Raw genomic sequence first — 57,671 nt, 5'->3', positions numbered from 1 at the left:
CGGATTGCCAACGGAGAGTTAGGCAAACTCAGGAAAGTGTATGTGGAATATACCCAGGGGTGGCTCTCACAACGTATAGAATTGCAGGGCGGTAATAACGCCGGATGGAGGACAAATCCCAACACTACCGGCAAAGCGGGATGTATGGGTGATATTGGCACGCATGCCTGGCATTTGGCCGAATATATGACGGGGCTGAAGGTGCAGGAAGTATGCGCCGATCTGCAGACTTATGTGGAGGGACGTCCGGTAGATGATGACGGTGCTTCGTTGCTGCGTTTGGAAAACGGTGTGACCGGTGTGCTGATGGCTACCCAGATAGCTACTGGTGAAGCCAATAATATCCGTATTCGTGTGTATGGTGATAAAGGAGGACTGGAATGGAGGCAGATGGATCCGAACCGGTTAATCCTTAGATGGGACGATAGACCTACACAAGAGCTTTATATGGGGAATAACGAATTCCTGAGCGATCTCGCCAAATGGAATACAAGAACGCCTGCAGGACATCCGGAAGGTTTTATAGAAGCATTTGCCAATATTTACCGGAATTTTGCTTTGACTGTGATGGCCAAAAGAAATGGAGAAGTACCAGTAGGTCTCATTACCGATTTTCCTGACGTGTATGACGGTGTCAGGGGAATGCAGTTTGTGGAAACTATGGTAGAAGCAGGCAAGGATAACGATACAAAATGGTTCAAATGGATAGAATAAAAGATATTTTTGCTAAAAAAGTGTATTTTATAGGTGCATTTTTTTTAATAGAATAAAATTTCGTACTTTTATAGGCAAATAACGGTAATATATAGATAGAAACTATAATTTAAAACTTCTTATCAGGAACTACAATGTCGAAACGTGCCAGGAGGGAACAGAGAACAGGTAAAAAACTGCACCAACGAAAAGGTTTTTTCCTTCTCATCGGAATATTCATCGGAATTGTCTTTGTTGCAGCCTTGTATCAGACTTCAGTTTATTTTTCCACGAATGAATCGTGTATGATGTGCCATGTGCATCCTCATGCGGAAGAGAGTTGGATGTTGTCGGTACATGTGAATAACTCGAGCGGGGTGATGGTGAACTGTGTGGATTGCCACCTTCCTCCCAAAGACGACACATGGGCTCATTATACGGCAAAAATATCGTTGGGGGCCCGTGACCTGTGGGGATACCTTACCAAGGATCCGGCAGAGATCGACTGGGACAGAAAATCGGAATTGGAACATGCCATAAAATATATACCCAACGAATCCTGTGTGAAATGTCATCAGAACCTCTTCCCCCAGGGAATCAGCGATGATGGTATCACAGCACATCTTTACTATGAGGAAAATGCTGAAAAGCTCGATTTGCAGTGTATCAGTTGTCACCTTGATGTAGGGCATTACAATCCGAATTACTCCCACGGCCAGATGGTCGGCATTCCCGGGCAGACCGCAACCGCAGCTGTAGATACGAGCTTGTTCTATAAAGAACCTGCCGAGGTCGCCAGCTTTACCAACTATACGGAACAGATCCCCGGCACAGCCGTTTCGTTCGGGATGATCGCGATCAAGGGAGGAACTTTCAGGATGGGAAGTCCCGAAAAGGAACCTTTCCGTAATCCGGACGAATCGCCGCAGCATGAGGTATCTCTGAGTCCGTTCTTTATGGCGGAGGTAGAAACCACCTGGGATATGTACTGGGCATTCTATGCGGAGACGATGAGCGAAGGGCGTACTCCTCCTGAAACAGTCTATGCGAACAACCTGAATGCTATGGGTGTAGATGCCATATCAGGCCCTACACCGCCATTTGGTTATCCTGACCAGGGTTGGGGACAGGGTGATCGTCCCGCCATAACAATGACCCATTACGCTGCCGAAACATTCTGTCAGTGGTTATCGGAGAAGACCGGTAAGAAATACCGTCTCCCTACCGAGGCTGAGTGGGAATATGCTGCCCGTGGAGGTACGGAAACACCTTATTTCTTTCCCGGAAGTCCGAAAGATTTTTCAGATCAGGGATTTATGCGGAATGTTTTCAAGCCGAAGACCGACGGTATCACCTCGTATGTGGTCTATGACAAAAATAGTAACGGACGTACGCAGCCTCCTTCCGAAGTGATGGCCAATCCTTTCGGATTAAAAAATATGCTGGGTAATGTGATGGAGTATACGGCTGACAAATATGATCCGCAAGCATATGCTAAACGGTCAGGAGTTACACATAATCCCCGCGTGACCGAAGGTGACGAATGGGTGGTACGTGGAGGACTCTATTCTTCCGATGCGGCTGATGTGCGGAGTGCGAGCCGTAGACATACGCAACACGAAGCATGGTTGAGGACGGACCCGCAACAACCAAAGAGTATCTGGTGGTATTCCGATATAAAAGGGATCGGATTCCGTGTAGTATGTGAACCGGACTTATAGTGGTAAGGTGAAATGGTGGAGAAGTGATAATAACAATAAAAAATCCTAAAACAATAATCTAAAACAATCAAAGTAATGAAGAAAGAAAACAATCTAACCAGAAGGTCATTTCTGAAAACTTCTGCCGTGGCGGGAGCAGTCGGAGTGATCGGTACCGGCTCCGCGGGATTTCTGACATCCTGTAGTGGTGGAGGAAAAGAGGGTAATGCGCCTTTGAGAGAGCCTGGTACTTATTATATCCCCGAACTTCCTGACCTGTCTGCCGACGGGAAAGAGTTGAAAGCAGGTGTCGTAGGCTGCGGCGGACGTGGCTCCGGAGCAGCATTCAACTTCTTGAATGCTGCCAATGGCGTAACCATTGTAGCTTTAGGCGATGTGTTCCAGGACAGGGTAGACGGTCTGGCGGAAAAATTGAAGAATGAAAAAAATATAGATATTCCTGCCGACAAGCGCTTTGTGGGGCTGGATGCCTACAAACAGGTGATCGATAGCGATATCGACGTGTTGATCGATGCTACACCTCCTTTCTTCCGTCCGGAACATTTCAAATATGCGGTAGAAAAAAATAAGCATAGTTTTCTGGAAAAACCGATCTGTGTAGATGCAGCCGGTTATCGTACCATCGTAGCTGCTGCCAGACAAGCCCAGGCTAAGAATCTTTCTGTAGTTACCGGAACACAACGCCATCATCAGCGCGCTTATGTGGAATCTTATAAACAGATTATGAATGGCGCTATCGGTGAAATTACCGGTGGAACAGTTTACTGGAACCAGAGCATGTTGTGGTATCGCGACAGGCAACAGCAGTGGAACGACTTTGAATATATGGTACGCGACTGGGTCAACTGGAAATGGCTGTCGGGCGACCATATCGTGGAACAGCACGTCCACAATATCGATGTATTTACTTGGTTTACCGGATTAAGGCCTGTCAGCGCTGTCGGTTTTGGTTCCCGCCATCGTCGTGTGACGGGTGACCAGTACGATAATTTCAGCATTGACTTCACCATGGAAAATGGTATTCATATGCATAGTATGTGTCGTCAGATCGACGGTTGTGCTAACAATGTAAGCGAATTTATCCAGGGAACAAAAGGATCGTGGTCGAGCAACGGCGGACATGTGATTAAAGACCTTGCCGGTAACGTGATCTGGCAATATGATAGTGAGGCTGAAAAGACCAGTTTCCAGCAGACCGATCCTTATACATTGGAGCATGTCAATCTGATTAACTGTATACGGGGTAACAAACCGATTGAACAGGCATCCGAAACGGCTGTGTCGAATATGGCCGGGATTATGGGACGCGAAGCAGCCTATACCGGGCAGGAAGTGACATGGGATACCATGACTGCCGCTCCGCTCGATTATACGCCGGCCGATCTGAATATCGGTAAGATGGATATGTCCGGATTTACAGTACCTGTACCGGGAAGTGGAAAGTAAAAAGTTACGATTATGGCACTCGACAGGAGAAGATTTTTGAAAACAACCCTCGCCGGGTCTGCGGCCATGGCTATAGGCGGATGTACCTCGTTTGCTTCGGCAAATGGAAAAGAAAACGCTGCTTCCGGTAAGGCGAAACTGAATATCTCTTTTCAGGAAGGGATTGCTCCCGGAGCTAACCTGAATGAAAAGTTCGATTTCATGGAAAAGCATGGCGTGGTAGGTTTTGAACCTCATGGGGGAGGAATCCGTGACCGGATGCAGGAGTTCAAAGATGCCCTTAAAGGGCGTGATATCAAGGTGAGTGTTATCTGCGCCGGTTTCGAAGGTTTCATCCTTTCTACCGATCCGGAGATCCGGAAAAAGTGCCGTGACACGATGGAGGTGTTGATGATTGCTGCGGGTGAACTCGAAGCCGAAGGCGTAATCATCGTTCCTGCATTCAATAGTCAGGTACCCGTGATGCCCCATACGCAGGAGACCCGTGACTTCCTCTGTGAACAGTTCGATGAGATGGGTACCTTTGCACAACAACACGGAACGACCGTTATTTTCGAACCGCTGAACCGCAAGGAGGCGTTTTACCTTCGCCAGGTGGCTGATGCCGCTTCCATCTGTCGCGATATCAATAACCCCGGCGTGAAATGTATGGGTGACTTCTGGCACATGACCTGGGAAGAAAATTGCGATATGGCTGCTTTCCTCTCTGCCGGAGAATACCTGCAGCATGTGCATGTGGCCAGTAGGAAACGTCGCAGCATGCCCGGGGAAGACGGTGAGGCTGATAACTATGTAAATGGATTCAAGGGGCTCAAGATGATGGGGTATGACAAGTATGTCAGCTTTGAATGCGGAGCTCAGGGCGACCGTAACATAGTGGTGCCAGCGGCACTTGAATTACTTCGTAAACAGTGGGAAGAGGCGTGAGATCGTTTCTCACGTTGATGGATAATACTACATAGATAATAATGAGTGAGAGATTGATTTCTTTCACTCATTTTTTTACTTCCAAACCAAATTTTGATATTTTTGTAGTAAATAAGAAGTGAAGAATTTCACTTGTCACTAAGTAAATTAAAATAGTCTGAAAGAAACAGAATAGCCCGATTAAAGAATCATTATGGACAAATTTGTACGTTTTCTCTCATCATATAAAGCCTCTATTGTATTGTTGCTCATCTATGCGATTGGTTTGGCAATAGCTACTTTTATCGAAAAATGGATGGGGGCGCAGGCAGCCAAGATGTTGATTTATTATTCCCCACTGTTTTTGTTCCTTCAATTCCTGCTGGTGATGAATTTTATCCTGATCCTTTTCAGTCGTAATTTCATCCAAAGAAAAAAATGGGCCATGGTGGTGATCCATTTCGCCCTTGTGGTTATCCTTTTAGGAGCGTTGACCACATTCCTGTTTGGGAAAGAGGGACAGGTGCATATCCGTGAAGGTGAAAAAACAGATCAAATGGTGATGCATACCTCCAAAGGTATTAAAACCGAAACTTTACCTTTTATGTTGGAGCTCAGGGATTTCAGATTGATCCGTTATCCGGGTTCCCAGAGTCCATCCTCCTATGAAAGTGATCTGCTGGTACATGTTGATGGAGAGGTACGCGAAGCGAAAGTGTTTATGAACAACGTACTGGACGTAAAGGGATACCGTTTCTTTCAGGCATCCTACGATCAGGATGAGATGGGTACTATCCTCTCGGTGAACAAAGATGTGGCGGGACGTACTGTTACCTATACCGGCTATCTCATGCTCGTAGCAGGTTTTATCCTTATCTTTTTTATGCCTAATTCACGATTCCGTAAGTTGCAGCAACAGTTAAAGGAAGTCAGGAAAGGCATACTTATTCCGGTTCTTCTGATTATCACGACATTTGGTTATGCGCAGGATATGCCGGACGGCCCGATGAGCGGTACAGTACAGGAAAACAGGATACCACCGGAACACGCGGCCCGCTTCGGTACATTGCCCGTACAATTCCGGGGACGGACGATGCCTATGAATACATTCTCTTCCGAGATTCTCCGTAAGGTACATAAGGAACAGGCATTTGGTGATCTCAACTCTGACCAGTTTCTGCTTGGCCTGCTTGCTATGCCACAGATGTGGATGCAAGTACCTCTTATTGCCCTGTCGGATAAAGAGATAAGTGCGCAGTATAACCTTCCGGAGGAATACATACCTTATTATCATCTTTTCGACCAGCAGGGAAATTACAGACTGTTGCCCCGATTACAGGAAATCTACCATCGGCCGGCGGACAAGAGAACCTCTTCTGAAAAAGAACTGATTAAGCTCGATGAGCGGGTTAATATCCTTTATCAGTTGTTCAATCATACTATGCTGGGAATTTATCCTGATCCGAATGATCCTTCACATACATGGTATGCACCGGGCGATGATCTTTCAGTCTTTTCCGAAACAGATTCGGTCTTTATTACACAGTCGTTCGAACAATATCTTGCGGAAGTACGGCAAGCGTTGAGAAGTGGTGACTGGAGTAAGGCCGACCAGGCTTTGGAAGTAATTGAGGCATATCAATCAGACAACGATAAGGCTTCTTTAATCCGGCCGGATAAATTGCAGGCTGAATTCCGTTATAACCGGCTGGATCTCTTTAACCGCGTTAAAGTAGGCTATTTTATTTCCGGCGGATTGCTGCTCATTATTGCCTTGATGCAATTGTTGCGTGAAAAACGATGGAAGCGTTATGCAACTGCTGTGCTCACCGTCTTTATCGTGTTATTGTTCTTTTGCCATATATTCGGTATGGGAATGCGTTGGTATATATCGGGATATGCACCCTGGAGCAATTCGTACGAGACAATGGTCTATGTGTCGTGGGCTACTGTACTGGCCGGTTTTATCTTTGGACGGAAAAGTACACTCACACGTGCACTTGCCACGCTTTTCGGTGGGGTTATCCTTTTCGTTGCCGCCCTTAACTGGATGGATCCGCAGATCAATACGCTGGTGCCTGTGTTGAAATCACCCTGGTTGATGTTCCACGTAGCGGTGATTGTCGCAGCTTACGGATTTTTTGGTATTAGTTTCCTGTTGGGTATCACCAATCTTTCAATAATGGCTTTTGCGAAGCATAGCCCCCGTTTGCCCTATCGTATCAAGGAATTGAGTATTATCAATAATATGTCGTTACTGACCGGAGTTGTCCTGATGACTACAGGTACATTCCTGGGCGCCGTTTGGGCTAACGAGTCGTGGGGCAGGTACTGGGGATGGGATCCAAAGGAGACCTGGGCGTTGATCTCCATAGTGGTTTATACGATGGTGACCCATATGCATTTAGTGAAGAGGTGGAATAGTCTGTGGCTTTTTAATCTGCTCTCGGTTTTTGCTTTTGCCTCCGTCCTGATGACTTTTCTTGGGGTTAACTATTTCCTTAGTGGGATGCATTCCTACGGACAAACCGAAGGTATATCTTCCGTTTTTATGTATATTGTGATCGCTTTTGTAATGCTCGGTATTTTGGGTATTATTTCTTACAGGAAAAGAGAAAAAGTGATTTAAGGTGGGAAGGTGGGATTTAAGTGAGAAACTAAAAGTGAAAAGTAAATATTAGAACCAAGAGTCAAGAACCAGGACTTTTAAATTTCTTCACTTCTCACTTCCCAGTTCTTAGTTCTAATTTCTCAGTTCTAATTTCTAACTTCTAAATATTATGCTTCATTGGGGATTTATCGGTTGTGGTGCTGTCACCGAAAAGAAGAGTGGCCCGGCTTTCAGTAAGGTTAAAGAATCGGATGTGGTAGCAGTGATGCGCCGTGACGGTCAAAAAGCAGAAGACTATGCTCGTCGGCATGGGATAGGGAAGTGGTACGATCATGCCGACGACCTGATTAACGATCCGGCAGTAAATGCGATATATGTAGCTACTCCTCCGGGTTCACATGTCGAATATGCGGTAGCTGCCATGAAAGCTGGTAAACCTGTTTATGTGGAGAAGCCGATGGCCGCCTCTTACGAAGAGTGCCTTCAGATAAACCGTGTCTCCCAAGAGACCGGTATACCCTGTTTTGTGGCCTATTATCGCCGTACGTTACCCTATTTCCTCAGGGTGAAACAATTGATTGATGACGGACTCCTGGGGAATATCTCTACGGTGCAGATTCGCTTCGCCATTCCTCCCTATAAGGAGGATTACAATCGGGAATCATTGCCGTGGCGGGTGAAAAAAGATATTGCCGGAGCAGGGTATTTCTATGATCTGGCATCCCATCAATTTGATCTGCTTGATTATCTTTTCGGCGAGATTACCGATGTATACGGATTTACCAACAATGTGGCGGGATTATATGAGGTAGAAGACAGTCTGACCGCTGCTTTCTGTTTCAAATCCGGCGTGACGGGCAGCGGAAGCTGGAGTTTTGTGGCACCTGAGAACAGCCGTACCGACCTGATCGATATAACCGGCACAAAAGGTAGACTGACCTTTGCCACTTTCGATTTTGCCCCTATTCTCCTGGATACAGCCGCAGGCATACGGGAGTTTCGTGAAGAGAATCCGGAGAATATCCAGTATTATCTGGTTGAAAGTATTGTCAATTACCTGAACGGATTCGGTGCAGAGCCTGTCAGTACAGGTATCTCGGCAGCACGCACCAATTGGGTAATGGATAAAATTCTGATAAGTTAAATATGGAGTGTCCTAAATTTGTATATGTAAATTCACTTTTTTGTCTGATTTATTTCAATTATTTGTTTATTTTTGTGAACAAAGTGATATCTTTTTTGTTCTAATTCCAATCATAGCAGATATTTCTGTATTTCAGCCTTGCAGGGACTGATAAAAGAAGATAACTAATTTAATTAAAATGTTTAACTTGTAAAAAAAAGACAACAATGACAGCAGATCGAGATCAGAAAGAAGTGAAAGAGGCTTACGAAAAGCCTGCAATAGAAGTGATTGAAATGGAGACGGAACATCCCATACTGCAAAGTAGTGGTGATGGATGGGATAATGGTGGAGTTTTTCCGTAGTTTATTCTCTACATCAATCTTTTTAATTAGAGGAGAATGAACTAATTTGTAACAATTAAAAAATCGACTAAAATGAAGAAAATATTTTACCTCATGGGAATTTCTGCATTATTCCTGGTAACCTCATGTAATAACGATGAAATTCCCCAATCATCTGTTCCGGAGGCAAAGAAAACATATTTGCCCACAATTCAGGGAAATCTTGGTAAATTCATAGAAACCACTACGAGAGCAGGTGTTGTTGAAGAGAACGACGATCCTGTAGGAAACGGGGAAAATTTTTATTGGAGTAACGAAGATCAGGTGAAGTTACTGTTCTATAAAGATGGAATTCTTGAAAACGACCCCATCGAAATTATTTACCAGGCAGTTGTTGAAGGAAACGAAAAACCAAACCGGTGTGAATTTGTTCCCGTAGATGCAGCTGAAGGTCTTGAAGAAGGATCCTATACCGTATATGGGCTTTATCCCGCTTCAGGATGGACCCTGGGGAATGTCACTGGTCCAGATGGTGAACTCTTGAGCGGTGAATTCTACAAGGCTACAATGGTTTCTATAGCACCGATTGAAAATGAAGAGTCGTCATCCTATTTGACTCCAAATATATTTATGAAAGCAAAAGCGACAGATGTAGTTATAGGTGATGAAGGATCTTCGACACCTATCAGCCTACAGTATAAACAGCTTGGAGGTATTTTACGGATTCATTTAAGGAATGAGAACCAGCCGTTGTTCCCCAAATTATCCGAATTTCAGATAGCTAAAGTGGCAAATGGAGGGGAGGGAGGTCTTATTCCGGAAGATCTTAAACCTTTTTTCAATACACAAGGTTATCTGCAAAATATAGATGATGAGGCATTGACTCCCGCAACTTATTGGCAGATATCTACTGTGACCATCGATATGCATGAGAATGTCTCGACTGAATTTGACTTTTTTATCCCGATATTGGCTACTGATCCATTTGAAGGAGATGATGTATTGTATCTTAGAGCTATATATGTAAATTCGGAAAATGAAGAAATGGACCCGGCTTTTCTGCGGATATTTCCAAGCACTAATTCCGTCTTACAAAATGGATTTAAAGCCGGGAAGAGTTACTATTTCAATCTGACTGGATGGTCGTAAGTAATTAATTAAACGAGCCAACAGCATATAGATATTCATTATTTTGAAGAACAATTTTTTCTATCAGATAGCCGGGCATCGTTTCCGGCTATCTTTTTCTGAAGAGGATTTCGGAAAGGATGCTCTGGGTAACTATACCCCCTTTCTCGTGCCGGAAGGGAAAGGCGACTATCTCTTCCGCCTCTCCGTTGTAGACGATCTTCCTGATAAATACGTTTATGAACAGGTAGGGCAATTCGATAACGACATCGCCTCTATTGGTGTTTTTAAGTCAGAAAACGGATATTTTCGTTTCCACATTGGTTATCCGGGAAACAGAAGTTATTGCACGATGGATGTCGATGCTGCTTTTCGGGTGGCACAGGTGAAACTTCCCGCCGGCGATAAGCACCGTTTTTTCTGCCTCAACAACTGCCTGATGTTACTTTATGCGTTTTCTACAGCGAACCTTGATACGCTGATGGTGCATGCTTCAGTTATTAAAAATGGAGCCGATGGTTTTATGTTTTTGGGTAAAAGCGGTACCGGAAAGAGTACGCATAGCCGGTTGTGGTTAGATCATATAGAAGGGAGCGAATTATTGAACGATGACAATCCGGTAGTACGCATATTCAATGGAAAAGCCATTGTTTACGGTACGCCGTGGAGTGGTAAAACTCCCTGTTACCGCAATGAAGAGGCTTTGTTGAAAGGGATTGTAAAGTTGCAACAGGCTCCTCAGAATCAAATTAAAACGTTATCTTTGTTGCAGGCTTATGCCATAATGCTCCCGGCGTGTTCGAGTATGCGGTGGGAAGAGGAGATTGCATCGGGTATACATCGTACGGTGGAGAAACTAATCGGTATGGTATCCTGCTACCAACTGGATTGTTTGCCGGATAAGGCCGCGGCAGATTTGTCGGCCTCCACGATAAAGGAATAACAATGCGGAGTGTCACACTATCCAATGAAATAATGCTCCCGGAAGTGGCAAGGATGCTTTCCGAAGGTAAACATGTTACTATTAGGGCTAAGGGAAATAGTATGCTTCCTTTTATTGTAGGGGGAAAAGATAGTGTGGTGCTGGAAGGGAAAGGTCTGTATAGTGTGGGAGATATAGTGTTGGCGGAAATAAGGCCGAAGCTGTTTGTCCTGCACCGTATCCTGAAGATAGATGATGAACAGGTAACCCTGATGGGAGATGGCAATATTTCAGGAATGGAACAGTGCCGCAAGGAAAATATTTGCGGTCGAGCCATAACCATTATCCATAAAGGAAAGCAGATTGATTGCAATAGCAAAAAGGCACACCGCAAAGCCCGCCTGTGGAGAAATCTCTTGCCGGTAAGAAGGTATTTATTGGGAATATATAGACGAATTATATAGCCGGTGATGAAACGTAACATACGTATTTTATCACATAAATAAAAAGTAAAACAACTGCATGCGAATAAAACAAGGATTTAAACTCCGTACCGTGGGCAAGGAGCATATTGTAGCCGGGGAGGGGCTGGCTCAGATAGATTTTAATAAATTGATTTCCCTAAATAGTTCGGCGGCTTATTTATGGCAGGAAGTCGAGGGAAAGGATTTCGATGAACAGACCCTTGCAGATTTATTGGTGTCGAAATATGACATTCCAGCCGGACAGGCGTTAGCTGATGCTGCCGATATAGCAACAAACTGGATCGAAGCCGGTATTGCAGAAAGATGAGTCGTACAGAGGAACAATTTTTCACCCTGCTACAGTCGGGATTATGGGGTAGTCCGGTAGACATCTCCCTGTTTTCCGACGATACGGACTGGCCGGCAATCCTGAAAATTGCCGTTATGCAAACAGTAAGCGGTATTGTTTTCGATGGTATATCCCGTCTCTCTTCTGAACTACAGCCTCTGACTACAATCATGCGTCAACTCTATCAGACGGTTATCCGCATAGAACAAAGCCATGAGTTGCTCAACGAACGGTTGACCCGCATAATACCTTTGCTTCAATCTGAAGATATCTATCCCATACTGCTCAAAGGACAGGGAGTAGCACAGAATTATCCGAATCCTGTCCGTCGCCAGTGTGGCGATATAGATTTATACATCGGGAAGAAAGACTACAAAAGAGCGTGTGAATTGGCTGTTGGGAGGGGAATTGTTTCAAATGACATATTAGAAAGCCATAAACATTTTCATTTCGACTGGGATGGCGTGGAGATTGAATTTCATCATATCGTTGAAAAGCTTCCTGATCCATTCAAAAATAAAAGATTTCAGTACTGGACTCAATATCATTTGCAAAAAAATAAATTGAATGTCTGGAATTTGAATAATACAGAGGTGCTGCTTCCGTCGGCAAATTTTGATGCTTTATATATCTTTAATCATGCTTTCCATCATTTTATTTCGGATGGAATAGGGTGTCGTCAATTGTGTGACTGGGTAATGTATCTCCATAGATTTCATGCTCAAATAGACAGGCAGGAGTTAATGAAGGACCTTAAAGCTTTTGGGTTATTACGTGCATGGCAAATTTTTGGGTGTATAGCCGTACATCAGCTGGGTCTGACAAAAGAAGAATTTCCATTCTATACTGACAAAATCAGAGAAGTATCTCAAAAAATAATATTGAAAGATATTCTGTTACTGGGTAATTTCGGGCGTTATGATCCGAAATGGAAGACACGTCCGCCCGGTTATCTATCCGGGAAACTACACAACTTCAGAATGAAAAACCGGAGAGCACTGAAACTATTTTCGATAATCGGGGAAAATGTGTCACTCTACTATATTTATTATTTAGTCATTGGCATACAGCAAATAGTAAATGACAAATTTAATAAACATTGAACCGTGATAGTCAACAATATACGACAGATCCTGAAATATTTGCAAGGCATACGTTTTCGCATTGTACTGAATAGTCTGGCAGGTATCTTGAATGTCTGTGCCGGACTATTCTTTGTATGGGTCTCAAAACAACTGATCGATATCGCCACCCGTTCTATAGAAGGGAATATGACCCACTATATAGTGCTGCTGATAGCAACTATGTGTAGTCAAATTATCCTGTCGGTATTGAAGAATCGCCTGGAAACAGAGACGGATATATATTTTAAGAACAAATGGAGGCATAAGCTTTTTTCCCATCTGATGATCAGCAAGTGGAATGGCAAGGAGAGTTTTCATAGCGGCGATGCTGTCAATCGTATTGAAGAAGATGTGCGTGTAGTTGCCGAAGGTATCTGTAAATCGCTTCCTGCCGTAATTATAACCTCTTTCCAGTTTCTGGCCGCCTTTCTTTTCCTAAGCAAACTCAATACGCAACTGGCGTGGACGCTTATTTTCATTATGCCTGTATTTTTGATATTGAGCAAAGTATATATAAAACGGATGCGCCGCTTTACAGAAGAGATACGTAACCTGGACAGCCAGGTGCAATCCCATATTCAGGAGAAATTACAATATAGGGTCTTGATCCAAACCCTCGCACAAAACATACCGGTAAGCGACAAGCTGGATACTATTCAATCCATATTGTATAACCGGGTGATGAAACGCACAAACTTCACTGTCTTTTCACGTATGCTGATCATGGCCGGATTTGCTACAGGTTATGTCATTGCTTTCCTCTGGGGAATAAAAGGTATCTATGAAGGTGCCATCACATTTGGTATGATGACGGCCTTCCTGCAACTGGTCGGACAGATCCAGCGTCCGCTGGTAGAACTCAGCCAGTATATACCTTCTTTGGTACATACGATTACCTCTGCTGAAAGACTGAACGAACTGGATGATCTGACCACTGAAGTGCAGGGTGAACAACAGATGCTCGACGGACAGGTGGGTATACGTCTTGAAAATATTTCGTTTGCTTATCCCGATGGTAAAAGACAGATAATAGAACATTTATCGTATGACTTTACTCCCGGTAGCCGCACGGCAATCGTGGGTGAAACGGGGGTAGGTAAAAGTACCCTTATCCGGCTGATGCTTGCCTTACTGCAACCCCGCGAAGGAAGGGTCTATTTATATAATTCCATACAGGAGCTCGAAGCCAGTCCCCTTACACGGTGTAATCTGGTATATGTTCCGCAGGGAAACACTTTGCTTAGCGGAACCATACGTGATAATCTGCTGTTGGGTAATCCGAATGCTACAGACCAGGAACTCCGAAAAGTGTTAACGACTGCGGTTGCTGATTTCATATACGATTTGCCTGATGGGTTGGATACCCTTTGCGGAGAGCGTGGAACGGGCTTAAGCGAAGGCCAGGCTCAACGTATCTGCATAGCACGCGGATTGCTTCGACCGGGAAACATCCTGTTGTTAGATGAATTCAGCTCTTCTCTGGATACGGAAACTGAACGTTTGCTTATGGAACGCCTTATCTTCCAGACCGAAGATAAAACCCTGGTATTTATCACACACAGGGAAATCGTGGCACAATATTGCGACCAAACAATCAAATTGGAGCTGAAAGGTCGGTAATCATCCTACGCACAACATGTAACCTTTCCGTACTACCGATACGATTTTCAGTGATTTATCGGATTGCAACGCATGACGCAAATAAGTTACCTGTACATTCAATGCAAGCGAGTTGGTATAATTATCGGCGCCCCATACCCTGTTGAGAAGGAGGTCACGGCTTACTGTTTCATTGATATTTTCAGCCAGAAGACGCAATATATCGGCCTGACGGGATGTGATGATAGTTTTGGTATTTCCGGTAATAAGTTCGTTAGTGGTATAGTGGAATGAAGTATTCCCCAATTTGTAAATTTTTTGAGTCGTTTCGGAAGGATTACCCAGACGCTCCTCTATCCGGGCCAATAGTTCTTCCGGATAAAACGGCTTGGAGAGATAGTCGTTCGCTTTCAATTGAAACCCTTTTAACCTGTCGTTTTTGTCGCTTCGGTCAGTCAGAAAAAAGATAAATACCTTGCTGTTCTTTCGGCGGATCTCCCCTGCTACCTCGAAGCCGTTTAGTTCCGGCATATTCACGTCCAGAAGGACTAAATCGGGTTTTACTTTATCGAAAAGATCCAGAGCGATACGTCCGTTACCTGCGTAGGTTACGTCGTAGCCATTGCGTGTGAGGAAATCTTTAAGTAAAAGCGCATACTTGATGTCGTCATCGGCAAAAAGTATTTTCAGGTATGTTTTCATTGCTGAGGGATTTTTACGGTGACCGTCGTGCCATGATTGGGTCTGGAAATGACCTCTACAGTTCCCCGGTGAGCCTCTACCGCCATTTTTACATAGCTCAGCCCGAGTCCCATCCCGGGGAGCGATGCCACGTAAGCATTCTTTGAACGGAAGAACGGCTCGAAGATATGGCTTTGTTCCGACGCCGGAATGCCGATCCCATTGTCCGATACGCTGAAAAATAACTGGTTATCATCTCTGCCGGCATGAATATGGATAACCGGCTCCTCTCCCGAATACTTTACGGCATTTTCCAGCAGATTGATCACAATATTGCTCATTATCATTTTGTCAGCAGTCACAGAGAGAGGAGTCTCTGAGAAATCGGTTTCAATATGGATTTGTTTTCCCGCATTTTTTCGTATGTTTTCGGTACAGCCAGTGATCAAAGCAGTGAAGTCGAAAAAAGAGAGATGCAGGCTCCCGGCAATTGTTTCCGCCTGGTTTACTTCCCGCAGCTTTTGCAAATAGGAGGTCAGGTTATCAGTTTCAATACGGGCACTGTTCAGCATATCCTGTTCTTCCGGAGAGGATTGCTGAAGGTATGAAACAATGGTTTTGAGTGTCTGTATCGGGCGTTTCAATTCATGAACAGTCGTATTCACGAAATTCTGCCGCAGTTTATTGATCCGTTGTTGGCGGGAGATTGTCTGTATCTGCAGCAACAGGCAGACAATAAGTACTAAAACCAATACTACGCTTATGACAATCTGTATTGCCATCGTTTTGATGATGCTCGCAGGAGCTACCGTGACGGTAATTGTAGCCACTTTTCTTTTCAGTATATTATAGGGTATTTCTACCTTGACGGATGGATTTATAATGGATAACTGTTTCACTGTTTTTGGTTGCCATAATACGGAATCGCCCGGTAATGATAACGTATCGATCCGGGTGGTTGAATTGCCTGTTTTTTGATGCACAATACTGTCCATCTCGCTTATTTTCAAGGGTGAGTTCATGTCGGCAAGGAACAGGTCTACCGCTTCGTAGACATTTTGTTGACTTTCTTTGGTCTTGAAACGGAATGTACTGGTAAGCGTGGAGTCGGTTTCCAATATCTCTTCCTCCCATCCTTTTACGGAATCTTTCTGTAATACCGTTATCGTTGGGGCTTGTTGTAAATTTCTATCCACTTGTTCGAGGATGTATTTATATTGTGTACCCTCTTCCGTTTTTTTGATACTGTCCGGTGAGATCCGTACCGTTGGTTTATCAGAGTTTTTGATTGTGTAGATAGAAATGGTCCAGTCGGTAATGTTTTCCTTTATATCGGAAATGTAGATAGTAGAGGTGTTTTGATTCAGATTGGTATTGTAATTTTTCAGGTTTTCACGTTGCGTTTTCAATTTTGCTTTTCGCCATGCTTTATAATCGTCCCAGGCCGACAAAATCTGCCCTGTTGTTTCATTGGCGGTTTTTTCGAGCGTAAAGCGGTATTGATTGTATAGCCAGTACCCCTGCAAAAGAATGACGAATAATGCCGCGGTAATACTTAATGACCAGATCAACTTTATCTTTCCCGATTTCATGCAACTGCTCCGTTATGTTGTGTGAATTGTTTTCCTGTTTGTGAAACAAAGATACGTTTTAACACGAAGATCGGATGGGTTTTGGCGGGCGATTTTTCAGGGAGTAATATTTCAGTAATATCAAAATAATCAATGGATACCGATGAACCCTTACTTTTGCCGAAAGTATAACGAATAAAAAAGATGCTTTATGAGGAAAATACTATTTCTTGCCACTTTGTTTTTACTGGGAATGACAGCCTCCGCCCAGCGTGTCACAATTCCCGATCTCAACGCATACAGTAAACTGATTCCGGTCGATTCCCTTGTTTTTACTGTACAGTATGACGTCTCGATCGTGGAAGATACAAGTTATCCTGACAACCTTACCAAAGAGACAATGATGCTGCGTGTGGGAGAAACTGTCTCGGAGTTTTACTCTTATACTTCTTTTATTGCTGATTCCGTACTGCGTGCGGATGTGCAGGCAGGTGCATCACAACTAATCATGAGCGAACATTTGCAGCAGTATGGTTTTGGAGTGATTTCTCACCGGATCTATAAGCACTATCCCAGGGGACAACTTACATTGCTCGACCGGATAGCAATGGATAACTTCGTCGTAGAAGAACCGATGCCGAAGATAGACTGGACTATCCATCCTGATACGGTTATAGTTTGTGGTTATTCCTGCCAGAAGGCTACTGCCCATCTTTACGGACGTGAATACGAAGCATGGTTCGCCCCTGAGATCCCGCGTAGCGACGGACCATGGAAACTGCACGGATTGCCGGGGATTATCCTGAAAGCGGAAGACACACAAAAGCATTACCGGTTCATAGCTACAGGGATTGAACAAAGTCGGACTGCCTCTCTGATTGAGATGCCGGAGACTTCGCGTAAGAAAGTATCCCGAAAAGAGTTGAACAGGTTGCATGAGCGTTTTAATGCCGACCCGCAAGGGTATATAAAAGTAAATGCCCCCAATGTGAAACTTACCGTAAAAGACAATATGGGTAATGATATAAGAAAAATGAGCAATCCCCATAATCCGATAGAACTAAATTGATTTGTAGATTTATTGATATGTTGATTAGCAGATGATTATTAATCATCAAATTATGAAATTATGAAATCATCAAATCTCATATATCAACAATTATTCTGCTTTTTTTTCTGCGTAGCGACACTTCTCTGCCCCTTTCAGGGAAACGCCCAGCACAAGCTTTCCGGTACGATAAGCGATAGCATGACCGGGGAATTGCTGGATGCCGCCAATGTGGTTGTGCTAAGGGGAGAGCGAACGGTAGCGTTTACCATTAGTAACGAAAAAGGAGAGTTCTCCATCCCTCTTGCTGCTTCTCCTGATACACTTACGCTCTCGGTTGCCATGATGGGCTATGCGTCTTATTTGGAGAGAATTGGGCGTACAACGGCCTTTGATGTGAGATTGATCCCTTCACCTATCCGGCTAAAAGAGGTCACCATTCGTCCGGGCAGGATATGGGGGCGGAGCGATACTGTGCGTTATGACGCATCGAAGTTTTTGCGTGAAAATGATAAAACAGTAGAAGATCTGATGAAACGTCTGCCCGGTATTCAGGTGGATGACGACGGAAAGATCCAGTATAGAGGGAAGGAAATCGGAACAATGTTTGTGGAAGGATTGGATTTGATGGATAACCGCTACAAAAGTGTAAGCCGGAATCTTTCCGCACAATCGGTAAAAGAGGTAGAGGTGCTGGATAACCATCAGCGCATAAAATCGTTGGCGGGAAAAATACCGACCGATATTGCCGATATCAATATCAAACTCAAGGATAATTTTAAAGATAAATGGACTTTTAAACCCAAAGTGTCGGCCGGTTTTTCGAACGATGATCTCTTGTACGAGGCGGAAGCGAATGCATTGCAAATCGCACGTAAAAGCCAATCCCTTTACGCGTTGAAATTATCCAATACCGGCAATGGCATCACCAAAGAAGCGGACAAGGGAATGGATGATATGTCTGGATTGCCCGATTATCGTTTGTTGCAACCCGCTATCATCTCAGCACCTTTGAAGGAAAACCGGTGGCTTTTTAATGATGCTGCACTTGCCACAGCCAACCGATTGTATCGGTTAGACGAAGATGCGCGATTGAAGGTAAATGCTTTTTATACGCAGGATCACATTACGCAGGAGACAAATTCCGTTACATCTTATTTTAATCCGGATGACACAGTGACGGTGGAAGAAAATAAAAAAAGCCATCTGAAAGGAAGGAAATTGAATCTGTCTGCCGATTACGAAGACAATACGGTAGCCCACTATTTACGGAATAAGTTGGATTTCAACTTTGAAAAGAACCGGATCAATACCGGTATAGCCGGTAGTTATAGTGTTACACAACATCAAAAGGATGAATCGCTTAGTCTGCAGGATAATCTTAGTATTACCCGCACGTTGGCCAATAAGGATATATGGCAGTTGAAAGCGGTGATGGGTTATTGGAGACGTTACCAGCAACTGGATTTTAATGAGTATAACCAGCCCGTAAGGTTGGACGGTTTTTATGCACGTGCAGAATCGGGATGGATCATCCGCCGGACTAAGATCGGTCAACACTATACTGCCGGAGCATCAGTAGATTTGAACAATCTGAGGAATCATCATCGCCTGTGGGTAACGCCTGCCTATGAATATCTGTTCAGATCTCTTACATTCAGGCTCTCCACGCCTCTACAGGCCGTGTTATTCCCCGGGGATAGAGAGATGTTGTATCTTCCCGGGTTTACTTTCAGGACAGACTATAAAATAAATTACGCATGGAATGCCCGTTTGTCGGCGCGATACGGTAAAGAGCTCAATGATATCACTGCATTTTACCGGCAACCCTATTTTACTGATTATCGTACGATATTCGGGAATGAAACCGGTATACCGGTTACCGAGAAGCAACTTTACTCATTGAGGACGGAATATAAAAACACATTGCAGGAGTTTTTCGTAACTGCTGATCTGGTGGCATCGGCTAGCCGGGTAAATCATACTTTAGAGCAAAGCTTCACGGATAATATATTCCGGTGGACTCGCCGTTATATACCGCATCATGAATCTTCGTACGGCATAAATACGGTCATCTCGAAAGGATTTTTCGATATAAGTACTAAGGTGTCGGCTGAAGTATCCTATTGGTACAATCAGTCTGCGCAAATTTGTGAAAGTAAACTGTTGCCTTTTTCATTCCGGACGCTGATAGTAAAACCCTCTTTCAGTGTATCTCCTTCCCAACAGATAGAAGTAACATATAACGGAGAACTGCGGCGGCAATGGTCTTCTTTCGGAGATAACATGTCATTAAATGGCTTGTGGAATATGAGCCACAAGGGATCTTTTTATTATATGCGGCAGCGGTTTGATCTGTCTGTTTCGGTTGAGTATTTCCGTAATGAAATAACCTCAGAGCATTCTGTAAATCTCCTTTTTGCAGACTTGATAGCTACTTATAAACTCCACCGAATGACATTACAACTTCAACTGAATAACTTATTGAATCACCGTGATTACCGTTATACAGTATATCATCCGTTGTCCCTCTATTCGTCACAAATAGCTATTCGCCCACGGGAAATCTTATTTCGTGTAGTAATGGATATTTAATTGTACTTTTTAAAATCTGCCTTTAAAAATGGTGGGATTGATGGTAAGGCTCACATAGGCCCAATCCTGCCACGAATCGGGATTGCCGGGGCGCTCTTTCGCGATAGGCATGGCGTCGGTGGCTAGCATAAATGAATAACCTCCTTCGAGCATGATATTCTTGCGGATGGGGTAGGTGAAAGTGAAATCTATTTCCGAACCTAATACCTTTTTATTTGTTCCGGCTACATCAATCGGTTGCTCAGAAGAGAAGTGGTGGTACCTCAGGTCTAACCCCAGTTTCTTCCAGGGATTCCAGTTCAGGCCGATATATTTATCCCATACACCGTAATAGTCGTATCCCCTGAAGTAATCCATTGAGCCCATGAACGAGTGGTTGGAGCGGTACAACAGATCCATCCGGGTTATCTTCTCCGAGTCGGGGTCGGGATCCTGACCGGGGTGGAACTCCGTTCCTCCGTATAGAGAGAGGCCTGGATTGAACGCGTAACGTCCCCTTAATGCCAGCATATAGGCATTTACCTTTTCGTCATTGCTGTTGGTACCCGTTTGGTAATAGAATGTACCCATTATATTCCATCTATCATTTTTGTAACCGATATTGGTACCCATGGTCTGCATATAAGCTTTCTTACTGATTACGGGCCCTTCCTCCGGAGTAGGATCCCCTGTTTCAAAACCGAGATTGATAAAAAGTGCTGATGCGGTGAATCCCACCGGATTGCGGTACTGGTACCAGAGCGTTTGCATATTCTGATAAGGCTGTCCCACTTCTTCGTAAAAAGTACCTTCGTTGGTTTTCTCGCGTGACTGATTATAAGCTAAAATCAGATGCACAGTATTCATCGGATTTTCGTAACCTAATTTCACTGCATCATGCCAGATACCGGTGGGTGTCCAACTCGATTCAGACAAGATGCGCCCGTCATCATAACTGAGCGATTGGCGTCCTATTTTAGCGAAGAACCCGTTATGTCTCATTTGTGCCCATGCTTCATGCATGGTAGTGCGTGCACCGTCGTTATCGTTCTGACGCTTTTGTCCCCAAATAGAGACATCCTGCGCGGCTACCCTGGCGGAAAGGAATCCGTTATCGAAATTGACGCCTATACGTGCCCGATTGGAGATAAAGGCTGACGGTTTGTCGGTTTCCAAACGAGGATAAGAATATCCATTGCGATATTCGAACCGGGGGCGGAGATTGATATCTATGGCGAATTCACCTCCTTTTTCTTCCTCTTGTGCACTCATAGGAAGAGGAAAAGCGAATATTACCAGAATTACAATAGTGATGAATTTTTGCATGATAAATTGAGTTGAGAGTTTGTTATTTACCCATTTGTTATGGTTGGTAAAGATACAAAATTTTATAAACTAAAAACTAATTGGAAGATAGAAATTAGAACTGAGAACTAAGAACTGAGAACTGAGAAGTTAGAAGGGGGAAGTGAAGAAATTTAAAAGTCTTGGTCCTTGACTCTTGTTTCTAATATTTACTTTTAGCTTCCCACCTTCCCACCTTTCCACTTTATAAATCCGTACATCATCGAATTATTACAGCAACACATCAATTTCTCCGTTTTTCCCTCCATATCTGCCAGGAATTGACGAGATTCTGCCAGAGCACATACATTCCGGGGCCGAGTGTGGCAAGCGGGTTCAGATAAGTTTGCGTAAGCCAGATGGCGAGTACAGTATTTTTCTGTCCCAGTCCCTGTCCTCCGGCTACGGTCTGTCCGAAACGTCGACCGATTTTTCGTCCGAAATAGAATTGCAGGAGGCAGATTATCAATGAAACGACACCTATAATTATCTCAAGGCGATAATGATCATCGCCTTGCATCCGCACGTAATAAGTAATATTGCCTATTACGATAGTGAGGGCAACTGCCCATAGGTAGAAAGAGACGATCTGTGCCGATTGGATTTTTTTGTGTATTTGGGGTGCCGTTTTTCTCAGCAACAATGCCACCAGGAACGGTAAAATCAGTATAGGTATGACACTACGGAAGATATGCCAGAAAGAAGCAGCCAATGGAATGGATTCACTGCTTTTCCCTACCAGAGAGAGAAACAGTGGGGCGATAAGAGCCACAGTGAGGTTACTGATAATGGCATAAGCTGCGGTCACTGCGATGCTGCCTCCCAACATTCCTGCTACGACGGGTGCAGAGGTTGCCGTTGCTGTTAGCATACAGATCATGGCCGCCTGTGCAAGTGTCTCGTTGAACGGACGGAGTGCAAGGTAGATAAGCGCACTCCCTACATATTGGATAGAGAGCAGGATATAATGAAATTTGGTAGGCCTGATATCGCTCCATCTCACCCGGCTATATGTAATGAAGAGCATCATTGCCAACAGATAGGGAATAGAGGGGGAAAGTACCGATAATTGCGTGTGAAACGCAATCCCCAGCACCATCGCGATGGGGAGCAGGTATTTCTCTATATATTTCCGCATATATTTATATAATGTGAATTACCAATCATCAATTACTAATGACTAATTGATTGTTGTATTAATGTGCTGATTGTTAATTATTTGTAGCTATGGTTGGAAGTTCCTGATTAGTAATTGGTAATTTGTAAAGTAATTAGTAATTAATTATAGTAATTACCCGGTGTGGTAGAAGTGTCCGACTTCCGGAGCATATCTTTGAAGTGGATATCAGTCATCCACTGTTTGCCGTTGAATACATAGTCGGAGATAAACCGGTCGATCTCCGGCAGAAACTCCTGCATGGGATATTCCGACACTTCGTGTCCGATATCTTCGATACTGTAGAACATGTAAGGATACCGTTCGCTCCTGAATTTCTTCGCCAATGGTTTTGAACCAAACATACCGAGATTGAAAAACCGTGTCTTGTCATAGGGTACCAACCTATCGGCAGTGCCATGGAAGAAAAGGGTCGGAGCAGGCGGTTGGGTGTAGGACGGTACTCCTTCGGTACTAAAAATAGCACCGGCGAAGGAGATAACACCTGCATAGCGAAAATCGTCCGGCAACACATCAGCAGAGGGATGGTTATCCCTGTTCTCATAGTCGGCCTGTAATACGGTGATGGCGCCTGCGCTTGATCCGCTGATAATGATAAGTGACGGGTCAATATGTAACTCTCTTGCATTTTCGAGCAGATAGTTAGTGGCCGAATAGAGATCATCGACCGCCATGGCAATAGCGTTTCGTAGCGGCTTGGTATTGAATACCCCCGGCGCCTTCTGATCTTTCATTCCCAGGCGGTAATCAATGGAAACGACGGTGAATCCCTTTTTAACGAAATAATTGAAAAAGGGATGATAGAGTTCTGCAGCCCTTTCTCCATTTTTGAATCCGCCACCGAAAACAAACAGAAGACAGGGTTGTGGTTGCAGGGTCGTGGAGTCGCTTTTATAAATATCCATCCTCAGTTCTTGCCCCGTCTTTTCAGCATAGAGACGTGTCTCTTTCTGCACTGTTTGACCGAAGAGGGTCAGGGTCAGGAAAAGGAGGGCACTAAAAAGAAGTAGTTTATTAATCATAGAACTTTTTTTAATTGATAATTGACAGTTGACAATTATTGATTGTGATTTTATAATTAGTTGAATGTTAATTAATTATTATGTGAAGCTGTAAATATTTAATTTTCAATTAGCAACAAACTGCCACATTTTTGAATTGTCCATTGTCCATTGTCCATTGTCAATTATCAATTATCAATTATCAATTATCAATAAAATCGGTAACCAGTTTCAATACTTCCGCTTTCGCCTGATTGTAATCGCCGTTATAGACCGTCACGTCGAATTGCGGAGCAAAGCTCATTTCATATTCTGCTTTTGCGAGGCGGTGTTCGATTACTGCCGGAGTGTCGGTTCCTCGTTTTTCAAGCCGTTCACGCAGTACTTCTACCGATGGTGGCATCACAAAAATACTCAGGGCTTGGTCGCCGTATATCTTTTTAATGTTTAATCCGCCAATACAATCCACATCAAAAACAACATTCATCCCCTCGGCGAGAATGCGGTCTACTTCACTTTTCAGTGTGCCGTAGAATTTATCTTTGTACACCTCTTCGTATTCGAGGAACTCGTTGTTAGCAATACGTCTGCGAAATTCTTCGGGCGTGAGGAAATAATATTCAACACCGTTTTTTTCTTCCCCGCGTGGTTTACGGCTGGTTGCTGAGATAGAGAACCGGATGTTCAGTTCCTGTTCCAGTAAGAATCTTATTAATGTTGATTTTCCTGCACCTGAAGGTGCTGAGAAAATGATCAGTTTGGCCATCGTCATTCCGTTTTCCGTTATCGGCATTCAAAGCCTTACCGGTAATTATAGTACATTTAAAATTTGTTCTTTCATTTGCTCCAGTTCATCTTTCATTTGTACCACGATCCGTTGCATTCCCGATTGGTTGGACTTTGAGCCGAGAGTATTGATCTCACGGCCAATCTCCTGCGCGATAAATCCGAGTTTTTTTCCCTGAGGCTCTTCCTCTTTCAGCGTGGTGATGAAATAATCGAGATGATGTGCCAGTCGGTTTTTTTCTTCATTCAAGTCCAGTTTCTCGATATAGTAGATCATTTCCTGTTCAAACCGATTTTTATCGTACTCGATCCCTTCCAGCCCGTTTAATCCTTCACGGATACGGCTTTTGACCTTTTCTACCCGTTCTTCCTCAAAAGGTTCCACGGCTTCCAGCAGGGAGCGGATATTGCTGATCTTCGTTGCCAATACCTGTGCTAACATTTCCCCTTCCTGCCTGCGGAAAGCAATGGTATCGTCCACCGCCTGGTCGACGGCCTGTTCAATAACGTTCCACTCCTCGTCGCTCAACTCCTCCTGTTCCTGTCTCATTACATCCGGGAGGCGCAACAGTACCGAAAACCATTCCTGTGGTCGGGGGATATTCAATTCGGCCGCCAGACCCGAGATTTCCCGGTGATACTGGCTCAGTACATTATGATCGATCTTCGATGTCACATCTTTGGCAATCACCTCCACATTCATGGAGAGATCCACTTTGCCACGCACAAGACGGCGGGCTAATGAATTTCGCAGAGCAATTTCTTTTTCGCGATAGGCCGAGGGAAGACGTGTAAACAAGTCAAATTGCTTGCTGTTTAATGACTTTATCTCAACTGTTATTTTCTTGTTCGGGAGTTCTGCCACGGCTTTGCCGTATCCCGTCATTGAATGTGTCATTCTTTTTTAGACACAAAGGTAGGGATTTTCGCCATATTTTGGTCTCTTTGCGTGGTGAAAGTTAGAGGATATCATTTAGGCATTCTCTATCCGTTTCTTTTTGTATTCTTCCTCTTTCATACGACGGTCGGCTTTGTCGCGCTCGTCGGCTAACCTTAAAAGTTTGCGTGCTTCTATAAGATTGGATACCAGAAGTACGATGCAGGCGACAGTGGCGAGATATTGTATAGACCCGGGGATAAATACTTCGACAGTGATAATGGTACCTAATACCAATCGCACCTCTGTGGGGCCAAAAATCCCTGAATCGATAGAGTACTTATTGCCTATCTTATACCGTAGTTGGGCGGTAATCATCTCCCATCCGTACAGAATGACGAAGAAAAAGCCTGCATATTTCCACCATCCGGGAGCATAAATAGTATAACCGAATCCGATAAGGAAAGTACCGATCCAATCTACCGTTACATCGAGTGAGAAGCCGTACCATTTGCGGGGTTTGTTGCGGTAGTAGGCTAACCGTCCGTCAAGTGAGTCGCCTACCCAGTTGACAAAGAAGCCGAGAAGGGATAGTAACAGCCAATAACGGTTCAGGAAGGCTCCCATCACAAAACTTGCAGCTACCATCGTATTACCGAAAAAACCGATAGCTGTGAGTCCGTCGGAAGATATCCAGGAGGGTATTTTTTGTACCAGATAAGCAATCGTCTTCTGTTCCCATTCACGAAGGATATTTGTTCTCTGGCGATCAGTTGAAATCAACCTGAGGGATTTGACCATTCTAAATTTGTTGCTTTTCATTTTGAACCTATCTTTATTTTATCCATACCTTATTACAAAAGTAGTCAATAAATTGAATGTTACGGTTCTGTTACGAGAAAAAGTGCAATAAGATTTGAAATAGTCTGGTTTTTTGAATGAAAAAGCCGCTCCTTACGGAAGCGGCTTTTGTAAGATCAGAAATCGTATTTATTGTTCACTATTTTCATTTTCATCGGTAGGAACAATCAATTTGTAACCTTTACCGTGGATATTGATAATCTCGATATTAGGCTCAGGTTTTAGCAATTTACGCAACTTAGTGATATACACATCCATACTGCGTGCATTGAAATAGGTATCCTCTTCCCATATTTGTTTCAGGGCATGATTCCGTTCCAGGATATCATTTGCATGCGCGCAGAGGAGCGAAAGCAACTCAGATTCTTTGGTGGTCAGTTTTGTCTGGGTATCACCAATAGAAAGAATTTGCTTTTGGGTATCGAATGTCATTGTGCCAAAGCTATAGACTTGTTGTTCTTTGCTCTTCTTGCCTTTCACACGGCGGATGATCGCTTCAATACGAAGTACCAACTCTTCCATACTGAATGGTTTGGTGATGTAATCATCGGCACCTGCTTTGAACCCTTCCAACACATCTTCCTTCATATTTTTTGCAGTCAGGAAGATCACGGGGATTTCTGTATTGATGGTTCTTATTTCTTTTACAAGCGTAATTCCGTCTTTTTTAGGCATCATCACATCCACGATGCAAAGATCATACTTCGTCTTTACAAATCCTTTGAAACCGGCTTCCCCGTCGGGAAACAGATCGGTGTCAAACCCTTTTGCCTGGAGATATTCTCTCAGCAACATGCCAAGATTCTCATCATCTTCGCATAAAAAAATTTTTAACTTCTCTTCCATATCATTTTTGTGTTATTACGGGTAAACTTATTATAAATTTTGTTCCTTTTCCTAATTCACTATCGGCACGAATGGTACCGTCCATGTCAGTCACGATTTTTTTTACGTATGCCAGTCCCAGGCCGAATCCTTTTACATCGTGACGGTTGCCGGTAGGCACACGGTAAAACCGGTCAAATACTTTCTTCGCATCCTCCTTTCTCATTCCGATTCCATTATCCTCAATACTGATAATGATCTTATTTCCTTCGTTTCTTGTTCGGATCATTAACTCCGGCGGAACATCCTTCTTCTTATATTTCAGCGCATTGTCGAGAATGTTGAAAATCACATTGGTGAAATGCATCTCGTCCACTTTAATAGTAGATTCCTCTGCCTGAAGGTCGATATCAAGGGTCCCTTCCAGTTTTTCTACTTTCAACACATGCGTATTGGCCACACTCACCACCAGATCGTTTGCATCGATCTCTTTCATTTTCAGAGTGGCCTTCTGCTTGTCGAAAAGTGACATCTGCAGCACCTTTTCTACCTGAAAACTCAATCTTTTGGTTTCGTCGTGGATCACACCGGTGACATGTTTGAACACTTCGGGTGATTTCAGTATCGATTCATCCTTGAGCATCTGTGATGCCAGCGAGATGGTAGAGACGGGTGTTTTAAGCTCATGCGTCATATTGTTAATAAAATCGTTTTTCATTTCAGACAAACGCTTTTGCCTGAAGAGTGATACCACCGTAAATATAAACGTTATCAGCAGGATAATCGTGAATATAAGCGACGGAATAAAGAAAGAAAGTTCGCCGTACACATAATTACTTCTCGTCGGGAAATAAACCCTTAGCCTGTTTAATTTTGCCGGTGGGTCTTTGGGAAACAGAATCTGATTGTAGATCGCGTCTTTCTGCTTTGTGGAGAACCCCGGTGAGGAGTAGACCACTTTATTGTTGAAATCTACAATCTGAAAACTGAAAGGTACATTCAACCCATTGTAAGCCAATTCATACCGGATGTATTGCTCCACTTTGTTGAAATCTACCCTTTTCTCAATCGGTTCATCACTTGCCCGGGTCATTATGTCGAGCACAACTTCATCCAGCAATTGACGTTCATGCAGATAGCGTTTCGACAAAGATTGCTGCAAGTCGTACTGTGTTCTGGAGATGGTGCTGGAACCCTGGTTAGGGGATAAAAACACACTCTCCCGCTGTTGTTGCGGGCGTACCGACTGCTGTGCCCTGCTCAGTTCGATTCTTGTTTCACTTCCATCGGGGCTGGTAATCGTTGTACTACTGCTTTCACTCGTGATACTTTGTGAGATTTGCGGTCTGTTGTATTGTGAATACCTGTTTTCCGATTCAATCATATCCTGTTCCAGGTATCTTCGCGTCTGATCCTTTTCCAGGTCTTTCATCACGTTATACAGGCTTCTGTTTACCTGTTCGTCGAATTGCTGAGTACGAATATCCAGACTGGTACTCATATACCTAACCTGCAGGAATAACAATACAAAAAACGCAGTGAACATCACAATAGCAAGCAACCAGATAGTCGATTTTTTCATACACTTCTTTTACTTACCTCCGTTTTAGTGATAATCTTATTTCAAAGATCGTCTCTCTTCATTTTAATTTAACAAATAAACCTCTTTTTTGTTTAACACTTGTCCTTAAAATTAAAAAAAATCGTAAGGAGGTGCCTTTTACAACATAAATTAATAGAATGTCTCCGATCAGGTTTTCATTTTAGGATTTGTTTAGCACGTTCGAGATTTAAAATTTAGCTTACGCTGATTTGCAATTCGGATTTGACTTCGTCGATTTGCAATTCAAGATTCCATCTTCCATCAATCTCCCCATCCCCAATCTCTTGTCAATCTCTTTCGATCAATGAATCATCAAATCAATTTTGATCCATATTGAATCGGAGGCTTATTCCTGCACTTGTGGTTGAAGTGGGGTAGGAACCTGATGAAACAAGCGGCCGGTGAACCATCTTGTCAAAAAAAGCACGCAGGGTGACCAACCTGCTTAATGAATAGTCGGCTGAAAAGCTGATAGTGGTTGTCCTGATGCCGCTTGTGGCCTGTGTAAACCCTTCTTCAATTCTTCTGATCATCGCATGGGTGATTTTCCGTGAAATATCGAGGCGGATATTGAGATCGTTACTGAACGCGGCCGTCCTGTCGTCCGGTTGTGTATCGCCGGTCGTTTTACCTGCGGAGGGTCTCCGGCGCTCTCTTTGCGTAGAATTTGCCCCAAGACCAATGATGCGGTTGAAGTGCTGGATACGGTATCCCAGACCGGTCACAATATCGCGGTCACTCGTCTCCACAATCTGATAGGAAGCAATGTTGAGGTTGAGCGCTCTGCTTCTGTTAATCCTGAAATGGAGGCTTATGTTGTTATCCCATACTCCCCGGGCTTCGATCAATGGATTGAAACTCTCCTGAATACTCGCAGAAGATATGTTGAATGGAGAGGAGGGAACAGGAGAGCCGGATACCGCGTCACGTATATACCCCAGATCGCTTCCATCGGAGAGAGGTACCCAGCTCATAAAGGATTCGAACGATCCGATCCTGTACTGGGAAAGGTATTGATGGGTGAGGGTGAGCGACTGCATATGTTCACCCAGTTGAGGCAGCAGTCTTATCAGGTTATACGAGACAAGCCAGTTGGGTAATAGTGCGGAGATATCCGGAAAAGGAGTGAGTCCCACCGATCCCGGGTCTTTACCTGTATAAGCGGCCAGGAAAGCGGGGATAAGTACATCGGCCGAGTTGATATCCACGTCGCCCGTGCTGCTGTCGAAGGGTTCACCCTCGTAGTCGCTCCCGGTAAGAAATCCTCCTGTCGGGTAGTTTGTGCCTGCGTATTGTTGCCTTGTGCGTTCCGCGATGATCTGTCGGTTCCCGAGGAACTTTTCGAACGCAGGTGAACGGTAGTTGTTGTCCGCTTTGGATGTTTCAAAAGCCGAAGAAAGGGTCTGTATGGTCATGGCGAAACTGCCTCCCCTCTTTTTGGGCATATCGTCGAACATATATTGGATTTCTGTCCGATGATTTTTTTCATACAAGGCATTCAGGTCTATCCTTAGCCCCGGAAGCGGCTCTAAGGAGGCATCGAGCCGCAGATTCCTTGTTTCATTATAGATCGCCGGGGTGATGTTGTTTTCGTTCAGCACAAGAAGGTTATTGGTTTTCAACTTCTCGACGAACCGCTCGCCACCCTCAAAACCGAAAGCAAATTTCCATCCGGGTTGTAGCCTTCCCGGCATATGAGCCTGCCCGAAAAAGTCGCCGATCATTCCCTCAAAGCCGGGGATATCGCTACGCGACCGGTATCCCCAATTGATGCTGACACTCCGGAGCATCATCAGCGTCTGTGCAGCATACCGGGCAATATCCTGCCCGGTGCTGTTCCATGCTCCGGGAGGAGTGCCGGCCTGGCGTATGTTTCCCTCGTTGCCTTGCCTGTTGTCCTTTTGAGGATGCCATTCACCGGCAAAACGGTTGTTGATCTCCCGTAAAAAGGGAATTTTATTGTAGAGCGATATCATGTTGAAACGATTGTTGAGTGTGAACGAAAGGTCGTTCTGCAAAAAATTGCCAATCCTCTCGTCCTCTATTATTGCGCCTCGTTCCCAGCGGTAGCGGGAGTGATAGGCAGCACTGGAGCTAATCCAGTCGAGCAGTGGAATATGAGCGAACGGCAGGGTGTAGGTCACATCGGCCGTCTGTGCATAGTTCAACGGTTTTCCCAGTTCGCGGATGCTCTGCATCACTGAGTCTTTCCATATCGAGTAATCGCTCCTGTTAAGCTCTTTGTTCACCTGCAGATAGGGTTCCTCGATCTCGGCGACGGTACCCGACCGGAAAGCGGTTCTCAGGTTGCGCGTCAGATCCCAGGTAATAGAGATATCCCGATTCCAGAAAAAATTACGGCTAAATGACAAGTATTTTTGCTCTGCTTGTGTGATCCCCTCAGCATAGGCGTTCAGGTCGCGTAACTGCACCTCTTCATAATGGCGCACGAGATCGGAGCTAAGCCGGATATTATTGGGCAGGTAATTGAGGTTCATTGCCCGGAGCGGTTTTGTCCAACCGGAATTGGAGTTGCTGTTCCTGAATGGTTCCCAGGTCTTGGTCTGTGGTGTGTAGTCATAATTGGCCTGGATCCTGAAATCTCTCAGAGTAGCATATTCGGTATCGGGGCTTCGGCGTTGGTTTTCGTTGCGGGCGTAGGTGAAACTGAAATTGGCCGGGTCATAAGGCATCGGATGTTTACTTTTGATATCCATCTTCACGTTGCTGAGGCTGAAGCTTACATCTTTGATGCCGGTGGTAGCGATTCTCCGTATCGAGTCGCGCAGGAACGGTGTGGCGGAATGTTGAAGGGATTCTGAGAGTAGTATATCCTGGTTGAACGGATCGTAGAGGGGTGCCGTGAGCTGGTTGGAGTAGGAGAAATAGAGAGGTGCCGACAGCTTGAACTGTTTGGGCAGAAAGCGTCCCATCTCCAGATTCAATGCCAGTTGTACCGATGTGAAATCATCGTCGCGTCGTTCCAATAGGCTTTGGCTAAGTGCTCCAAAGCCGGCCGTCTCTTTCCGGCCGGAGAAACTGACTGTCCCGATGTCGGACAGCGCCAGTTGCACATTTCCTTGTGCTGCCCAGCCTCCTTTCTCGTCGAATTCGCTCAGACGTAGTTCGTTGACCCATATTTCTGCTGACCTGTGACTGTCGGTGTTATTTCTGATGCCGATCATCAGCACTTTTACTTCGGCCAGTGACGGATTGCCGGTGATGGTGATCCTGTTTTCCTGCTTTTCAGGATCGGGACGTGTGTAAGGTATAAAAAAGGATACTCCGTCATCGTGTTGTTTGTCTGCATTACGTGCTAATTTCAGGTTGGTAAGCAGCGTGAGCGGGAAATCGAGCATATTCTCTCCCGGCCATACCTTCTCCTGATCCGGCAGGTTATTGGAACTGTATTGCCCCTCGGGGGTGAGTCGTAGAGGGATCTCGTATTCATAGTAATTATTCCTGTAATCCGATCCCAGTCGCAGGAAGATAGAGAGGTCGCCATCCTGTAGGGTTCCCGGATCTTCAGGCAACCGTTCCGCGTGGACAAACATCTGCAGGCGTTTGTATCGACGCAGGTCGTACATGCTGCCCTTATAGACTGCGCGGCTGTCATCCGGATCGAGATCAGTCACTTTCAGAGAGAGCGACTGTTCATTTTCCTGCCGTAGTTGGGGTTGTCCCGGATCGAGAATACGGGTAACACCCGGCGGAAGGACATAGTTGACCGGCGTGCGGCGGCCGTTCTCCTCGATATTGACCGTTGAGATATCGAGGTTGCCGGATCCGGTAACCGCTCCACCGGAGGCGAGATCATTCCGGTAGTTCCTCCATTCGCTTCGTTTCAGTTCCAGTGTGGCAAAGCGCAGGAACTGCGGCTCTTCGAAACCGGTAAGGAACATCCGCATAAAACGGATATTATTGAACCCCTCTATATTGCCTGTTTTTACCTGGTATTCCCGGATAGGGATTTTAAATTGATACCAGGTGACTTTCCCGTCCGTTCCGTTTCGTAACCGTACGCTCGTTTCCCGTTTGTCCGCGATGAAATTGGTACCCACCTCCAACGCTTCGGGGCGGAGGGAGATTTTGTACTGGTAATAGGACTCATTCTCATTGAGGGTGTTGTCATTGTCGATATCCTCGATATCGGGAGTAGCCCGTGAGGCTGTGGAATAGGGATTCCCATCTTCCGGAGAGAGTGAATTTCCTTCTGTGCCGTTGAAGTACTTATACCGGTCGAGGATACTCAACTGTTGCCTGTCCTGTTCTGTTCCCCGATAATGGCGGAAACTGTCCCCGGACGGATCATTGAGTGGCGAATGGGCATCTTCCTGCATCCGCGAAAGGGTTTCACCCGACAGGCGGGGACGCAATGTTTCCAGATAATCCCTGTAAGCGGGATATGATTTTTCTTCTTCGCTGCTCAACCCGTTCAGCCCCACATCCTGTAGCCGGCGGGATTCGTCGCCCCGGGAATTGTCGAAAGCATAGACGGTAGACTGGCGCCTGGGGTACTTTCCCCATACCGAATAACCTACGGCTGTGGTATCCCCATCGACCGGCAGTCCGTTCTCAAAGAATTTCTTGCCGTCTTTCAACACATCTTCCGATATTTCCCCCAGGTTAAAATAGAGGTCGCCCCCTTGTGAGGTACCCAACGTATCATTCACGAAAGGATCCATCAGCCAGAGCTCTATGTATTCGATATTGGCTGCTTCAAAATCGCGGACATCCATCCGGCGGGTAATGCCACCCCAGCGGTCCTGTGGATTGAGCAGCCTGCCCTCACTGTCTACGTTGGTGTCGAGGTTATATGGCCCCCGCTCGTTAGGATAGTAGGAGAGATTGAGTACCGGGATGGTGGCGGGTTGCCCGAAATAGGCATCCCTGCCGGGGAATATCTCCCGTTCATAGATCTCGCGCACGCGGTGGTCGGAAAGCTGTTCGGCGTCGTTCCTGATATGGGAGGGGGTGAGTCCCGAGTTTCTGTAGGTGAACATACCGTCGATATAGAACCACGCCAGTTGCGCCCGGTTTTTGCCGTATTCGATATTGTTGGAAAGAATCGCTTCGGGAAATAACCCGGTAGAGGTGTTGTTATAAGGTGTGGCGGCAAGCGACCAGCCGTAAGGGTTGCGGAGGTCGATCCCTGAAGCGGAGGACTCGAAATCGTCGAGATAGGAATAACCGCCCGTGTATTTGTTTTTGTAATGTCCCGCGATCAGATGGGCAAATTCCAGCCTGGCCGAGAGTTGGGAGGGAGCGGTAGCTTCTACGAACGGCAGCAGGTTGAGCAGGTTGGTCAGGGCGATGGATTCTTTTTTATAATCCATGTTGAGTCCCCACAGGGTGTTTTTTGCCGACTCATCGCCAAAAACGGTTTTCATGATAAGCGGTTTTTCATAATAGTGCATCAGCGTGGCACCGGCGGAGAAATTCTTTGAGAAATTGTAAAGTAGATTCACCCCCATCAGTGTTTTGCGTTGCATCTGTGATGCCATCCGGTTTTCGAGTGTGACGCTCACAGAGGTGCCGGCATCGATGATTGACCGGTTGATAATACGTACTACGCCGGAGAGATAATCCACAGTATAATCCACCCCCTCGGTCAGGGTAATGCCGCCGGCAGTTACCCTGACCGATCCCCGCGGGACATTCATTGCGTTCAGGTTGATCTCCGCCCCCGATGAACCTCTGTACTCACCACTCATGCGGAATTTGTTCTTTTCCGGCACCTGGCGGGCAGTGGTGAGTGTGGAGTCATATAACTCCTGATAGACAAAGCGGTCAGCCACGACATCGTTACCGATTCTTTCCCGGAGGTGCGAACCAAATGGCTCCACCACGGGGAAGATAATACGTCCGTTTCCGCTGTCAATGGTGTAGCCGTCCAGAAAGTCGAAGATCCCGTCGGGATAGGGATCATTGCGTGAATTGAGCCTGTCGAGGTTCATCACCTGTAACAGTAATTTTTCCTCGATCCCGCTGTTGGGAAGATAGTTCAGATAGATGCCGGTAGTATCGCTCTGGTAGGTGATCTGCAGTTTGAAATGTTCTTTCTGTAAATCGTAAGCGCTGTAACCTACGGAATAGATATTTTTCATCATCAGGTCCCAGGTGTAAGATCGGGGGGAGAGAGAAACCGGTTTCAGCAGTTTCATGAAGAGCGCACCTCCCCCCACATCATCGGAAAATTCTCCTACCTGGTATACCTGTCCGTTGCGGGTGTATTCAAAAGCGACCGCCAGTACTTCGTCCGCCTGCAACGGCATTTGAAGCGAGATATACCCTAACTGCGTCTGGAATGTGTATTCCGACGGATTGAGAAGACGTGCATTTTCGAGTTTCTCATAATCGATACCACGAACTATGTTGTCAGGTAAAGTATTGTCGGTAGCGGTAATATCTCTTGCGCCGGCATAAGTAGTAACAAGTTGCTCGTACATGGAGTTGGCACGGTTATACGGGTACTCTTCACCCCCCTGCGGTGTCCAGAAAGGGTTATGTATGGTATTGTACTCCCCCAGGTCGGCAAATGCGACCAGGTTTCTTACCTGGTCGTAATTGCCCTGTTTATTAGTGACCCATACCTCCATCCGCGTGATCGAGACCGGTGACTGGACGTAGGGTAACTTGCCCAATGCGTGGTCGTATGACTCACGGAAATAGTAACCCAGGAAGAAGTGCCTGTTCTCATCATATTGGTCGGCATTGAATTCGAACGGCGTAGTTTGTACCCCTCCGCGGCTGTTCACCGTCTGTGTTTCCGATTGTTGCTGGGAAAAAAGAGTATTGATATGTAGTTTGCCGAACTGCAGATCCGCTTTTATACCGAACAGTGCCGCCCCGCCGTTGATAAGTGAATTGGTGGTGGTCATGCTCACATTCCCTGCTTCGATATTCCGGATGATCTCATCTTCATCGCCCCGGTATGCCAGTTTTATCTGTCTGGCATCCATGTCAAAAGTGGCGTCGCTGTCGTAGTTGATATTGAAATCAATCTTATCGCCTACCTTCGCGTTCATATTGAGTTGAATCTGCTGATCGAAATCGAACCGATTGCGTACACGTGCCCGTTGCGGCAGAGTGGGGTTATTGGTTACATCCCTTTTTAATCCGGCAGAAATTTCTATAGACCCTTGTGTGGTCAACCGTACCCCTCCGGGACCGAAAATGGTAGCACCCTGATTATTCCTCGCCCGCTGTCGGGAGAGTGGAGTGGGGCGGACGGGTGGTGGACTGCTATCGCCTGAAGCATTACGATCCCTGAAATGACTGTTTTGCATCTGCTTCAGACGATACTCCATATACTCCTTCGGTGTCATGACAATGGGTATGCCGACAACCATATCGCCGATCATCCGTTCAATAATATAGAGGTTAGTATGATGATCGTACCGGACTTCTGTTCGTACAGAGGGTGGATCCTTTAAATGGGCGGGAATAATATTGGGAGTAAGGGTGCTGTCGGGCAGTTGGGGAGACTGGGGAGGTAAGGATTGTGCATATAGGCCCTTACCGTCTTGCATCAAAGGAAGGAACGGGCATATAGAATAATATGCACATAAGAGAATGAGCATACGAATTCCATACGACCATCGTGAGAAGAAATGAAAGATTGCCGTATGGATAAGAAAGAATATGTGACTAATTTTTCTCAGAGAAACAACAGCTTAACAGGATTCATCTATTCAAATCCGTATTACGTAATCAGCCTGTTATCATCTCTTCAAAGTCTCATTAATCAGTTTATGCCGGAGTGACGGGAGTTGGTTGCCGACAATGTCAACAATGTTATAATCTTTTCAATGCTTCTTTGATCACGCTTTCTACCGGTAATGTAGGCGATTCTTTCAATATCTTTGACACTACTTTCTGTGAAGCGGTCTGTACAAAGCCGAGCATCACAAGGGCAGAAACAGCCGCATGACCTGTTTCGGAGAGGTCGCTTTTCGTGGGAAGTTGAATGGTACCGCTCTCATCAGTCATTTTGATCTTGTCTTTCAGATCGACAATAATTCTTTGTGCTGTCTTGGCGCCGATCCCTTTTACGGATTGTAGTACTGTAGTGTTCTCCGTAACGATCACATTTTCCAGTTCCCTTGAATTGAGGGATGAAAGGATTATCCTTGCTGTGCTGGGTCCTACACCCGATACGGAGATAAGATAAAGGAACAGTTCCCTTTCATGTTTATCCCTGAACCCGAATAACACATGGGCATCCTCACGGATGGACTCATACACGTAGAGTTTTGCCGTGGGTTCCTGACTGATCGCACCGTAAGTGTTCAGTGAGATATTCAATTGATAGCCGATACCGCCACATTCCAGTGTTACATAGGTTGGTGTAAGTTCCGCTATCTCTCCTTTGATATAATCTATCATTTTAATGCAATAGGTTGATTACGTAATACCGCTGTTATAACGGTGAAATTTATAAAAAAGTATATCCGGGACACAAAAAGATCCACCTCTCCATTGAACTTTTGTAAGTCGTAAGATTGCAACTAAATCATACGACTGAGATATTTCATGAAAAAGTATGTCCTTTGGCCAATCCCCCTTCGCCGGTCTCCTTATAGAGTGATGGCAGGTCGTGTCCCGTTTCTTTCATTACATTCACCACGCGGTCGAACGAAACCCGGTGGATCCCGTCTGTAAAAGACGAATAGAGGTTGGCGTCCAATGCCCTTGCGGCAGCATAGGCATTGCGTTCGATGCAGGGGATCTGTACCAGTCCGCATACCGGATCACAGGTCATTCCCAGGTGGTGCTCCAGCCCCATCTCCGCGGCATACTCAATCTGGGCAGGACTTCCCCCAAAGAGCTGACTGGCTGCCGCGGCTGCCATGGCGCAGGCAACGCCTACCTCTCCCTGACATCCCACCTCGGCACCCGAGATAGAGGCATTCTCTTTTACGATATTACCTACTAAACCCGCAGTAGCCAATGCACGGAGCATCCTGTTCTTACTGAAACTGCGACTCTCTTCAAGATGGTAAAGTACAGCCGGTACTACTCCACAGGAGCCGCAGGTAGGTGCCGTAACAATTTCTCCGCCCGAGGCGTTCTCTTCCGATACCGCCAGGGCATAGGCAAAGACCCGTCCCCGCGATTGTAATGACGCTTTGTATCCTTTGGCTTTGATAAAGTAACTTGCCGCTTTACGATGCAGACTTAAGGGTCCGGGCAATACCCCTTCATTATCGAGCCCCCTTTCCACGGCAGCCTTCATTACCTGCCATACCTCTGCGAGATAATCCCATATCTCTTTGCCTTCGTGCTCTTCCACATATTCCCAATAGCTTCTTCCGGTTTTTTCACACCAATCCATTATTTCTGTCAGAGTAGTCATCGGATAAATATCTTTACCTTCGTTCCCTGTGACCCCGATCGTTTTTTCTCCATCGGAAATCTTACCGCCACCTACGCTGTAGACCGTCTGTGAACCTGTTACCTTCCCGTCACTATCGTATGCCTCCAGCTTCAATGCGTTGGGATGAAAAGATAGGAATGTCTTCGGTAGCCATTCGATGGTGGTCGGTGCGACCGGCTCCAGGACGCTCAGGATTGCTTCGTCGGTCAAGTGTCCTTTTCCCGTAGCAGCTAAACTACCATAGAGTGTGACGATGAATTTCTTCGCTTCGGGGTGATTTCCGGCGAACATAGCTGCTGCTTTTTTTGGCCCCATAGTATGGCTGCTTGATGGTCCGTTTCCGATACGGTAAAGTTCTCTGATTGATTGCATAAAATAAATGTGAAATTAAGTTCCTGCAAAGTCTTTGCAAAGGTAATGATTAATTTCATATGATTATTTTATTGTTTTATTTCGGTATATGGAACCTTTGATGTTCAAAGGTATCGTATGACAATTGAGCGAAGCGAAATCGCCGACTTCCTCTAAAAGTATTAGCCGAGCTTGTCCCGATTTATCGGGAAAGCAACTCGCTTTTAATCATGTATTTGTGTGAGAATGATTCTTATGCTCGTTTTGTGTGGAAAAAGAGTCCTTACAGACTGATGCCGGCTAATAGACCATATCGACAGATCAACCGGAGAGTTAAATTCGTTTTTGGATATTTTTGTACCTTTGAAGTTTTTAAAAACGAAATAGTTGAAAGGGAAAAATGAGTGCAAAGAAAAAATACAGTTACGATATTGAGGCGCAGGATATCGATTTTCGGCGTAGAGTTTCACTTAGATCGCTCACCAATATGGTGTTAATGACTGCCGGCAGGAATGCGGATGAAAATGGTTTCGGGCTGTTGGAGTTACAGGCGGAGCATTATACCTGGGTGCTTTCACGCTTAGTGATCGATATGGAACGGTTCCCTACCGAACAGGATTCCCTTTCTATCGAGACCTGGATCGAGCATGTGGGAACAACATTTACTACCCGTAATTTCCGGATGAGGGATGGTGCCGGAACAGTAATCGGACATGCGAAATCCTCTTGGGCGGTCATCAATATGCAGACACGCCGTAGTGTGCGGTTAGATACTATCCCTGCGATGCAACAATTTATTGTGAACGAAAGTATACCGTTAGATGAGCCGGCCAGGATTGCCAATGTAGAAGGGGAGGCGGCCAATAGTTTTATCGTAAAATACAGTGAAATAGATGTCAATGGCCATGCTAACAGCTTGAATTATGTGCAGTGGTTATCAGATTGTTTTTCGCTCGATTTTTACCGTAAGCATTATATCCGGCGGTTTGAGATCAACTTCCTGAAAGAGATCACTTATGGCGACAGAGGAGAGGTTCACCGGCAGATGATTGCCCCCGAAGATTATCTTTTCCAGATTGAAACAACAGAAAAAGGAACTGCTTGTCGTGCACGTATACTGTTTGAAAAGGCCACAAATAAAGAGGCGGGAAAATAATTTCCCGCCCCGGCTAATCGGTTTACCTGTTAATTTTTTCCTGATCCGTTATCTTTTCCTCCAAAATTAAATACTACAGGAATCGCTGCAGGCGATTTAAGGACAGTATTTCCAACTGTTAATTTGGGCCATAACTTCACAGTGACGGAAGTCTCATTGGGAGTGATTCCCAGGAAAGCGCTCATCTCATTGGCGACCCGCTGCTGTGAATAGCGGTTCATCACATTTCTCAGATCAACGCTGATGGGGATGGGAACCACTTTGGTCTCTCCCGGTTCAATGCGGATAGGGATATCCATTTTTCCTTCCACAAATTCCATCTCATTGATCTGGATGGCATAATCCAATGCATCAAGGAAAGCAGCGTTTTTGTTGGGATTAGTCACATCCATATTGAGGGTCATGCTGAACGGTATGTTTTGCATGGTGGATACCCCGGCCAGTGCAGTGGCGATGGATGCCAGTTTCGATACGGAGATGGCGGAAGCATTTCCCAGATTTATTCCTGCCAGTTGGATGTTGTCTAACGAACGATAGCGATATTCACTTTGTGAAAGTTGGTAGGCTCCTCCGATTTTATTCACTACGTCGCAGCCGTTGAACAGAAGGGCCACGCTAAGGAGCAGGATCATCTTTTTCATACGAGATTATTTTATTTGTTTTTTATTTAATAGTCACCATTGTCGCTCCATAGCCGTATTCTCGAAAAGAGGCGTCCTGGTAAAAACATTTGGGATAATTCTTTTTCAACTCTTTGATGATGGCATTTCTGAGTACGCCATCCCCTTTCCCGTGGATAAACACAATTTTGTGGTTTTTGCGATGGATATGTTCATTCATCACCTCATTGAATTTATTCAACTGATATTCCAGTATTTCTGCATTATTCATTCCCACGGTGGTGTCAAGCAATGCATTAGTATGAAGATCGACTTCGGTTGTCGTCTCTTTTCTTGCTTTTTCGATCCGTGCTCTCTGCGGTCGATCGTCCTGCCTCTTTTTTTCTTTCATTGCCTGCTCCAGATCACCTGTGGAAATGCGAAGCTTATCTTCCGGGATATCATTTCGCATGATAAAACAGGTAAGCGCATTGTCTTCGAAATAGTCGTTCTCATGAAAACTATGCAGCTTATAGAACTTCACCGTATCGATACGCAGTTCTACCGAGCAGGGATTCTTGGCACTGAACGGTTTGTTCCGCTTGAATGCGATGAACTGCACGGTCACCTTCTCTATTTCATTAAGATCTCCTTTTTCGAGTTCTTCCAGAAATATTTTGGTGTTCGGTTCGATAAGCCCGCTATAGCGTATTTTCAGGGAATCTCCTTCCCGGCTCATGTAATTAAAAAAGAGATAGTAATTACTGTCGTTCACGAAATAACATTCGTAGGTTGTGGATGACAGATTCTTTATATCCATAGGAAGCCATGCCAGACAGGCTGTAATCTTTTCACCTTCCGGAGTTTCTTCAGGCAATTCTTCCTCCTTTTTCTCTTCTACTGATGGGTTGAATCCTGAAGTGGCGGGAACTGTATCATAAGATAGCTCCTCCTTTTCGGGCAATTTCGTCAGCTTTTCATTACCTGCCGGTTGTACCACAACACATTCCGAAATCAGTACCGGTACGTCGAAGCCATGTTCATCTTCAACGATTACCACCTGTTTATTCCGGAATCCTTTTACGATCCCTCCCCCTACTGTATTGAGAAAACGGACCGTGTCTCCTATTGTTAATTTATTCATTGTAAAGTGTCAGCGTGTTTCATTTGTCAAGGCGTGTTTATGACGGAAGCGCCTGTTTGACTCTTTTATTCTTGTTACGTATTGCAAAGTTGACTAATTTTGCGGAATAAAATCATTAATTATTACGAAAAATCATTTTTGTGATAGTAAAAAAATGTAAGAGTTTGATGGAGTTGAAAATTGAAAGTTGAAAATTGAAAATGAAGAGTGAAGAGGAAGCCCACTTCAATTCCCCAATCTCCCCCAATCTCCATCAATTTTCTCAATAAAATACTCGTATGGAAATAGAAAAAACAAGACAACTGCAAATATCCCAATATAATTATCATCTTCCCGACGATAGAATAGCGAAATATCCCCTTCAACAAAGAGATGCATCCAAGCTATTGCTGTACAGTGGTTTGCAGATCAGTACCTTCCGATTCAGTGAACTGCCGGAGTTGCTTCCGGAAGGGAGCCTGCTCCTGTTTAATAATACCAGGGTGATTCATGCCCGTTTGTTGTTTCAAAAGGAAACCGGTGCTCAGATTGAAGTATTTTGCCTCTCGCCGCATTATCCGACCGACTATGTGGTAAATTTTCAGCAACGCCGACAATGTTCATGGAATTGTATGATCGGGAATGCCAAGCGCTGGAAAGGAGAGCCATTACAGATGCAGATACCCGTCAATAAAGGTATAGTGGGGCTGAAGGTTGAAAAGGCCGGGGTTACGGATAGTAATGATACGGTGGTGCAGTTCTCCTGGGACAATGAGGAGTTTACATTTTCGGAATTATTGGAGATTGCCGGGAAGTTGCCTATTCCTCCTTATCTGAATCGTCCTTCGGAAGCAAAAGACGATGAGACTTATCAAACAGTCTACTCCCGTTTCGAAGGGTCTGTGGCGGCACCCACTGCAGGATTACACTTTACGGAAGGGATGATGGAGCAGCTTCGTCAGAAAGGAATCCGAACGGCAGAAGTAACCCTGCATGTAGGTGCAGGTACCTTCAAACCGGTGAAAAGCGAAACCATAGCCGACCATGAGATGCATACCGAATTTATCTCTGTGCCGAAAGAGACTATTGAGCAGTTGCTGCATCATTCAGGGAAGGTCGTGGCGGTGGGAACCACCTCTATGCGTACCGTGGAGAGTCTTTACTATATAGGAAAGAAACTGGGTGTTAATCCCGGGGTATCGGGTCATGAATTGGACGTGAAGCAATGGGAACCGTATGACGGTACCCCGGATATCGCCCCCAGGCAGGCGCTCCACAATATTCTCCGTTATCTTGAAGAGACCGGGCAGCAACGTCTCATCTCTTCCACGCAACTGATGATTGTCCCTGGTTACGAATTTCATTTTCCCAATGCCATTATTACGAATTTTCATCAGCCTCAAAGTACACTCTTGCTGCTTATTTCAGCATTTGTGGGTGATGATTGGCATAAGATATACGATTATGCGCTGGAGAATGATTATCGGTTTCTGAGTTATGGTGATAGTTCTTTGTTGTGGAAATAGTAGAATAAAATTCAAAAAGCCTATTTTTGGTTAAAAACTTCCTAATATACGGTTTTTTACCCTCTTTTTTTTGTATTATTGCATCGTTTAATAATCGAAAGTCTTTCATTTATAATATTTCAATTAAGTTGGTCGCTAAAATTGCACGCATATTCGCCATTATCATTGTCAGTATTATATTGTTGAATATAATACTTTTCATTGTTTTCAGCATTCCAGCAGTACAGAAGAGTATGGCGAACGTAGCGTTGGAAAAATTCAGACCACTCATCGGAACGAAAGTCGATCTGGAGAGTATCCGTATCCGTCTTTTTAATACCGTGGAACTTGAAGGGGTTTATGTGGAAGACCTGCAGCAGGATACATTACTTTATGTCGGCAAGATCGCAGTCCGCATCCATGCACTGGATCTCTTAAGGAATAAGGTGACGGTACACAAGGCGGGTATCGAGAATTTTACAGCCAATGTTCATCGTGAATCACCCGACGACCCATTTAATTTCCAGTTTATTATTGATGCTTTTGTCAAAGAGAAAGATACCACGCAGGTGGAGAAGGATAAGAAACCATGGCGTATTACTGCCAACGAGGCAATATTGAAGAATGGAAAACTCCGGTATAATATTCTTTCGATGCCTGAGACTCCGGGAGCCTTTAATGTCAGTCATATAGATATTGAAGATTTTAATTTTAGGGGAAACGTGGATTTTCTGAGCCCGGAAGATATGCAGGCTGAAGTGAATCATCTCAATTTTCTGGAAAAGAATGCGGGCCTTACACTTAATAATTTGAAAGCCCGGATGAAGGGAGAGGGCACTTTGCTCAGCAGTGACGGGGTGACTGTCGCTTTGAACGAATCGCGTATCCAAGTCAAAGATGCGGCTTACGATCTGGAATCAAAAGTATTTTCTCTTACTGCAGAAAGTAATCAGATCGATCCGCTTGATATAAATATTTTTGTTTCCCGTTTTGCTCATCTCGATAAGCCGATCTCATTTGAAATCAGCGCAAAGGGTACGTTGCCTCAGGTTGAGTTGAATAATCTGACTTTCCGGTATGGTCCCGACACCGAAATCAATGTCTCCGGATCGATCTCTGATTACGGTGATATCAACAACGGGGAATTGCATGTGAATCTCCGTAATCTGTCTGTCTCCCAGGAAGACCTGCAAGCATTGATCCGTATCGGTACACCTGAATTTGCTTCTCCCGAACAGTTGGTGGCCATGGGCGACCTCAATCTCCGGATGAAGGCTGACGGCCGTTTGAGACAATTCCTTTATGACGGAGAGGCGGTTACAGATCAAGGCAATGTAAAACTCAACGGGACCGGGCGTATAGGTAATGAATTTAAAAGTCTTGTTTTTGAAGGGCCTGTGACGGCCAATAATATAAAAGTGGGCAATATCATCGGAGAGGATGCCGGAATAGGGAATACTACCATAGATACGGATCTCAAATTATCTATCCTTCAGGACTCAACGATTACTGTGGCAGCCGGTGGGCGGATCGTATCGACATCTTTCAGGGACTACCATTACAGTGATATTTTCTTTGACGGGGTGTATAGCGGCAATAGTGTCGTTGCTGATATCCGTTCCGATATGGAGAGAAATAAGTTTGATCTCTCCGGGGACATCACATTTGGGGAAGCAATGAAGTTTGATGTAAAGGGAAATGTGGAACGACTTGATCTGTCGCCCTTCGTGGCGATCGAGAGTTGGAAAGATCCTTATCTCAGGGTGAATATCGATGGAAATCTCTCAGGTAGTTCGATAGATGACCTGACCGGAATGGTCGTGATTGATAACATTTCGCTGGCTGACAGTAATTTCTTCTATAACCCTGGCGCGATCTATCTGCAGGCATTGCCCGATGAGGGCGAGGGAAAGAAGATTGAATTCATGTCCTCTTTTTTTGAAGGTAATATCACGGGTGATTATTATTTCTCTACTATCGGTGCAGAGTTGATGCGGGCAATCCATCCTCATCTTCCCTCCGTAATCGTTGAGAAGGAGGAGCAGGAGCAAGTGCAAACCGGCAAGAATAATTTTCAGTTCAATATTCAACTTCAAAATACCGAGGATATTTCCTATGCGCTTTCCCTTCCGTTTTATAATGTGGAGCTGGCGACCATTTCCGGTCGTGTGGACATGACGGCGGACGAATCGCTACAGATCGACGCACATCTTCCCCGGATAATGGTAGGAAGTAATGATATCCGGGAGACGAAGATGAGCCTACGTAACCGTACGTCTGATCTCGGACTGGATCTGAACAGTTACCTGGTACAGAATAACGGATATATTAATGTAAAACTGGATAGTGATGCGGCGTCGGATTCGGTGAATAACCGCCTGTCGTTCGATATGAAGCAAAACAATACCAACTCCAACGGGGAACTGATGATCACAATGGGATTCCGGCGTGATATTGACGACCAGTTGGCGGCAAACATCCGTATACCACCTGCCACGATCATGTTCAACAATAAACAGATCGACTTTAGCGATGCTGCTATCGCCTACAGTACAGACCGCATCGCCATCTCCAATTTTGGAATCAGTGAAGATAACATGCTTTTGCTGGGAATTGACGGGGTTGCATCCAAAAGTGAAGCCGACAATATACGGATCTATTTCAATAATACGGAACTGGCAAATATTCTCAACGCGTTTAATGTAACCAACTTTACCGGTTCCATCAATGGCGATATCTATGTACGGCAGGCACTGGATAATCCGATGATACGCACCGAAGAACTCCGGGTGGATAATATTACCGTGCATGGTGACACAATTGGTACTTTCCGGATCGATGCGGATTGGGATAACCTCCTCTCCGGCCTTAATTTGAATGCCTGGCTTGAGGATGGAGGAGAACGCAGCCTCGATATCAAAGGATATATTCCTACCGGTGATGACAGCCCGTTTCCGATGGATGTAAACCTCTCTATTGCTGATTTTAAAATGATGGCAATCCAGCCGCTTACCACCGGTGTTTTTAGTGAATTGAACGGACGTTTAAATTCTAATATACACGTAACCGGCACACTTTCCGAACCAATAACGGAAGGATGGCTCGGAATTGATGATGGTATGATGAAGGTGGCATTTACCAATGTAACCTATTTTATATCCGATACAATAGAGATTAGCAGGGATAATGTGGGATTGAAAGATCTGGTGATCCGTGACCAGAACAATCATACAGCCACTTTGAACGTAAGCCTGTCACATACCAATTTCGGGCGTATGGTGTATAATGCCGGTATCCGTCTCAACGATTTCATGCTGCTGAACAATGCGAACCGGACCGACCTGATGGCCTATGGCAACCTGAAACTGTCGGGAGAACTGAAAGTGACGGGGTCTCCCTCCGGAATTTTTGGCAATGGGAATTTGACCAGTTCAAGCAAGTCAGATGTTACCGTGGTACTTCCACAAACAGCGACAGCAACGGAATACAGTGGTATAGTTTATGTTAGCAGCAAATCCCGGGAACCCGATTCACTGGCATTTCTACGTAAGAATGAAGAGGCCGGAACACAGCTTAACACTAATGTGCCCAGAGGTATTCCTATTGTGATGGCAATTACCGTGAACCTGAATCCGTTACTTGAAGCGGGTGTGGTACTCGATCCAACTACCGGTAATGCGCTTGAAATAAGTGGAGAAGGTGAATTAAATGTCAATTTCAACTCCCGATCTACACCGCCGGTATTACTTTATGGAGACTATGTTATTAACAGTGGAAAGTTTCATTATAACCTCCAGAATCTTCGTACGATAGAGTTTAATATTCGTGAAGGGAGCAGGCTCTCCATGGTAGGGAATCCGATGAATACGCAGTTCAATGTTACTGCTTATCTGCCTGTAAAAGCAGATCTGGCAACACTCCACCCCTCATTTTCCACACAACTCGCCAATACACGGGTAGCTGTGAATGCGTTACTTCAGATCAGAGGAAATCTGGAAGGGATGGATCTGCAATATGATATTGAACTGCCGGAAAGTTCCAATGATATTCAACAACGGGTAAACGGTTTTCTCTCTAATGAAGAAACAAAAATCCTTCAATTCGCCTATCTGGCTACTACCGGTAACTTTATACCTTCGGAAGGGTCTCCGGACATGAACTTTGGTTCGTCTGTATTTACAAAATTTGCGGCCAATACCCTCTCCCGGGGGTTGGATGCCCTCTTTGCCAGCGCGCTGAGCGACAACTGGTCGATTAGTACCAATCTGGAGTCGGTCGACGGTAGCCTCGATAACGTGAGGATGGGAGTGGATGTATCTACCCGTTTGATGAATAACCGGTTGCGTATCAATACTAACCTGAGCTACGGGGAAAACAGTATGGAAGCCGGCCAGCAGGCATTTCTGGGGGAGTTTGAATTGGAGTATGATATCAATACCTGGCTTATGCTGCGGGCCTTTAACAGGGCCAATCAACGGTTTTACCGCCGCGCACCCACCACTCAAGGGGTGGGGATCATGGTTACCAGGGAGGCTAAAATATTCAGAGAGTTATTTGATTTCAGGTTTGTCAGACCAAAGGAGGAAGAAGAGTAATGATTTGATGCGATGATCCCGACAGGTCGGGACAAGTAGTGACGATTTATTGATTAATGTGCCAATCCCGACAAGTCGGGATAATTTGTCCCGGGAAGTAATGATAATGTGTTGATTATTAATTGGTAATTAGTAATTTGAAATTTTACTCTGCTGATTATATGAAAAAATATATAGTCCTTATATTGTGGATATTTATATTAGGCGCTTGTAATATTACCAAGAAAGTGCCTGATGGGAGTTATCTTCTCAACAAGACTGATATAAAATCAGATGTGAGAGGTATCGGCTCGTCCGCCCTGAACCCTTATATACGGCAGAAACCCAACTCGTCGATGATCTTGTTGGGAAGGGTGAAGCTACATATGTATAATATCCCCAATGATACCTCCACATGGATGAACAGACTGCTTCTCAAATACGGTGAACCGCCGGTACTTTATAATGAGCAGTTGGCCGTTATTTCGGCAGAACAGATCCGGTTGCACCTGAAAAATAAGGGATATCTGAATGCCGAGGTGGATACTGCCGTGGTGAAAAAGGATAAGAAAGCCAATGTTACTTATAATGTGACGGGCAACGAACCTCATCGTATCCGCACTTTTACCGATACTATTCATTCGGCGGATACTACTATTTATAATATCCTGAACCGGAGCAGACAGCTCGAGTTGATGAAGGAAGGCGATATTTTTGATCTCTCCGTGTTAGAGGAGGGTAGGGAAAGGATGACCACCATACTGAGGAATAGAGGATATTATAATTTTTTGAAGGATAATTTCTATTTTATTGCGGATACTACTGTGGGAACTAACCAGGTGGATGTGACGCTTGCCCTGAATAATCCTACCGATTCTACATTCCATCAGCAGTACTATATGGGAAATGTAACTGTGATCAACGGGGTGGATCCGACTCTTTTGCAAGATTCGACCCGCCATATCCCTTTAGATACAATTGAATACCGGGGGATGCAGATCATTTCGGAAAAAGATCGCTTCCTGCGTCCACGGGCCATATACTATAACACCTTTCTCCGTCCCGGACGGCTTTATGCCGACAGGGTGGTGGAGCGAACCTATTCTTCGTTAAACGGGATGGGACCGGTAAATCAGACAGCAATCAATATGACACCTGTTGTACGCAATGATTCCGCCTATATAGATTCAAGAATCACCCTCTTCCCGGGAAACCTGCACTATACACAGTTCGGGGTGGATGGTACCAATTCGGCGGGCGACCTTGGGGTTGCCGGTAACGTGACCTATGAACACCGTAACTTCCTGAAGGGAGGAGAGACATTCCGTCTTCAGTTGAATGCCGCTTATGAATTTATCACGGCTTCCGACAGCCTGAATCTCATCGATAACAGTTACTACGAGTACGGAGTCGAGGCGTTCCTCTCCATTCCGCAGTTGCTGCTTCCATGGTTGATGAAGCGGCTCAGGGATCAGCCGTCGGCATCGACGGAATTTTCCGGGGGGATCAACTATCAGAACCGGCCGGATTACCTGCGTCAGTTCTTTAACCTATCCACCCGTTTTCAATGGGCCTCTATGGAGTGGCGATTACAGCATATGCTGGAACCGATAGGTATCACCTATGTAAGAATGCCCCGGACTTCTGAACGATTCAGAGAACTTTACATGAGTGACGATACTCCTATTTTGCGTTACAGCTACGAGGAACAGCTTATTGTGCGAACGGCTTATAATATTACTTATACTAATTATAACCAACTTGGGAGACGGAGTATGCCTTCTATTCCGATTCGGGTTCGCTCGGGAATAGAAGTGGCCGGGTGGCTGCCCCGTATCATTACCGGTCTGGGTGGAACCCAAAAGAATGAGAATGGATTTGAGACAATTTTCAAATTGCCTTATTCAGAGTATGTGAAAGGAGATTTCGATATTGCTGCCTCCCATGCTTTTGACGATAGAAATACTATTGCAACTCATCTTGCCTTAGGATTGGCATATCCTTATGGGAATTCTGATGTATTACCTTTTGAGAAGCGTTATTTCGGAGGAGGAGCTAACAGTGTGAGAGGCTGGAGTACCCGTACTTTGGGACCAGGTACTTACAGCAGTGATGCTGCTGCAGGCTCCGATTTCGGCCGTAAGATAGGAGATGTGAAACTCGACTTCAGTGTAGAGTATCGGCACAAGTTGACCAATCTGTTTGAACTGGCTACTTTTGTCGATGCGGGGAATATATGGACTATCAGGGATTATGTGGAGCAACCGGGCGGTATGTTCCGGTGGAACAGTTTTTACAAGGAACTGGCCGTGGCATACGGACTTGGTCTGCGTTTAGATCTCAATTTTCTGCTTATCAGGGTGGACGGTGGGATGAAGGCGCATAATCCTGCTCTTCCTGAAGGTACCCGATGGACCATCTTCAAACCGGACTTCCGTCGCGATTTTGCTTTTCACTTTGCCATCGGTTATCCGTTCTGATGTGCTAAACCGCCCTGATATGCTAAAATGAGAGTTTGGCCCCGCCATAATAATTTCTTGTAGGTGCAGGATTGAAAAAACGATTGCCAAAAGCATTGATATCATTTCCTAAGCTATATTTCTCATTCAATAAATTGTCCACTCCTGTAAAAAATTCTATTTGGAATAATTGATTTATTCTCCAGTTCCAGCTTCCTTTCAATTGAATCAGATGAAACTTGTTTGAAAAGACACTGTTTGCATCGTTCAATGGCATAGCCGAAGTAAAATTATGGGAAATATTCAATCCCATCTGTTTAGGGAAAGTGATAAACAACGAATTTGTCCACACCCAATCCGGTACGGCGGTTACCTTATTCCGGGAAAAATCGTTGTCGTTCACCTGATAGTTTCCAAATCGGTAATGGTTGTATGAGGCGGCAGATTGGAAACTCAAAGTTCGTATAAACCTATCAGGTTGCATAGGTAACAGGTAAGCCCAGATCGAGACTTCGATCCCTTTTTGTTTTATTTCTCCGGCATTTATATAAAATTCGGCGCCATTGTCACGAAGATGCCGTACAATTCCGTTGTCCATATTGTAATTGTAGAGACTTACATCTGCGATAAACCTTCTGGCCGTAGTTTCCCAACGTATCCCGATCTCGTAATTTACCCCTGTTTCCGCTTCCAGATCAGTATTGATGATGTTATCCGAAGAACGCACTTCGGCAATAGTAGGCGGTGAATATCCCTTTGATATGGAACCGCGGAGGGCTAAGCCCTCTCTTAGTATATAAGAGGTGGCAATTCTCGGCATCCATATATTTCCGAAACCAATACTGCCATCAGGATCTGAAACTTCGGGATAGCGTTGGGTATAGTTGATTTTAACCCGGTTTAAGCCTAATGAGGCTTCAATCGTCCATCGTCTGTGTAAATTGATCATTGCCCGATAAAAGACACTGCTCTGTGTATTATTCAGATTGTCCTTTGCCTGTGGAACTGTAGCTGTACCCTGTTCATTATCATAATTATCAATCCTGTTCCACCCCTTTTGCCCTTCGAAACCAAATTGCATCTGCCATTGAAACTGTTCCTGATCCACATTTCTATAGGAAAAGTAAGTGCGGATACCCAGATTTTTCTCTTCCCGGAATTCATAATTGGTAATAAACGGATTTTCAAAATCGGTGTGTGAACCGAAAACACTAACGGTATGGGATAACCTCTCGCTGATTCGTGCGTTGTGGGCAATACCTCCGAAAAATGTCCTGTTATATATACCTGCTTTTTGTTCTGTGGCGGAAGGCATGGATCCGCTGGCGGGACGGGCCATCCTCGGATTTTCCTGCATTTGGCTTTCGGTCAATCCGCCCGGAGTGAGATAACCTAAATCGGTATATAAGGCAATAAACTTTAATTCGTTGTGTTTTGTATACTGCCATTTGTGAGCTGTTTGAAAAGTCTTTTTGTTTAATGTTGTATTTTCCCGGTAACCATCCGAACGCGTGAATGACTGGTCTATTGAAAAAGCATAGGTGTCGCTTATTTTTCGCTGTATGGAAAGTTGCTCCTGGAACAATCCGAAAGAGCCTCCGTTTAATAATAAGTAACCTTGATTTTGTTGTATGCCAAATCCTTTAGGTTGAATGCGGATAACACCCCCTGAATTGGCGCCATAAAGCGAGCCGTCAGGTCCTTTTAGTACGTGTATCGTAGATATGGAAGCAGGATCTATCAAATTCAGGTAGGTATTACCTCCTGCATCATTAAAAGGTTTGCATACTCATCAAAAATATATACCTTTGTTTCAAATACAAAAAACTAAAGAATATGGAAACGAAAAAAGGTGCTATTTACGCAAGGGTATCAACTGATAAACAGGAATATACCAGACAATTAGAAGAGTTAAAAGAATATGCTAATCGGAATAATATTAGTATTGAATATATTTTTGAAGAAACAGAATCAGGTCTTAATTCCGAAAGACCGGAGTACAATAAACTCATTAATCTTACAAAAGAAGATATAGATATAGTATTGATATGGGAGTTATCCAGATTAAGTAGAAAATCTATAGAGATACAGACAGATATTAGAAATTTTAAAAATAAAGGAATCAATGTATTTATTTATGATAGAGGTATAAGCATTTTTGATTCTAATGGTGAAGAAAACAGCTTTATAAATATGCTTATTGGTATGCTGTCCGCTGTAGCTGAAGAAGAAATTAAGACAATGAAGAAAAGAGTAGTAGCTACCAAACGGCACAATGTATTTATGAAAGGATATAGTTATACTTCACATCCACCATTTGGTTATACAAGAGTAGAGAAAAAAATGGTAATTAGTGAGCCAGAAGCTAAAATAGTAAAAGAAATATTTGATTTATCTATTAATGGTAGTTCTCAATATAGCATAGCAGTTAAGTTAAATGCAGATGGTGTTCCTACTACAAGTACAAAAAACGCTCTATGGTCTGCATCAACAGTTAGTAAAATGTTGCAAAATACTGCTTATTATGGTAAAGCTAAGTATTTAGACACTTTTATAGATTGTCCTGCTATTATTTCTAAAGAAACATTTGATCTTTCACAAATTAAAAGGAAGCAAAGACTAACAAGAAGTGCTACAAAGGTAGGAAACACTTTTTTACTTCGGAATCTTATTAAATGTAAACATTGCGGAACATATTTTACTAACGCAAAAGATAAAATACATCACCAGTATAAATGTACCAGACTAATGAATAGAACTTTTCAAGAATCTAAATGTACATCACCAGCAGTTAATTTCCATAATATGAATTATCTTATTTGGGATATTGTAAGCAGGTATTTTAGAGAAGTATATGTTGATGATAGAAAACGGAATAATGAAGCTAATTTATTAGAAGCTATTGAAGATAAGAATAGAATTAAACAATCTATCGACAATGAAATAAAGAAAGAAAACAAAAAAGTAGGTATAATATATTCTGGATTACAGGAATTAAAAATTGAATTTCCTGATCTTATAGATTTACAAGAAAGAGAGAAAAAGAAGCTATCAAACATTCAATCAAACATTAAACGTCTTAATAGTGAAAAAGAAATGTTAGATAATGAAATAGCATCATTAAAAAGTAGAATGAAAGATTTATCTGATGTTGAAAATATGGATTTAACAACACTCGATTATAATACTAAATATGACTTCTTACATAGGTTTATAGATTACATATATATTACTAAAAATGTACCAGACAAAAGTAAATTGTATTATGGAGAAAGCGATAAAAGATATAAGGTAGAAATATTCCTAAAGAGCGGGAATAAGGTAGAATGTAAATATCATCCACAAAAAAAAGAATATACAATCAACGGAGTAGTAAATGATATGTCTGAAGTTCCTGATGGTGCTACTGCTTATCAGGTAACAGATAAAACAATCCTGATAGAACAAACTATAAAATTTCCATCGGTTGTACCGAAGATAGAACCAGAAACAGAAAAAGCCGGATGATTCCGGCTTTCTTTTTATTCTGGATATTCTACCCTGTATTGTTTCATCTGATTTACAATGTATTTTAGTTCTTTAGAAGAAGTATAAATAGGAATATCATCCGTTTCAATCTCGATCAGATAAGCACCTATTTTCTTTTTAATAGAAACGTTTGTACCGTTAATTTCAGTAGTAGAATTTACATCTTTGTTATCTTCTCCAAACTCTAATAGCTGATTGAAGAAATCATTCATTTCATCATACGATCCAGATTTAACCATAACTGTAACCATTTTACCAGTCCACGGTTTAGCATAGGTATTAGTGTAATAAATCTGTTCGGAATCATCTTCAAAAATAGCTGTAATACGGTTGTGAGTTAACTGATCTTCATAGATTAAGACAGGTTTTTGTGCTTTTACTGTTACCGCTAAAAGTAACATTGATAGAATGATTAAGTTTTTCATTATTATTTATTTAGCTTTATTGTTAGTTCTATTTTATCTGCAAAATTATCATATATTCTTTTAATTCCTAAATATGTTGGATAATAGAGGATTGTTACTAATCCAATCATTATAATTATTTCTTTGTAGTTCTTTCAGAGGTGCTTTATTAAGCTTTTAATTTTATTCATTTGTCGTTTTCCTTTTTAAATATTTGTGCTTTTTCAGTTGATATTTCTATCATTGTTTTATTCCTTCTTCCATTATCTTCAGCAGAGGTAACTGGTGCGTTTATAATGCTGATCTGGTTTTTATCTATTCTGGATAAGTTGTAGATATATAAGTAATCATCACCAAAAAAGTTTGCATATATACCTGAATCAATCAAATTATTATCTATTAATTCAGTCATTCTATTGTATTTATCCAGTTCCATAAAATGAGTAGGATAATCTTTGAACTTTATATCTCTTACTTTTATTTCTGCTGCAAATGTATAGCTTTCATAGATAAAGTTACAATCTATGGTGCTATAAGTATCTTCTGTAAATTCATAGTCTGTAACTCCAATAGCTTCTAATCAACTTTTGAAATTATTTCTACCTATGTTTTCTGCTTCTGTAAATTTATTCATTATTTTATTATTCAAATGAAATAGAACATTCTTTTTCATCTACATCTGTATGTATTTTATCTATTACTTCATCATTTAATCTGTGTAAATCTCGATCTTTAATTTTTATTGTTATTACTTCTCCAATTAGTTCTAAGCATTCTTTTAATTTGTCCGTTGTCATATTATTTGAAAATTATTTTGGGTGTTATTATTATATATCCTTTATATACTTTATTATCTATTCTTTTTGAAGTTTCTTTTACCTCATAAAATGTTTTAATATCTGTTGCTTTGGCTGCCTTATTTAACTTCAATACTTTGTATATATCAGTAAGTTTATTTTTAAGATCAGAAGATTTATAAAATTCTCCTTTTGTTAGTTTTAAAAGTTTCATTACTTTCATTTCATCCGTAGTATTTAATCTTGAAACTAAATATTTATTTATATTACCTTTATGATAGTCCAGTTCTTCTAATTTATCTATTCCTAATATATCTACTGCCTCTATTACTTCTTTCGGGAAATCAGGAACATAACTAAAGGTCATATCTGAAAGATTAGCATATAATAAACATTTTTCTTTGAAGGATAAACTATTAAACTTTTCTTCTTCAAACTTTATATATTCTTCAGCCCAAGGTTTTTCAATAATAACAGAATAAAATTTATCTGATTGATTTAGTTTTCTATTTAAGTTAGTTTTAAATGAATAGGTTTTAGACGTTTCAAAATTAGCTTTATCTACATTGAGCAATACTTCTTCAAATATAAGTTTATCATCTTCAATAATTAAATATCTATCATTAATTTTCCAATCTGATAACACTTCTATAGTATCTTTACTCTTTACTTCTTCAATTATATTTCTTCCTTTTTGTATGTTTTCATCTACCTTTTTATTAAATTCTTCCTCTGTAATATCAATATATCTACTCGATGAATAAATAAGATTAATTGTTCCATCTTCTATATCTCTGATTCGACCTGCTATTTGTGGTAAAGTAGTAGATATATCTACAAGTGAATGTGCTTTATTTCCATTACAGATAACAAATATTTGTCCGTTCCTATCAAATATATCACAACCTTCAAAACAAGTAGAAGTATAAAAATTTATAGGTTTTACAGGATCTTTTGTACTCTCTATATCATATCCAGATAATTTATATTCATTTTTTTCTTGTTTGGAACAAATGATTCTCACATCTGATTTATCAATATTCAAGGTCTTAATAACTGATTTAATCATATCAACTGAATTTATAAAGAAATGAAGGTTCTTAGAATCTTTACTATTAATAATAGCTATTACTTCGTCAATTACATTTCTTGATTTAAAATGTTTTACTATTGTTGGTTCAATATCATATTCAAGAACGAGTTCTTCAAGTCCTTTTAATTCTTTAAACCAATAATCTTTTTTAATTGGAGTTGCAGTCATAAAGCATTTATTACTAAATAGTGTAGATTGTTCAAGTAAGTACTTCATTACCTTTAATCTAAGTCCATACTGATTAAATATTACTTGCCACTCATCAACTAATAAGAAATCATCATAAGGATTAATTTCAACTGCTTTATAAGCTTCTAATATTTTTGAAAGTCCGTCATAAGTAGAAACTATTTTTCTTACTGGTGTGGTCTTTAAATACTTCTTTATAGCTGCAATAGTAACTCCTTCTTTTACTGTAAATACATCTTCGTTATATCCTTCTTTGTTGTTTACAACCTCAACAAACGGCATAACTATTATAATATTCTCTTTACTATCTAAAGCTAATGATGTCCCACCTATACCAGTTACACCTTTATTAAATACTGTATTGTATAATATTGATAAATTATTATCTTTAAATTCATCTAAATCACTTAGATATATCTTTTCATTTTTAAGTGCTTTTTGTTCTATTAATTCATTCGGAACGGTTAAAATTTTCATATTAAGTTATTATATTAATGTTTATATTGGTTATTTGTATGTCACTTTTTTTGAACATATTTTTTCTTAGTACCCTGTGAAAATTTGGTTACATTCTTTTTCAAAAAATAACCTATCTATGTAGGTTTTATGTATAGTATTTTATAGTTTTATCTGTAATTGTTTTAATTAGTATAGTAGAAGATGATATTTTATTTTTGTAGTCAAACTCCCTATTTTTACCTGTGGTTATAATGATGTTTTCGGGGATTGTGCTTTTCTAAAAAAGAAGATAAGATCAACCAGAGTTGATTTAGCTGATCTTATCTTAACAAACATACTAATTTTGTGGTTATCTGTCGGTAGAAATCTACTTTTAATAATAAGTGTTTGTAGCGTTTTGTTATATTACTTAGACTATTGATAATCAATAAGGTTTAATCGGTTATGAAAATTTGTTAAAAATAATTTTCTGATATACCGGAGTATTGATTTTCTTGTCTAAAAAGCTATTATTATGTAGCTATTGCACGGATGCAAGGTTTTAAGCCCTGATAACTGTAGGTTGGAATTACAGCTTCTGATTTTGAAGATCAGTCCTATTATCAAATAGGTAAACATCCGCAAATGGTTTAAAGATCGTTTAATACATCTTCTAACTGATCTATTTTTCCGTGATAATATCTTAAATCATATTCAGGATCACAATATATTTCAAATTCACCATCAGATATTCTTAGAGTGAATGTATCTCTTTCAAATATAAGACCGTTATATATATCTTTAAATCCGTATTTTAGTATTATTGATTGTGTATTTTCTGGTGACATTTCTTGCAAAGTGATTGTAGGTTATTAAAATCATAGGCTATCTCTAATCTTCTTAGATTATCTGTAATATCAACAAAAGAGATGATGTGGTGAATATCGCAGGCTGCTGTAATTATACCATTTTCAAAACACTTTTCACAAAGTGGATTCTGCATTAGTTTAGCTTTTCGGAGATCTCGTCATTTTTTAGTATCATAAATACTTCTTCTTATTTGTTCGTTAACTGTTGGAGTATTTTTCTTTTTAGTTGGTTTATTTATTGTTGGCATAAGTGTTATAGTAAATCGGTAAAATCAATTTGTTCATCTAATGGAATAAATTCTAATTCTTCTATTATAAATATATGAGTGTTAAGTTTATCGGATCATATTTTGTTTATTTCTAATATTTCTCTTAAGTGTAAATTTAAGTATTTACTTACTTCTAATAGATTACCAATGAATAGTAATT

General features: G+C 43.0%; 43 protein-coding genes (2 of these 43 running past the window's edge). 20 read left to right on the top strand and 23 right to left on the bottom strand.

The genetic code is table 11. The features are described 5' to 3' along the window. From F597_RS0111295 to F597_RS0111235, 13 genes are all read left to right on the top strand, one after another. Positions 1-714: the 3' portion of a Gfo/Idh/MocA family protein gene (locus F597_RS0111295; protein ID WP_026327370.1), read on the top strand. Its footprint begins 453 nt before the window's first position; the window shows 714 of its 1,167 coding nt (coding positions 454-1,167); the start codon falls outside the window, past its left edge; it ends in the stop codon at positions 712-714. A gap of 134 nt (positions 715-848) precedes the next feature. Then, on the top strand, positions 849-2,414 hold the full coding sequence (locus tag F597_RS0111290) for an SUMF1/EgtB/PvdO family nonheme iron enzyme (protein WP_019539852.1): 1,566 nt from the start codon (positions 849-851) through the stop codon (positions 2,412-2,414). 75 nt (positions 2,415-2,489) lie between these two features. Beyond that, the gene (locus tag F597_RS0111285) at positions 2,490-3,860 is read left to right on the top strand and encodes a Gfo/Idh/MocA family oxidoreductase (protein ID WP_019539851.1); all 1,371 of its coding nucleotides are present in this window, start codon (positions 2,490-2,492) and stop codon (positions 3,858-3,860) included. 12 nt (positions 3,861-3,872) lie between these two features. Next, positions 3,873-4,787, top strand: a complete 915-nt coding sequence (locus F597_RS0111280; RefSeq protein WP_019539850.1) for a TIM barrel protein — start codon at positions 3,873-3,875, stop codon at positions 4,785-4,787. A gap of 193 nt (positions 4,788-4,980) precedes the next feature. Next, positions 4,981-7,395 (top strand): cytochrome c biogenesis protein CcsA, encoded by a 2,415-nt coding sequence (locus F597_RS0111275; RefSeq protein ID WP_019539849.1) that lies wholly within the window; start codon positions 4,981-4,983, stop codon positions 7,393-7,395. Positions 7,396-7,546: 151 nt separating this feature from the next. Continuing rightward, positions 7,547-8,521 (top strand): Gfo/Idh/MocA family protein, encoded by a 975-nt coding sequence (locus tag F597_RS0111270; RefSeq protein WP_019539848.1) that lies wholly within the window; start codon positions 7,547-7,549, stop codon positions 8,519-8,521. A 206-nt stretch (positions 8,522-8,727) separates the two neighbouring features. Next, positions 8,728-8,865: a hypothetical protein gene (locus F597_RS22595; RefSeq protein WP_019539847.1), complete on the top strand. Its 138-nt coding sequence runs from the start codon at positions 8,728-8,730 to the stop codon at positions 8,863-8,865. Positions 8,866-8,937: 72 nt separating this feature from the next. Next, positions 8,938-9,993 (top strand): hypothetical protein, encoded by a 1,056-nt coding sequence (locus F597_RS0111260; protein WP_019539846.1) that lies wholly within the window; start codon positions 8,938-8,940, stop codon positions 9,991-9,993. 43 nt (positions 9,994-10,036) lie between these two features. After that, positions 10,037-10,915, top strand: coding sequence for a hypothetical protein (locus F597_RS0111255; RefSeq protein ID WP_019539845.1), 879 nt, complete (start codon positions 10,037-10,039; stop codon positions 10,913-10,915). A gap of 2 nt (positions 10,916-10,917) precedes the next feature. Then, positions 10,918-11,358 carry a S24/S26 family peptidase gene (locus F597_RS0111250; protein WP_026327369.1) on the top strand — a complete coding sequence of 147 codons (441 nt, stop codon included), beginning with the start codon at positions 10,918-10,920 and terminating at the stop codon, positions 11,356-11,358. Between the two features lie 58 nt (positions 11,359-11,416). Then, complete coding sequence (locus tag F597_RS0111245) at positions 11,417-11,686, top strand: PqqD family protein (RefSeq protein WP_019539843.1); 270 nt, start codon at positions 11,417-11,419, stop codon at positions 11,684-11,686. Next, positions 11,683-12,810: a nucleotidyltransferase domain-containing protein gene (locus tag F597_RS20665; RefSeq protein WP_019539842.1), complete on the top strand. Its 1,128-nt coding sequence runs from the start codon at positions 11,683-11,685 to the stop codon at positions 12,808-12,810. Before F597_RS0111245 ends, F597_RS20665 begins: the two co-directional genes overlap by 4 nt. Positions 12,811-12,813: 3 nt before the next feature. Next, positions 12,814-14,451 (top strand): ABC transporter ATP-binding protein, encoded by a 1,638-nt coding sequence (locus F597_RS0111235; RefSeq protein ID WP_019539841.1) that lies wholly within the window; start codon positions 12,814-12,816, stop codon positions 14,449-14,451. Here the strand turns inward: F597_RS0111235 and F597_RS0111230 are convergent, their stop codons facing one another. Continuing rightward, entirely contained in the window at positions 14,452-15,132 is a 681-nt protein-coding gene (locus F597_RS0111230; protein WP_019539840.1) for a response regulator transcription factor, read from the bottom strand. Next, positions 15,129-16,703, bottom strand: coding sequence for a sensor histidine kinase (locus tag F597_RS20660; protein WP_019539839.1), 1,575 nt, complete (start codon positions 16,701-16,703; stop codon positions 15,129-15,131). Before F597_RS20660 ends, F597_RS0111230 begins: the two co-directional genes overlap by 4 nt. Positions 16,704-16,893: 190 nt before the next feature. Between F597_RS20660 and F597_RS0111220 the strand changes: the two genes are divergently transcribed. Then, the gene (locus F597_RS0111220; protein ID WP_019539838.1) at positions 16,894-17,751 is read left to right on the top strand and encodes a GLPGLI family protein; all 858 of its coding nucleotides are present in this window, start codon (positions 16,894-16,896) and stop codon (positions 17,749-17,751) included. 60 nt (positions 17,752-17,811) lie between these two features. Then, a complete protein-coding gene (locus F597_RS0111215; RefSeq protein ID WP_081624367.1) occupies positions 17,812-20,325 on the top strand; it encodes a peptidase associated/transthyretin-like domain-containing protein in 2,514 nt (837 codons plus the stop codon). Between the two features lie 9 nt (positions 20,326-20,334). Here the strand turns inward: F597_RS0111215 and F597_RS0111210 are convergent, their stop codons facing one another. The 11 genes from F597_RS0111210 to F597_RS0111160 all read right to left on the bottom strand — a co-directional run bounded on the left by F597_RS0111210 (position 20,335) and on the right by F597_RS0111160 (position 38,529). Next, positions 20,335-21,630, bottom strand: a complete 1,296-nt coding sequence (locus F597_RS0111210; protein ID WP_019539836.1) for an alginate export family protein — start codon at positions 21,628-21,630, stop codon at positions 20,335-20,337. 262 nt (positions 21,631-21,892) lie between these two features. Continuing rightward, positions 21,893-22,786 (bottom strand): bile acid:sodium symporter family protein, encoded by an 894-nt coding sequence (locus F597_RS0111205; RefSeq protein WP_019539835.1) that lies wholly within the window; start codon positions 22,784-22,786, stop codon positions 21,893-21,895. A 140-nt stretch (positions 22,787-22,926) separates the two neighbouring features. Continuing rightward, entirely contained in the window at positions 22,927-23,847 is a 921-nt protein-coding gene (locus tag F597_RS20655) for an alpha/beta hydrolase (RefSeq protein WP_019539834.1), read from the bottom strand. A 181-nt stretch (positions 23,848-24,028) separates the two neighbouring features. Further along, a complete protein-coding gene (gmk, locus tag F597_RS0111195) occupies positions 24,029-24,592 on the bottom strand; it encodes a guanylate kinase (protein WP_026327368.1) in 564 nt (187 codons plus the stop codon). Between the two features lie 45 nt (positions 24,593-24,637). After that, positions 24,638-25,510, bottom strand: a complete 873-nt coding sequence (locus tag F597_RS0111190) for a YicC/YloC family endoribonuclease (RefSeq protein ID WP_139224089.1) — start codon at positions 25,508-25,510, stop codon at positions 24,638-24,640. A 75-nt stretch (positions 25,511-25,585) separates the two neighbouring features. Further along, positions 25,586-26,311, bottom strand: a complete 726-nt coding sequence (locus F597_RS20650; protein ID WP_245542027.1) for a CDP-alcohol phosphatidyltransferase family protein — start codon at positions 26,309-26,311, stop codon at positions 25,586-25,588. Positions 26,312-26,479: 168 nt separating this feature from the next. Continuing rightward, complete coding sequence (gene rprY, locus F597_RS0111180; protein WP_019539830.1) at positions 26,480-27,196, bottom strand: response regulator transcription factor RprY; 717 nt, start codon at positions 27,194-27,196, stop codon at positions 26,480-26,482. Between the two features lies 1 nt (position 27,197). Next, positions 27,198-28,757, bottom strand: a complete 1,560-nt coding sequence (locus F597_RS0111175; RefSeq protein WP_019539829.1) for a sensor histidine kinase — start codon at positions 28,755-28,757, stop codon at positions 27,198-27,200. 338 nt (positions 28,758-29,095) lie between these two features. Continuing rightward, complete coding sequence (gene sov / locus F597_RS0111170) at positions 29,096-36,361, bottom strand: T9SS outer membrane translocon Sov/SprA (RefSeq protein ID WP_169337977.1); 7,266 nt, start codon at positions 36,359-36,361, stop codon at positions 29,096-29,098. Positions 36,362-36,575: 214 nt separating this feature from the next. Further along, on the bottom strand, positions 36,576-37,166 hold the full coding sequence (gene ruvA, locus F597_RS0111165) for a Holliday junction branch migration protein RuvA (protein WP_019539827.1): 591 nt from the start codon (positions 37,164-37,166) through the stop codon (positions 36,576-36,578). Between the two features lie 145 nt (positions 37,167-37,311). Beyond that, entirely contained in the window at positions 37,312-38,529 is a 1,218-nt protein-coding gene (locus F597_RS0111160) for an L-serine ammonia-lyase (RefSeq protein WP_019539826.1), read from the bottom strand. A gap of 379 nt (positions 38,530-38,908) precedes the next feature. Here F597_RS0111160 and F597_RS0111150 point away from each other — a divergent pair, with 379 nt between their 5' ends. Next, positions 38,909-39,664: an acyl-[acyl-carrier-protein] thioesterase gene (locus tag F597_RS0111150; protein ID WP_019539824.1), complete on the top strand. Its 756-nt coding sequence runs from the start codon at positions 38,909-38,911 to the stop codon at positions 39,662-39,664. Between the two features lie 29 nt (positions 39,665-39,693). Here the strand turns inward: F597_RS0111150 and F597_RS0111145 are convergent, their stop codons facing one another. Both F597_RS0111145 and F597_RS0111140 read right to left on the bottom strand, forming a co-directional pair. Further along, positions 39,694-40,305 carry an LEA/WHy family protein gene (locus F597_RS0111145; protein WP_019539823.1) on the bottom strand — a complete coding sequence of 204 codons (612 nt, stop codon included), beginning with the start codon at positions 40,303-40,305 and terminating at the stop codon, positions 39,694-39,696. A 22-nt stretch (positions 40,306-40,327) separates the two neighbouring features. After that, complete coding sequence (locus F597_RS0111140; RefSeq protein ID WP_019539822.1) at positions 40,328-41,407, bottom strand: DUF2027 domain-containing protein; 1,080 nt, start codon at positions 41,405-41,407, stop codon at positions 40,328-40,330. A 278-nt stretch (positions 41,408-41,685) separates the two neighbouring features. Here F597_RS0111140 and F597_RS0111135 point away from each other — a divergent pair, with 278 nt between their 5' ends. From F597_RS0111135 to tamL, 3 genes are all read left to right on the top strand, one after another. After that, entirely contained in the window at positions 41,686-42,912 is a 1,227-nt protein-coding gene (locus tag F597_RS0111135; RefSeq protein ID WP_019539821.1) for an S-adenosylmethionine:tRNA ribosyltransferase-isomerase, read from the top strand. Between the two features lie 128 nt (positions 42,913-43,040). After that, positions 43,041-47,486, top strand: coding sequence for a translocation/assembly module TamB domain-containing protein (locus F597_RS0111130; RefSeq protein WP_019539820.1), 4,446 nt, complete (start codon positions 43,041-43,043; stop codon positions 47,484-47,486). A gap of 161 nt (positions 47,487-47,647) precedes the next feature. Then, positions 47,648-49,945 (top strand): translocation and assembly module lipoprotein TamL, encoded by a 2,298-nt coding sequence (gene tamL / locus F597_RS0111125; RefSeq protein WP_026327365.1) that lies wholly within the window; start codon positions 47,648-47,650, stop codon positions 49,943-49,945. Positions 49,946-49,967: 22 nt separating this feature from the next. On the opposite strand, the gene F597_RS20645 is transcribed toward tamL, so the two are convergent. Beyond that, positions 49,968-51,668, bottom strand: a complete 1,701-nt coding sequence (locus F597_RS20645; RefSeq protein WP_019539818.1) for a TonB-dependent receptor — start codon at positions 51,666-51,668, stop codon at positions 49,968-49,970. Between the two features lie 92 nt (positions 51,669-51,760). Between F597_RS20645 and F597_RS0111115 the strand changes: the two genes are divergently transcribed. Beyond that, a complete protein-coding gene (locus tag F597_RS0111115; protein WP_019539817.1) occupies positions 51,761-53,431 on the top strand; it encodes a recombinase family protein in 1,671 nt (556 codons plus the stop codon). A gap of 14 nt (positions 53,432-53,445) precedes the next feature. Here F597_RS0111115 and F597_RS0111110 read toward each other — a convergent pair whose 3' ends face one another. The 7 genes from F597_RS0111110 to F597_RS0111085 form a co-directional block, all read right to left on the bottom strand. After that, a complete protein-coding gene (locus F597_RS0111110) occupies positions 53,446-53,877 on the bottom strand; it encodes a hypothetical protein (RefSeq protein ID WP_157279099.1) in 432 nt (143 codons plus the stop codon). A 166-nt stretch (positions 53,878-54,043) separates the two neighbouring features. Beyond that, positions 54,044-54,292 carry a hypothetical protein gene (locus F597_RS0111105; RefSeq protein ID WP_019539815.1) on the bottom strand — a complete coding sequence of 83 codons (249 nt, stop codon included), beginning with the start codon at positions 54,290-54,292 and terminating at the stop codon, positions 54,044-54,046. Positions 54,293-54,497: 205 nt separating this feature from the next. Then, the gene (locus F597_RS22395; protein ID WP_019539814.1) at positions 54,498-54,653 is read right to left on the bottom strand and encodes a hypothetical protein; all 156 of its coding nucleotides are present in this window, start codon (positions 54,651-54,653) and stop codon (positions 54,498-54,500) included. A gap of 1 nt (position 54,654) precedes the next feature. Beyond that, a complete protein-coding gene (locus tag F597_RS0111095) occupies positions 54,655-56,412 on the bottom strand; it encodes a hypothetical protein (protein ID WP_019539813.1) in 1,758 nt (585 codons plus the stop codon). A gap of 611 nt (positions 56,413-57,023) precedes the next feature. Beyond that, the gene (locus F597_RS22590; protein WP_019539812.1) at positions 57,024-57,221 is read right to left on the bottom strand and encodes a hypothetical protein; all 198 of its coding nucleotides are present in this window, start codon (positions 57,219-57,221) and stop codon (positions 57,024-57,026) included. Then, positions 57,194-57,376, bottom strand: a complete 183-nt coding sequence (locus tag F597_RS23120) for an HNH endonuclease (protein ID WP_157279097.1) — start codon at positions 57,374-57,376, stop codon at positions 57,194-57,196. The genes F597_RS22590 and F597_RS23120 overlap by 28 nt, the downstream gene beginning before the upstream one ends. A 209-nt stretch (positions 57,377-57,585) precedes the next feature. Beyond that, positions 57,586-57,671, bottom strand: partial view of a GIY-YIG nuclease family protein gene (locus F597_RS0111085; protein WP_157279095.1) — the end only. It continues 406 nt past the right edge of the window; the window shows 86 of its 492 coding nt (coding positions 407-492); its start codon lies beyond the right edge, outside the window; its stop codon occupies positions 57,586-57,588.

The organism is Proteiniphilum acetatigenes DSM 18083 (assembly GCF_000380985.1).
GTDB classification, from domain to species: Bacteria; Bacteroidota; Bacteroidia; order Bacteroidales; family Dysgonomonadaceae; genus Proteiniphilum; species Proteiniphilum acetatigenes.
Note: the sequence above shows the minus strand (reverse complement) of the source record. Positions and strands in the feature narration are given on the sequence as shown.

Excerpts from the sequence above, each read along its gene's own strand:
- F597_RS0111290 (WP_019539852.1), top strand. The coding sequence starts at position 849 with ATGTCGAAACGTGCCAGGAGGGAACAGAGAACAGGTAAAAAACTGCAC.
- F597_RS0111285 (WP_019539851.1), top strand. The coding sequence starts at position 2,490 with ATGAAGAAAGAAAACAATCTAACCAGAAGGTCATTTCTGAAAACTTCT.
- F597_RS0111280 (WP_019539850.1), top strand. The coding sequence starts at position 3,873 with ATGGCACTCGACAGGAGAAGATTTTTGAAAACAACCCTCGCCGGGTCT.
- F597_RS0111275 (WP_019539849.1), top strand. The coding sequence starts at position 4,981 with ATGGACAAATTTGTACGTTTTCTCTCATCATATAAAGCCTCTATTGTA.
- F597_RS0111270 (WP_019539848.1), top strand. The coding sequence starts at position 7,547 with ATGCTTCATTGGGGATTTATCGGTTGTGGTGCTGTCACCGAAAAGAAG.
- F597_RS22595 (WP_019539847.1), top strand. The coding sequence starts at position 8,728 with ATGACAGCAGATCGAGATCAGAAAGAAGTGAAAGAGGCTTACGAAAAG.
- F597_RS0111260 (WP_019539846.1), top strand. The coding sequence starts at position 8,938 with ATGAAGAAAATATTTTACCTCATGGGAATTTCTGCATTATTCCTGGTA.
- F597_RS0111250 (WP_026327369.1), top strand. The coding sequence starts at position 10,918 with ATGCGGAGTGTCACACTATCCAATGAAATAATGCTCCCGGAAGTGGCA.
- F597_RS0111245 (WP_019539843.1), top strand. The coding sequence starts at position 11,417 with ATGCGAATAAAACAAGGATTTAAACTCCGTACCGTGGGCAAGGAGCAT.
- F597_RS20665 (WP_019539842.1), top strand. The coding sequence starts at position 11,683 with ATGAGTCGTACAGAGGAACAATTTTTCACCCTGCTACAGTCGGGATTA.
- F597_RS0111230 (WP_019539840.1), bottom strand. The coding sequence starts at position 15,132 with ATGAAAACATACCTGAAAATACTTTTTGCCGATGACGACATCAAGTAT.
- F597_RS20660 (WP_019539839.1), bottom strand. The coding sequence starts at position 16,703 with ATGAAATCGGGAAAGATAAAGTTGATCTGGTCATTAAGTATTACCGCG.
- F597_RS0111220 (WP_019539838.1), top strand. The coding sequence starts at position 16,894 with ATGAGGAAAATACTATTTCTTGCCACTTTGTTTTTACTGGGAATGACA.
- F597_RS0111215 (WP_081624367.1), top strand. The coding sequence starts at position 17,812 with ATGAAATCATCAAATCTCATATATCAACAATTATTCTGCTTTTTTTTC.
- F597_RS0111210 (WP_019539836.1), bottom strand. The coding sequence starts at position 21,630 with ATGCAAAAATTCATCACTATTGTAATTCTGGTAATATTCGCTTTTCCT.
- F597_RS0111205 (WP_019539835.1), bottom strand. The coding sequence starts at position 22,786 with ATGCGGAAATATATAGAGAAATACCTGCTCCCCATCGCGATGGTGCTG.
- F597_RS20655 (WP_019539834.1), bottom strand. The coding sequence starts at position 23,847 with ATGATTAATAAACTACTTCTTTTTAGTGCCCTCCTTTTCCTGACCCTG.
- gmk (WP_026327368.1), bottom strand. The coding sequence starts at position 24,592 with ATGGCCAAACTGATCATTTTCTCAGCACCTTCAGGTGCAGGAAAATCA.
- F597_RS0111190 (WP_139224089.1), bottom strand. The coding sequence starts at position 25,510 with ATGACACATTCAATGACGGGATACGGCAAAGCCGTGGCAGAACTCCCG.
- F597_RS20650 (WP_245542027.1), bottom strand. The coding sequence starts at position 26,311 with ATGAAAAGCAACAAATTTAGAATGGTCAAATCCCTCAGGTTGATTTCA.
- rprY (WP_019539830.1), bottom strand. The coding sequence starts at position 27,196 with ATGGAAGAGAAGTTAAAAATTTTTTTATGCGAAGATGATGAGAATCTT.
- F597_RS0111175 (WP_019539829.1), bottom strand. The coding sequence starts at position 28,757 with ATGAAAAAATCGACTATCTGGTTGCTTGCTATTGTGATGTTCACTGCG.
- sov (WP_169337977.1), bottom strand. The coding sequence starts at position 36,361 with ATGCTCATTCTCTTATGTGCATATTATTCTATATGCCCGTTCCTTCCT.
- ruvA (WP_019539827.1), bottom strand. The coding sequence starts at position 37,166 with ATGATAGATTATATCAAAGGAGAGATAGCGGAACTTACACCAACCTAT.
- F597_RS0111160 (WP_019539826.1), bottom strand. The coding sequence starts at position 38,529 with ATGCAATCAATCAGAGAACTTTACCGTATCGGAAACGGACCATCAAGC.
- F597_RS0111150 (WP_019539824.1), top strand. The coding sequence starts at position 38,909 with ATGAGTGCAAAGAAAAAATACAGTTACGATATTGAGGCGCAGGATATC.
- F597_RS0111145 (WP_019539823.1), bottom strand. The coding sequence starts at position 40,305 with ATGAAAAAGATGATCCTGCTCCTTAGCGTGGCCCTTCTGTTCAACGGC.
- F597_RS0111140 (WP_019539822.1), bottom strand. The coding sequence starts at position 41,407 with ATGAATAAATTAACAATAGGAGACACGGTCCGTTTTCTCAATACAGTA.
- F597_RS0111135 (WP_019539821.1), top strand. The coding sequence starts at position 41,686 with ATGGAAATAGAAAAAACAAGACAACTGCAAATATCCCAATATAATTAT.
- tamL (WP_026327365.1), top strand. The coding sequence starts at position 47,648 with ATGAAAAAATATATAGTCCTTATATTGTGGATATTTATATTAGGCGCT.
- F597_RS0111115 (WP_019539817.1), top strand. The coding sequence starts at position 51,761 with ATGGAAACGAAAAAAGGTGCTATTTACGCAAGGGTATCAACTGATAAA.
- F597_RS0111110 (WP_157279099.1), bottom strand. The coding sequence starts at position 53,877 with ATGAAAAACTTAATCATTCTATCAATGTTACTTTTAGCGGTAACAGTA.
- F597_RS0111105 (WP_019539815.1), bottom strand. The coding sequence starts at position 54,292 with ATGGAACTGGATAAATACAATAGAATGACTGAATTAATAGATAATAAT.
- F597_RS22395 (WP_019539814.1), bottom strand. The coding sequence starts at position 54,653 with ATGACAACGGACAAATTAAAAGAATGCTTAGAACTAATTGGAGAAGTA.
- F597_RS0111095 (WP_019539813.1), bottom strand. The coding sequence starts at position 56,412 with ATGAAAATTTTAACCGTTCCGAATGAATTAATAGAACAAAAAGCACTT.
- F597_RS22590 (WP_019539812.1), bottom strand. The coding sequence starts at position 57,221 with ATGTCACCAGAAAATACACAATCAATAATACTAAAATACGGATTTAAA.
- F597_RS23120 (WP_157279097.1), bottom strand. The coding sequence starts at position 57,376 with ATGCAGAATCCACTTTGTGAAAAGTGTTTTGAAAATGGTATAATTACA.